Here is a 57188-nt window from a genome sequence, read left to right as displayed (position 1 = left end):
TGTCTCCCTAGAGTCGGGAGGGTGATCACTGAGCGCATCGACCCTACGGATTCGGCTGCTTTCGACGAGTGGCATGGCGCCCTGGTGGAGGCCTCGGCGGCGGGCCGGGAGTTCGCCATCTGGTGGCCGCTGGAGGAGATGCGGGTCGCGCTGACCCGCCGTACGCCGTACTTCGAGCGGGAGCTGTGGGCCGTGCGGGACGAGGCGGGGGCGATCGCGGGGGTGCTTTATCTGGATCTGCCGCAGAAGGACAACACGTCGCTGGTGTCGGTGGAGCTGGCGGTTGTGCCGGGGCGGCGGAGGCAGGGGTACGGGACGGCGCTCGCCGAGTTGCTCGATGAGCGGGCCGCGGTGCGTGGGCGGACGATCGTGCACACGATGGTGCATTGTCCGCTCGGTGGGGAGGCGCCGGGGCAGGCGTTCGCGCGGGCGCGGGGGATGACGATGGGGATCTCCGACATGCATCGGGTTCTTCAGTTGCCGCTCGATCAGGGATTCCTGGAGGAGCTGGCGGCTGAGGTCGCCGGGCATCATCGTGACTACCGGCTCGTGAGTTGGCGGGATCGTTGCCCCGACGACCTGGTGGACGCGTACGCGGCGCTCGAGGGCACGTTCAACGACGAGGCGCCGATGGGGGAGCTCGAGATGGAGGCCGAGGTGTACGACGCGGCCCGGATCCGGTCCCGGGAGGACCAGGCCCGGGCACAGGGCCGTCGGTCCTGGGTCACGGTGGCGATCGCGCCGGACGGAACGCTGGCCGGGCAGACCGAGCTGCATGTCTCCGGCAACGAGAAGGTCAACGCCTTCCAGTCGGGCACGTTGGTGGCGCGGGCGCATCGCGGCCACCGGCTCGGGCTGGCGCTGAAGGTCCGCAACCACCTCGAGCTGCAGCGCACCAACACCGAGCAGCTGGTGATGCACACCTGGAACGCCGAGGAGAACACCGCGATGAACGCGGTCAACGCCGCGCTCGGGTACCGGGCGGTCGAGCGGACCGAGGAGTGGCAGCGGAAAATCTGAAAAATTTCTGCCGCCGAAGTTGTGGATCAGTGCGGAATTCAAAGGATTGAATTCCGCGGGGGGAACCCTTCGCGGTCCGGATGTTGATCGTAAAAGCTAACCGGTCGGAGTCTTGATACCGGTTTTTGAGTTAGTCGGCTGTTTGACTTTTGCGGCGCGCAAAACGGAGCAGCATGGCTGATCGGGGACCGAAAGAAAAGCGATCTCGGCCACATAGCGAAGGGTAGCCTTCCCATCACTTTCGGTCCGTAGACCGACTGCGTGATCGTGTCGTATCGTCACGTCATCGCCAAGCCTTGGTGGGGGCTCTGGTGCTCTGAATCCTTTGTGTTCAAGGCAACCTCGGAGCTCGGATGACCATGGACGGTACTGTCGTGGTGCCCGGAACCACTATGGGCGCCCAGTGGGTCGATGAAGTGCTGCTGGCCGGTGCGGCCAGTGACATCTGTTTTCGGCTACCCACTCCAATTGATCGCGGAATGCTGCGCCGGCTGGTGCTGGAACGGCAGACCGAATTGGCGGAATCGGGTTTGCGCCCGGGTGGTGCCGCGGCATTGCGGTTACCTCCGTCAATGGCATTTGTGACGCATTTGCTGGCGGTCTGGCGGCTCGGTGGGCAGGCGATCCTGCTGGACCACCGGCTGACCGACTACGAGGTGCGCCGGGCGGTCGAACGGCTGGTTCCGCAGGTGGTGGTGTCGCCGGACGGGCCGGTCGCGGCCGGGTTGCGCACGTTCGTGGACGTCGAGACGGCCGTCGCCAGCTACTCGGGGCACCCGGCCAACACCTCGCATGCCGTCGTCCAGCTCAGTTCTGGGTCGACCGGGCCGTCGAAGGTGATCGGGCGGACCGCCGAGGACCTGATCGAAGAGGTTCACCGGTACACCAAGATCGACGGCGTACCGGTGCGGGGCGAGCGGGTGATCCTGCTGCCGTCGATGGTGCATGTGCTCGGTCTCGTGGGTGGGCTGATGTACGGCCTGCACGCCGGCGTCGAGCTGGTCCCGCCGGCGCGGTTGACCGGGGATGCGATCGTCGCGGCGATCGCCAGTGGCAAGAGCCCGGCGACGGTGCTCGGGGTGCCGTTCCACATCGGGTTGCTGGCGTCCGTCAACGAGCCGCCGCGGTTGCCGCAGTTCAAGCGGATGACGACCGGTGGCGAGCTGGTGCCGTCGGCGGTCTCGGGCGCTTTCGAGGACAAGTACGGCGTACCGCTCGGCAACATGTACGGGATGACCGAGGTCGGGGTCATCGGCACCGATCTGTTCGGCGCGCATCGGCCGGCGATCCAGCCGGCGCCCGGCATCGACGTACGGGTCGTCGATGGGGAGCTGCACATCCGCCGGCCGGAGTCGCCGTATCTGGGGTTGTCGGATCCGACCCGGTGGGCCGACGGGTGGTTGCGCACCAAGGACGCGGGTGTGATCGACCCGGACACCGGGCTGGTGTCGATCAAGGGGCGGCTGGACTCGCAGGTGTCGGTCGGTGGGTTGAAGGTCGACCTGACCGAGGTCGAGTACACGATGAACACGCTGCGCGGCGTCGAGGCCGCGGTGGTGGTCCACGACGGGTCGATCACGGCGTACGTGCAGCTCAACGAGCAACGCGACGTGGCGCGGATCGAGGCCGATCTGGCGCAGCTGCTGGCGTCGTACAAGCGGCCACGTAGTGTGCGCGTGCTCGCTCAGTTGCCCCGGACAACCACCGGGAAACTCGTCCGCGACACCGCGGTACTCCGCAAAGCGGCGCCGTGATGCTCACACACCTCGATGGCCGGAGTACCGACCGGCACGACAACAGCCACGACCGCATCAGCCGCAACCGGCAGATGAACCAGCACAAGGTGCGGCGCGGAGGCGATCAGCCCGCCGACGAGCGGCTCACCCCGCCGAGCCCCAGCGGGCGCGGGGGCGGTGAGCAACGGCATCGGGCGGCGCAGGCCTCCGCTTCGGAGGCCGGTGCCGAGGGCCTTGCCTACCGCTTCCTTTGCCGTCCAGAGGTGCAGGAATGCCTCGAGTTCTTCGGGCTGGACGCGCATCCAGGCGAGCTCGGCCGGGGTGAACCAGCGCCGGGCCAGGGCGGTGACGGGTCGGCGGTAGCGGTCTTCGAGGTCTATGCCGACTGGGCCCGCCAGGCCGGCGACGACCGCGACCAGCCGCTCGCTGTGGCTGAGGCTCACGGCGAGCGGGTCGACGTGCGGACCGCCGGCGGCGTCATGCCGAAGGACCGGCGCGCCGTCGGTGAGCAGGGTGGCGGCGAGGTCGAGGAGGAGGGCGTGGGCGGCGGATCGCTGGTCGCGCGCGACGGGTTTCAGCCAGACGTGCACGGGGGCCAGATCGGTGCCCGGACGCTGAGTCACAGGAAGAAGGTATCCCGATGAGGGAAGAGGTTCGCGAGTTCGTCCTCGCGCAGCTGCAGGACATGAACTACGACGTCGAGGGCATCGACGACGAGACGACGCTCGGCCCGGCCGGCGTCGACCTGGAGTCGCTCGCGCTGGCCGACCTGTCGGTCCGGGTCGAGGACAAGTTCGGCGTCCGGTTCTCCGACGACGAGTCCGAGGAGCTGGCCCTGATGACCGTCGGCGAGTTCACCACCGCGGTGGCCGGCCGGGTAGCGCAGCAGGTCTGATGAGCAGCATCCCCCAGCCCTCGGCCCAACCGTCCGCACTGCCCCCGCCCGGCAGGGCCGAGATCGTCGACTGGCTGGCCGCGCTGGGTGATCGCCAACCCGGCGAGGTCCGGGAACGGATCGACTCGATGGAGCTCGCTTGGCTCGTGCATCAGGTCGAGCAGCGGTACGGGCTGGAGCTGGACGACGACCAGCTGGACCGGATCAAGACCATCGACGACGCCGTGACCGTGCTCGCGGAAGCGCTGAAGAGCCATGTCTGATCAGGTCTCCGTCACGGGCTTCTCCGTCCTGAGCGCGCTCGGCCGTGGTGCCGAGGCGCAACTGGCGGCGGCCCTCCCCGGCGCGGCCGCTTTCGGCGAGGTACGCCGGTTCGACACCTCGAACCGGCGAGTGACCCGGGCGGCGACGGCTGTCGACGTCCGGTCGCTGGAGGAAGAACTGCTCGACGCGGTCATCGACGCGTGCGCCGACGCGGGCCTGACCGCGGCCCAGCGGGCGACGACACCGTTGTTCCTCGCGGTCCACGGTCGTGCCGGCGTCCGTGGGCTGGCGACCAGGGCCGCGAAGATCTACACCAGCGCGTGCGTCTCAGCCAGTACTGCGGTCGCTGACGCTGCCGCGCTGATCCGCTACGGCTATGCGGAGCGGATCGTCGTGGCGGCCGGCTACCTGGTCGAGCCGGACCAGTTCGCTCTGTTCGACGCGGGCCGGGCCTTGTCGGACGACAGCACGGTACGACCGTTCAGCCTCGACCGCAGAGGACTCCTGCTCGGCGATGCCGTCGTCGCCGTCGTCCTGCAAAGGGGAGAAGGCAAGGCGGAGATCGCGGGTTGGGGACGAGCCGGCGACGCGCATCACCCGTGTCAGCCTGCGCCGGATGGTCAGGGGCTGGCGGCGGCGATCGAGGCTGCGTTGCGGAAGGCGGACCTGCCGTCGGACGTCGTCGGTTACATCAACGCGAACGCCACCGGGACGATCTTCAGCGACGCGTCGGAGGCGGCCGCGATCCGGATGGTGTTCCCGACGGGCGTTCCGGTCAGTTCGACGAAGTCGGTGCATGGGCATGCCCTGGAGGCGTCCGGATTGCTCGAGCTGGTGATGACAGTGCTGGCGCTGCGGGCCGGAAAGCTTCCGGTCAATGCAGGGTTCACGGCCGCCGATCCGATGTGCCTCCTCGACCTGATCGTCGATGCGCCGCGGCCTGCGACAGCGCAGTACGGGCTGACCTTGAATGCTGCCTTCGGCGGCGCCAACACGGCTTTGCTGGTGCGTGCGGGATGAGCCACGCGGTCGAAATCCCCGAACTCCGCGTGATCACGGACAGTCACTGGCCGCAGCCGGGCGACGACGCGCCGGCAGGCCCGCCGGTGCTGCCTGGCTTCATCGGGTCGACGTTCAGCCCGTTGGTCGCCGTCGTCGCCGATCGGTGCCTGCAGTCCCTGTACGGCGAAGTCCCCGCGAAACAAGGGGAAAAGGTCGGCATCGTGCTGGTCAGCAGGACGGGGGACCGGGCCTCGGCCGAGCAGGTCCGGCAACTCGTTGCTGATGGCAAGCGAGTCGGGCCGCTGTACTTCTTCCAATCCGTCCCGAACAGCGTGGCGGGGTACGTCGCCGCGCGCTGGGGACTGCATGGGCCGGTCGTCTGTCTGAGTCCGGCTGGTGATGCCCGGCAGGCCGGATTCGACCAGGCCGCGCTGCTGATCGCCGACGGTGATGCGGACCAGGTGCTGGTCGTGCTCGTGGAACAAGCAAGTCAGGGCGACACCGCCGTCGCCCTGCTGGTGAGTGGGGGAGAACCTTCATGAAGAGTCTGAGAGCTGCACTCGCCGCGGATCCGGCCATCGGAGCCGGCAACGTGCTGGCGACGGTGATCGCGCATGGTGCCGATCTGAACGGTCCGGGGCTGACGTTCGACACGCCTGTCGACGACTTCCCGGCCGAGCATCCGTTGACGCTCGGTGAGCTCGACGAGCGGGTGCAGGCGCGTACTGCGTGGTTGCACGGGCGCGGGATCGGTCGGCGGGACGTCGTCGCGATCTGGGCGACCGAGGCGGCCGACATCGTGCTGAGTTTCCTCGCATTGACCCGGATCGGGGCGATTCCCGCGTTGCTGAACGGGAAGATGGCGCCTGCGATCGCTGAGGAGTACATCCGGCGGCTGCGGGTTACCGGGGTGCTGGTCGGCGAGGCGCACAGTGGGTTGTTGCAGGAGGCGCCGATCCTCGGGGCGCCGCGCGACTTGGGTACTGGAGATCCGGCGCTGGCGCCGGCGGCGTACCGGCATCATCAGGACGATCCGGTGGTGATCACGCACACGTCCGGGACGACCGGGGTACCGAAGGCTGTGCTGCACAGCCACAAGACTTTGTACGCCGCGTTGAAGCACCTGCTGACGATGCCGCAGTCGCAGGGGACCGACCGGATTCTGAACGCGCTGCCGATCCCGCACACGGCGACGATCCTGATGGTCAATCAGGTGCTGGGGAACCGGGCCGAGATGTTGCTGCTGTCGACTCAGGACGCGTCGACGGTGCTGGCACAGATCGAGCGGTGGAAGCCGCACGGTGTGTATGGGTTTGCGGTCACCTGGGCGGGGCTGGCCCGGGAGGATTTGAGTAAGCACGATCTGGACTCGGTGCGGATGTGGTTCAACACGGGTGACTGTGCGCATGAGCCGCACATCCGCAAACTCGTTGCCGTCGGCACCCGGGAGACGGTGACGCGGGAAGGGCGGGTGACGGTCCGCGGCTCGCACTTCGTCGATGGGCTGGGGTCCAGCGAGATGGGGCACAACGGGTTCCACATCACGCACACGATCGACAGCGATCACTACGGGCGATGCATCGGCAAGCCGTATCAGTTCGCGTCGGCGACCGTCCTCGACTCCAGCGGGGAAGAGCTTCCGCCGGGCAAGGTCGGGTTGCTCGGCTTCCGGTCGCCGACTGTCTCGCCCGGCTACTGGAACGACTCGGTCAACACCTACAAGTTCCGGCTCAACGGCTGGTTCCTGACGGGTGACTTGGTCTACCGCGACGAGACCGGGCACTACTTCCACCTCGACCGGGTGCCCGACGCGGTCGCCGGCTTCGACGGTCCACAGCTCTACACATCGATGTCGGAGGAACGCATCCTCGCCGCGTTGCCGGAGATCCAGGACTGCACGGTGATCATCGTCCAGGAGAACGGCCAGTTCCTCACCGACGTACTGCTCGAGGTCCCCGCCGACGCCGACCCGATCAAGGAACGCGACGAACGCATCCTCGCCGCGGTAGGCGAAGAGGTGGCGAGCACGATCCGCCGCATCCACGTGGTCGGCGAGGACGAGGTCCCGGTCACCGTCACCGGCAAGGTCCGCAAGGTCGCCCTCCGCACTGAGCGCCTGACCAGCGCGCGTGTCGAGCAGCCGGCGGCCCCGGCGGCTGTCCTGGCGGACGGAGCGCGGCGATGAGCCCCGTGACCATCACCGGGATGGGACTGATGACGCCTGTGGGGCGGGGTGTCGACGACGTGTTCGGCGCCTTGCTGCATGGGCGGTCGGGGATCAGCCGGCCGCCGGCGGGGCATCCGGTGGCTGACTCCGTTGAGTTGGCGGGGTTCTTGCCGGAGTTCGATGCGGGAGCCATTGCCGGCGGGCCGGACGGGAAGGTGATGGATCGGACCGTCATCTTGGCGCAGCTGACTGCTGAGGAGGCGTTGGCTGATGCAGGGCTGGTGGTTGGAGAGAACATCGAGCCGGAGCGGATCGGCATCATCATCGGCGGGGTCGGTGGGATGGCGACGCTGGAGAAGCAGGTGCTGGCGAGGGCCGAGCGCGGACGGGCTGCGGTCAGTCCATATCTGCTGACGGGGATTCTGCCGAACATGCCGGCCGCCCGGGCAGCGATCCGGTTCGGCATCCGCGGCTACACCTCTTCAGTCGGTACGGCGTGTGCCTCCGGCGCTCAGGCGATCGCCGACGGAGTGCGCCTGATCCGCAGCGGTGAGCTGGACGTGGTGATCTGCGGGGCCAGCGAGGCGCCGTTGTTCCCGACGTTCGCGGAGACCTTTGCCAATGCCCGGGCGCTGGCACGCGGGTGGGACGACCCGACCGAAGCCAGCCGGCCGTTCGACCTGCTCAGGAACGGGTTCGTGCTGTCGGAAGGGGCAGCGCTGCTGGTACTGGAGAGCGCCGAGCACGCCGACAAGCGCGGTGCGCGTGGATACGCCGACGTCGCGGGGTACGGCGTGAACGCCGACGCCCACCACCCGACGGCGCCGCGTCCGGACGGTACCGGCGCAGCCGCTTGTATGCGTCTGGCGTTTGCCAGCGGCCACATCACCCCGGATCGAGTCGGCTACGTCAACGCCCACGGCACCAGCACCAAGCTCGGTGACGTCGCCGAGTCGACGGCGATCGGCCTTGCCTTCAAGGGATCCAGCCCGGCCGTGAGCTCCACCAAGGCGCTTACCGGCCACATGCTCGGTACTTCGGGAGTCGTCGAAGCGGTCGCCAGCGCGCTGGCGGTCAGCACCGGACTGTTGCCCCCGACGTACAACCTCGATGACCCCGATCCGGCCTGCCCGCTGGATCACGTGCGCAAGGAGCCGCGCGAGGCGCGTCCGGAGTACGCGCTGTCGAACTCGTTCGGGTTCGGCGGCCAGAACGTCAGCCTGCTGTTCGGACCTCCGAGCACAGAGATCAAGAGTGAGGGGAAGGCCTGGTGATGGAGATCTACGGGATCGACCACGTGGAGATGTACGTGGGCGACGCCAAGCAGGCGGCGTTCTACCTGGCGCACGCCTTCGGCCTGCAGGTGCACGGTCAGGGCGGACCGGAGACGGGTCTGGCCGGCCAGCGCTCGCTGCTGCTGCGGGAGAGCGCCGTACAGATCGTGTTGACCTCGGGGCTGGCCGCCACCCACCCCGCGGCCGAATACGTCCAGCGGCACGGTGACGGCGTCGCCGTGGTGGGCATCGAGGTCGACAACGCCTCGGTCGCCTACACCGAGCTGCTGAACCGCGGCGCCGTCTCGGTGAGCGAGCCGTCGACGTTCACCGACGAGCACGAGACCACGGTCGTGATCGCGGAGGTGGCCGGGTTCGGCGACGTGATCCACCGGTTGGTCGAGCGGCACGGGCCGCGGCGGGAGTTCCTGCCCGGCGCGTTCACGATCACCGAGCCGTCGAAGGGCCCGGACGAGAAGCTGTTCAGCGAGATCGACCACCTGGCGATCTGCGTGCCGTCGGGCGAGCTGAAGTCGACCGTCGAGTTCTACGAGAACGTCTTCGGCTTCGTGCCGATCTTCGACGAGTACATCGAGGTGGCCGGCCAGGGGATGGAGTCGACCGTCGTCCAGAGCCCGTCGAAGCACGTGACGTTCACGCTGATCGAGCCCGACCCGAACCGCCGGCCGGGGCAGATCAACGACTTCCTCACCTGGCACGCGGGCGCCGGCGTCCAGCACATCGCCTTGCGGACCAGCGACATCGTCGAGGCGGTCGGCACGCTGAAGGAGCGCGGGGTCAACTTCCTCGCCTCGCCGTCGGCGTACTACAAGGCGCTGCCGGACCGGGTCGGCGAGGTCGAGACGCCGATCGCGGACCTGGAGGAGCTCGGCATCCTGGTCGACAAGGACCACTGGGGCCAGCTGCTGCAGATCTTCACCGAGTCGATGCACATCCGCCGGACCCTGTTCCTGGAGATCATCGAGCGGCGCGGCGCGATGACGTTCGGCAGCGGCAACATCAAGGCCTTGTACGAAGCCAAGGAGCGCGAGCTGCAAGGGGTCGAGGTATGACCATGCTCGAGTTCACCTTGTCAGCAGAAGAGATCGACCTGCTCCCGTCGGACGACGATGTCGCGTTCTACCAAGAACATGGCTGGTACCTGTCCAAGAAGCTGCTCACCGACGCCGAGACCGACGAGCTGGTCGACGCCAGTGAGCGGTACTACGCCGGCGAACGCGACCGCAATCTCCCCGTCGCGCCGCCCAAGCTCGCCTACTGGGACCCGTCCAAGGGCGACGTCCAGCGGCACAACGACTACGTGCACTACGAACACGACGGCCTCGCCAAGATCCTCGGCAAGCCGTTGATCGGAGCGGTCGCGGCCCGGCTGGCACAGGTCGACGAGATCCGGATCTTCCAGTCCACGCTGATCTACAAGCCGCCGATCGAGGGCGAGCCGTCGAACATCGTGCCCTGGCACTTCGACAAGCACTACTGGTCGTCCTCGTCGTCGGACCGGATGCTGACCGCGTTCATCCCGTTCCACGACTGCCCGCCCGAGATGGGCACGATCACGATGGTCGACGGCTCGCACCGGTGGAAGGAGATCGGCAGCGACGACACCGTCGTGCGGCACTTCGCCGACCGGGACAAGTCGCAGCTCGACCAGATGCTGATCGAGAACGCGCAGTACAACGGCGTCGAGGTGGTCAAGCTGCCGATCACCATCCCGCGCGGCCACATGAACTTCCACCACTGCCGGACGTACCACGGCAGCGGTGCGAACGTCAGCGACCGCCCCCGCCGGGCGATCTCGCTGCACCTGCAGGACGGCGGCAACTCCTACCGGGAGTTCCCGCTCTCCGACGGCACCCTCGCGGCGTACAACCACGACGCGCTGGTCCGCCGGACCCCGGACGGCAGGCCCGACTACGCCGACCCGGACTTCTGCCCGACGCTCTGGGCCGACCGCTAACCAAGGAGAAGGACATGTCACGTTACGACTGGGGTCAGACCCACCCCGGCATCGAGCAGCTGGAGAAGGCCGTCTCCGAGGCCCGCGACAAGGTCGTCCAGCACCCGCTCTACGCCAACCTGGACACGCACGAGTCGCTGGTCACGTTCATGGAGCACCACGTCTTCGCCGTCTGGGACTTCATGTCGCTGCTCAAGTCGCTGCAGCGCGAGCTCACCTGCGTGACGGTGCCGTGGATCCCGACCGAGCACCGCAGCAGCCGCCGGCTGATCAACGACATCGTGATGGTCGAGGAGAGCGACGAGCTGGGTGGCGACGACGGCAAGCCGGCGTTCATCAGCCACTTCGAGCTGTACGTCGACGGGATGCACGAGGCCGGCGCCGACACGAGTGCGATCGACAAGCTGATCGGCCTGCTCCGCGACGGCAACCCGGTGGTCGAGTCGCTGGCCGCGGCCGGCGTACCGCAGGCTTCGATCGACTTCGCCGGTACCACCTGGACGATCATCGAGAGCGCGCCGGTGCACTGCCAGGCGGCCGCCTTCGCGTTCGGCCGGGAGGACCTGATCCCGGACATGTTCACCCAGGTCGTCGCGGTGAACGAGCGGTCGAAGAAGCTGAACACCTTCGTCGACTACCTGGAGCGGCACATCGAGGTGGACGGCGAGTTCCACACCCCGATGGCGATGCAGATGGTCGCCGACCTGTGCGGCGACGACCAGGACAAGTGGGACGCCTGCGCGGACACCATCAACACCGCGCTCGCCGCCCGCGCCCGCCTGTGGGACGCCATCCTCGCCGCGATCAAGGGCTGAATCACGGTGACCACCATCGATCTCTACCGGACCGTGCGGCTGATCCGCCGCTTCGAGGAGCGTGCGATCGAGTTCGTCCGGTCCGGCGAGATCGTCGGCGGTATCCACCCGTACGTCGGTCAGGAGGCGATCGCCGCCGGGGTGTGCGCCGCGTTGCGGGCCGACGATCTGATCACCAGCACGCATCGCGGGCACGGCCACGTCCTGGCCAAGGGGGTGAACCCGGCCCGGATGTTCGCCGAGCTGATGGGCCGGGAGTCGGGGCTGAACAAGGGGCGCGGCGGTTCGATGCATGCGGCCGACTTCAACCTCGGCATCCTCGGGGCCAACGCCATCGTCGGCGCGGCCGGGTCGATCGCGACCGGGGCGGCCTGGGCCCAACGCAGGCTGGGCAAGTCGACCGTCGCGGTCACCTTCTTCGGCGACGGCGCGGTCAACGAGGGAATGTTGCTGGAGGCATTCAATCTGGCGGCGCTGTGGAGTGTGCCGGTGTTGTTCGTGTGCGAGAACAACGGCTATGCGACGACGATGCCGGTGGACTCGGCGGTAGCGGGAAGCATCACGGGCCGGGCGAAGGCTTTCGGTATGCCTGCCTTCACGATCGACGGTCAGGATCCCGAGAAGGTGCTGGCGGCGGCGACGGCTGCCGTCGAGCGGGCCCGGGCCGGCAAAGGGCCGACCTTCCTCGAGTGCACGACGTACCGGTTCGACGCGCACCATACGTTCGAGCACCGGGCGCGGCTGAACTACCGCTCTGATGAGGAAGTCGCTGCCGGATGGTCGCGGGATCCGGTGGAGATCCAGGGGGCTCGGCTGTCCGTGGACGACCGGGCGGCCGTCGACACCGAGATCGAGGCGCTGCTCGACGCGGCGGCCGGGATCGCGCTGGGCAGTGCTCATCCCGATCCGGACGCGGCTCTGCAGTATCTCTACGCGTCGCCGGAGGTGTTCAGCTGATGCCCAAACTGTCCTACCTGAAGGCTCTCAACCGCGCGCTGGGCGACGAACTCGAGGCTGACGAACGCGTCTTCGTGCTCGGTGAGGACGTGCGGGTCGCAGCCTCCAACCTGACTGCCGGGTTGTTCGGCCGGTTCGGTGCGGAGCGGGTGATCGACACTCCGTTGTCCGAGCAGGCCTTCACCAACTTCGCGACCGGCGCTGCGCTGGCCGGGCTGCGGCCGGTGATCGAGTTCCAGATCCCGTCCCTGCTCTTCCTGGTCTTCGAGCAGATCGCGAACCAGGCGCACAAGCTGTCGCTGATGTCCGGTGGGCAGTGCAAGGTGCCGGTAACGTACGTCGTACCGGGCTCAGGCTCGCGTACTGGGTGGGCCGGTCAGCATTCCGACCATCCCTACAGCCTGTTCGCGCATGTCGGGGTGAAGACCGTGGTGCCGGCGACTCCGTCGGATGCTTATGGGCTGCTGTTGTCGGCGATCCGTGATGACGATCCGGTCGTGGTGTTCGCGCCGTCGGGAGCACTCGGGTTCCGCGACGATGTCGACTTCTCGACCTTGGCGCCGGTGCCGCTCGGGGTCGGGCGGATCGCGCGGCCGGGATCGGACGTGACGGTGGTTGCCCTCGGCCACCTGGTGCAGGACGCGTTGGCGGTGGCCGACGAGTTGGCCGGAGAGGCGTCGATCGAGGTGTTCGATCCGCGGACGGTCTACCCGCTGGACGTTTCGGGGCTGGTCGCGTCGGTCGCGCGGACCGGGCGACTGGTGGTCGTCGACGACTCCAATCGGACCAGCGGGTTCGGGGCGGAAGTACTGGCTGTGGCCGCTGAGCGTTGCTCGCTCGTGGCGCCGCCCAGACGGGTGACGCGGCCGGATGGGGCTGTGCTGCCGTTCGCGCCGGCCCTCGATCGGGCGGTACAGCCGGGACGGGACGACTTGGTCGCGGCGATCCGCGGCGTACTGGAGGGGGACGAGAAGTGACGACGACGAGGGCGTCCGCAGCTGAGCTCTGGCCGGTGCTGCCGGATGAGGTCCGCGAGAAGTTGCTTGCCTACGGCCACAAGTACTGGCAGCAGGTCTACGACGACGTCGCGCTGCAGAACCAGAACTGGATCCCGCTCCGCTCGCCGGTCGCGACCCACGCCGGGTTCGCCGAGATGAACCGGATCACCGCGCGCGTCTCGCAGTTGGTGCTGGACGCCTGCCGGCGGCGGGCCCGGACGGCCGGTGAGCTGCGTCGGGTGTTGGGCGTGCCGGACGACCGGATCCAGTTGCTGGACGACAGCGAGCCGCTGACCGGGCGGCTGATCAACGCGATCCGCTCGGACCTGCTGCTCGAACGCGGGGTGCCGCGGATGGTCGAGTGCAACGTCGAGAGCGCGCTGGGTGGGGTGCTGGATGCCGATGGCGTGATCAAGCGGTGGATGGAGGTCTATCGCGACGAGCCGATGTTCACCGCGATGGGCGCCGCCGCGCCGCCGTCGGCGATCGACGGGCGGTTCGACGCCATCCGCGCGGATGTCGGGCCGGGCAAGACGACCGGGATGATCTACGCCGCCGGCGGTGGCTATCCGCGCGCGGACGACGCGGAGTACATGATCAACCGGCTGCGGCCGTTCGCCGATCGGGGCCGCGAGCTGGGTGTCGATCTGATCGTCTACCCGCTCGAGTGGATCGTGCAGGACGCGGACGGCCGGCTGCTGGCGGGGGATCGGCCGCTCGACGCGGTCTGGCGGATGTTCGTGCCGACGTACGACGAAGGGTCCGCCGGGATGGCCGCGCTCAGAGCGGCGAACACGGCGGGCAGCTTCCGGATGTTCCTGCCGTCCGCGGTCTGGTTGCTGAGCAACAAGACGATCTTCGCCTGGCTGTGGGACGACCTCGGCGAGCTGCCGGCCGAAGACGCCGAGATCGTTCGCGCGCACATCCCGCGGACCTGGCTGTACGGACCCGAGTTGCGGCAGCGCACGCTCGACGAGCGCGAGCGGCTGGTGTTCAAGCCGACCGACGACTACGGCGGTCACGGGGTGTTCATCGGGCCGCTGACCTCGCCGGAGGACTGGCAGGCCGCGGTCGACGGGGCCGAGGGGCCGCATCTCATCCAGGAGCTGATCGAGGCGGATCCGCTGACCATGCAGTTCCTCAAGCCGGAGTCGGGCGAAGTGGTCGAGGCGGACGTCTCGTACTGCGTCTCGACGTACCAGTTCGACCGGGTGCCGTCCGGCGGCTTCACCCGCTTCTCGCCGCCCGGTGCCGGCGGCGTCGTCAACCTGACCCAGGGCGCACTCACCGGCGGCCTGCTACTCGTGAATCCGGAGGAGCACTGATGGACTTCGACTGGCGTGGCACATCCTTCGACTACTGGGAAGAGTTGCCACAGGCAACGAAAGACCAGGTGCTGGCGGCTGGTGCCGAGGACTGGAAGACGGTCTTCAGTGGGGTGCTGACCTTCAACAAGTCGTGGCGTCCGTTGCGGCCGGTGCTGATTCATCACAAGACGTACGAAGCGCTCGGCGAGGTGATGGATCGGCTGCTTCAGTTGTTGCTGGAGACGGGGCAGCGGCGGGCGCGGACTGCTGGTGAACTGCGCAAGCTGCTCGGTACGCCGGATGGGTTGGTCGGCTATCTGGACTACGAGGAGGAGTTGGGTGAGCACCTGATCCAGTCCGGGCGGCCGGACATCCTGATCAGCGGTGGGGTGCCGAAGTTCGTCGAGTTCAATGTCGGGAGCGAGGCCGGATGCGTCTGGGACACCGAGCGGGTGTCGACGCGGTTCCTGACGTCGTTCTCTTCGCATGGGCTGACGACGCTCGATGGTGCTTCGGGTCCTGTCGAGGTGCTGGCGCCGCCTTCGCCGGTGGACGGGCGGTACCAGGCGATCATCGACCTCCTCGGGCTCAAGCCGGGCGATCGGTTGACGACCGTACTGCGCACTGAGGGGGAGTACCCGGGCAGTGACAACCTGCCCGCGATCGTGCGATCGCTCGACCCGTACGTCGAACGCGGTAAGGCTCTCGGCATCGATGGGGACGTCGCGCCGCTGATCTGGCTGGAGACCGACTCGGAGGGGTTGCTGGTCAACCAGGGGCGGCGGGTGGATGCGGTGTTCCGCTTGTTCGTCTGCACGGATATGCCCGACGTGCCGGGTGAGGCGGCGCTTCGGGCCGCGGTCGAGTCGGGTCAGACGAAGCTGTTCACGTCGACGGCTGGGTGGTTGCTGGCCAACAAGATCATGCTGACCTATCTCTGGGATGACATCTCGTTGCTGTCGCCTGAGGACCAGGAGCTGGTGCGGCTGCATGTGCCGTGGAGTCGGCTGCTTACCGCTTCGATGCTTGAGGATGCTGTTGCCCAGCGCGCTTCGCTGGTGTTGAAGCCGGCTGACGAGTACGGCGGTGCCGGCGTACTGGTTGGGCACGAGACCGACCCTGCCGAGTGGCGGGAGGGGCTCGTCGCGGCGGTGCGCGACGGTGGGTTCTTGTTGCAGGACTACGTACGGCCGGATCGGTTGACGATGGATCTCGCTCATGTCGAGACCGGCGAGCAGGTGCAGGTCTCGGTGCCGTATTCAGTGGGGCCGTACACGTTCGGGCGCAAGCCTTATGGGTGCTTCTTGCGGGTGGGGTCGCATGAGCATGGTGAGGTGCTCAACCTGAAGCGGGCGATCCATGTGACCGGGCCGCTGCTGGTGACGACGTGAGCGGTTACGACTGGGCCGGGCGTCCCGGGTTCGATGCTTGGGGCAACTTGTCGGCTGAGGTGCGGGCGGCGGTACTGGCGGCTGGTGCTGCGGGGTGGCAGACGGTCTTCGACGAGGTCGCGACGTACAACGAGACCTGGAAGCCGTTGCGGCCGGTGCTGATGAGCAAGCCTTGGCTGGATGAGCTCTATGCGTTGAGCGATCGGATGCTGCAGCTGTTGCTGGAGTGTTGCCGGCGGCGGGCCGGCACTGCGGGTGAGCTGCGCAAGTTGTTGGGGATTCCGGACGGGCGGGTCGAGTTTCTGGACGACTCGGAGCCGCTGGGGGATCACCTGGCGATGTCTGGGCGGCCGGACATCCTGCTGACGGACGGGGTGCCGAAGTTCGTCGAGTTCAACGTGGGTAGCGATGTGGGGAGCGTGTGGGACTCCGAGAAGGTGTCCTCGCGTTTCCTGGAGCTCTTCCGTACATCCGGTGTGGCCTCGGTGCTGCCGGTCGAGGCGCCGCCGTCGGCTGTCGACGGGCGGTTCGCGGCGATTCGGTCGACGCTCGGGTTGGAGCCGGGGGCCCGGCTGACGATGGTGTTCCGGACTGACGGGGAGTATCCGGAGTCGCATGATCCGGAGAAGCTGGTCGCGTTGCTGCAGCCGTTTGTGGAGCGTGGCATCGAGAACGGCTTCGACATGGATGTGCAGCCGGTGGACTGGCTGACGCTGGATGCCTCTGGCTCGCTTGTCGGGCGTGGGCGGCGGGTGGAGGCGATTCTGCGGCTGTTCGTGTGTTCGGAGATGCCGCCGACGGTCGGGTTGCAGGCGATCAAGGATGCGCTTCGGGGTGGTACGGCGTCGCTGTTCACGTCGGCTGCTTCGTGGTTGATCAGCAACAAGCTCGTCTTCGCTTGGTTGTGGGAGGACGCTGCTTCGTTGCCTGCGGCTGATGCTGCGCTGGTACGGGCGCACTTGCCGCGGACGCGGATGCTGACGCCTTCGCTGGTGCCGTCGGTGGTTGCCGAGCGGGAGCAGTTGGTGCTGAAGCCGGCTGACGAGTTCGGTGGGTCGGGGGTTGTGGTTGGGCGGGAGGCGTCTGCTGGGGAGTGGCAGGGGCTGGTCGAGCGTGGGGCGGCTGAGGGGCTGCACCTGGTTCAGGACTACTCGCGGCCTGACCGGATGGTGATGGACTTCGTGCATCTGACGAGTGGGGAGCACGAGACGGCGGAGGTGCCGTTCTCGATCGGGCCGTATACGTTCGGGCGTCGCGGGTCCGGGTGCTATGTGCGGATCGGCAGTCAGGGCGAGGGGGAGGTCCTCAACCTCAAGCGCAATGTGCACGTCACCGGGTCGTTGCTGCTTGGCGGCGCCTGATGTCAGACGACGTACTCGAGCACTCGTGGGCCGGCCGTGGGGTGGTAGATCGCCTTACGGCTGAGGCCTGCGGCTGCGGCGACGTCGTCGTACTGCGCGAGGGTGCGCTCGCGGCCGTGCCCGAGCACGAGCATCAGCAGATCCATGCTGGCGAAGACGGCAGGCGTCGCGTCGGACGCCTCCAGGACGAGCACGCACCCATTGGGCTCGAGCGCCTTGCGGCACTTGGCGAGCGCCTCGACGGCCTGGTCGTCCTCGAAGGAGTGCAGCAGGTACCGCAGTACGAAGGCGTCGGCCCGCGGCAACTCCAACTCGAACAGGTTCCCACCGAGCACCCCGCAGCTCACTCCCGCTTCGGCGAACTGTTGTTGTGCCGTGACGATGCTCGCAGGCAACTCCACGAGCGTGCCCCGGAGGCCGGGGAAGGCGGTCAGCAAAGCGATGAGCTGAGCCCCCGTACCACCGCCGACATCAACCACATGCTTGAACCGGCTCCAGTCGAGCACCTCGGCGAGCGCCGGCCCTTCCGCGCGAGCCCGCTCAGCCATCAGCTCGTCATAGGACCCGGCGGCTTCCGGGCTGAGACTCACCTTGTTGCCCGCAGCAACCGGCCCGCCGGCGCGAACCGTGCCAAGCAACTCGAAGAAGGCACGATCCATGTGCCCACCGAACCCCTCCAAATCCAACCACTTCCGAGCCGACCCCGGCGCCCCATCCAGCAACCACCTACCACCCTCACCCAGAGCAAACCGACCCCGACCGCCAGCCTCCACACCAGCGCGTCCGCCCCGACCTACGCCAGCGCCCGGCTCCACGCCAGCGCCTTCGCCTTGACCCACGCCGGGCTGACCAGATGCGCCTTCCTCCCGCTCTTCCTCGTCGCTCGTGGACTCGAAGAGTCCGCGGGCGACGAGATATCTCATCAGGCGGCCGAGGGCTTCGGGATCTGCATGGGCTTTGGCGGCGAGAGCATCGGCGGTGAGGGGACCGTCGGCGAGGTGGTCGGCGAGTCGGAGGGTGGCGGCGACTCGGATGGCCATCGGCATGATCAGGTCGCTCATCGCGGCCAGGTCGGCCGGGCCGGGAGTGGGGCGGTCGGTCATCCTGCTTCTCCTGCGGGTTGGGCGGGTTCTGTTGCCGGGGGTTCTGAGGAGGCTCGGCGGTATCTGAACAGGGGGATGAGGGTCAGGGTCAGGAGGACGGCTCCTCCGATCAGGATCGTGGGTTTGAGGCCGGCGCCGGCGGCTGCGATGCCGGCCAGGGCGCTGCCGATGGGGATGCCGGAGACGGCGACCGCGGCGACGACGCCGAAGACCCGGGTCTGGAGCTCGACCGGGATGCGCTCGTACAGGATCGCGCCGACCACCGGATTCACGCTGGCTATTCCGAACCCGGCGAGGAATGTCACCACCAGGACGACCGCCAGGTTGTCGGTCAACCCCAGCACCAGGATTCTCGGCGCACCTCCGATCGCCGCGCCGATGAAAAAGGAAAGCATCTGCGGAAGCTTCGTCGAGAAGATCGTGAATACCACGTTCCCGGCCAGCGACCCGGCCGCGAAAACGCCGAGGATGATTCCGATCCTGGTCGGCGATCCGAAGACTTCCTGCACCCACAGCGGCAGCAATACCGTACTCGCCGCCTGCTGGAAGAAATTGATCAGGAACAACGTCGCGATCATCCCCAGCAGCAGCTTGTCCGTGCGCAGGAAACTGAATCCACCGCGCAATGCCTTCAGGTACGGTTCCTTGGCCGGCGCGACCTCCTCCGGCTCCGGCGCCGGCCGCACCAGTGCCCACACGAGCACCGCCGCCGCCAGGAACGTCCCCGCGTCCAGCCAGATCGTGTGCCGCGCCCCGAGCGTTGCCACCAGGATGCCCGCGAGCGGCGCCCCGATCAGCCCCGCAGTGCGGTTCATCGCCTCATATGCGCTGGTCACACGGATCATCGGGATCCCGGACTCCGCCGTCACCGGTCGCAGCAACACGTGCTTGACCCTGTCCCCGACACCCCGCATCCCGCCGCTCACGGCGATCAGCAGCACCAGCTGCCAGAAGCCGAAGTCAGGTGCCGCGGCGACGATGCTCATCGCCACGGCCGAGCTCAGATCGCACGTGATCGATGTCCGCCGCATCCCGAACCGGTCCGCGATCGGCGCCGCCAGCACGCTCGTCAGCAAATACGGAATCATTTCCGCCGCCGCCACCAGGCCCATCTTCGCGGGACTGCCCGTGGTGATCAGTACCAGCCACGGAATGGCGACCACCGAGAATCGGCTGCCAAAGGCGGAGAACACGTCGGCGGTGAGCAATGCGTAAAGCCCGGCTCGCCGTTTCTGAATCACAGTCTCCCCCATGCTCGTCGCGTCCTCCCCCGAGAATCAGCGTACGGCACGGATTCAATGGGGGTAAGTGTTCCGCAGCAATCGTCAATGCCGCGGAAAGAAGGCAGGCAAGGCGATTTCGGCATGCCGGAATGTTGGGGGAGAAAATGACTTCGGACACAATCTTGCGGGCGCTGGCGTCGGGTGGGACCGACGATCCGTACCCGCTGTACGCCGAACTGCACCGGCTCGGTGAGGCGGTGCCGGTGACGGCGCCCGAGCTGCCGTACGCCGCGGCCGTCTTCGGCTACCGGGCCGTCGACCGGATCCTGCGCGACCCCGCCTTCGAGGTCCACGACGCGTACCGGCTGGAGCCGATGACGCCGGGCTGGCGCGACCACGCGGTGCTCGTGACGCTGATGAACTCGATGATGTTCAGCAACGGCGACCGGCACGGCCGGATGCGCGGGCTGTTCCGCAAGGTGTTCACCCCGCGCCGGGTCCAGGCGATGGAGCCGGACATCATCCGGATCACCGGCGAGCTGCTCGACCGGGTCGCCGAGTTGGGTGCCGATGGCAACGAGGTTGACTACATGGCCGAGTTCGCCTATCTGCTGCCCGCGCGGGTCGTCGGCCGGTTGCTCGGGCTGCCGGACGAGGACATCGCCTGGTTCCGCTCGCAGGTCGACCTGATCAACGACTGGCTCGACTTCCGGCGCAAGGGGTTCGATGTACTGGAGGCGGCGGATGAGGCCGCGATCCGGATCACCGACTACTACCTCGACCTGATCGCGCAGCGGCGGGCTTCGCCCCAGCAGGACTTGATCAGCGACCTGGTCCAGGCGGGCGGGCATGAGGTCACGGATCTGGAGCTGGTGGGCAACCTGCTGGTCCTGTTCAACGCGAGTTTCAGTACGACGATCCATCTGTTCGGCAACGCGCTGCCGCTGCTACTCCAGCGCCCGGCGGTCCGGCGTACGCCGGAGTCGATGCCGGCGTACGTCGAGGAGGTGCTGCGGTTCGACACTCCCGCGCACGTGTTCATCCGGGTGGCCAGTGCTGACACGGAGCTGCTCGGAGTACCGCTGCGGGAGGGGGAGCTGGTCGCAGTACTGACTGGGGCCGCCAACCGGGATCCGCGGCGGTTTGCCGCGCCGGACCGGTTCGATCCGGCGCGGGTGGACAACCAGCCGATCAGCTTCGGGGCGGGCGCCCACTACTGCCTGGGAGCTGCGCTGGCGCGGGCCGAGGCGCAGATCGCGCTGCCGATGGTGTTGGAGCGGTTCCCGCACCTGGCGCTCGGGAGCGCCGCGGTGCGGACCGACCAGCTGATCCTGCGCGGCTACAAGTCGCTGCCGATCACGGTGACCGACCGGGTGCTGGTCACGGCCGGGGGTACTGCTGATGCATCAGAGTGATGTCCTTCAGCTCCGCGTCGTGCGGCGTCTCCAGCACGTTGCGGATGGTCCGGGCCATCGTCTCGGGCTGTACCCACGCGTCCGGCACGTACTCCTTGCCCTCCTGGGCGTGCACCTTGGCCTGCAGCGGCGTCGCCACCCGGCTGGCGAAGATGCTGCTCACCCGGACGCCGGTCTCGAACTCCTCCAGCCGCAGCGTCTCGGCGAAGGCGCGCAGACCGTACTTGCTCATCGCGTAGCCGATCCAGCCGGGCCACGGGTACAGGCCGACGAGCGAGTTGACCAGTACCACGGTGCCGCGCGCTGCTCGGAGCGCGGGCAGGGCGAGGCGGGTCAGCTCGGCCGGGCCGACCAGGTTGACCTCGAGGTGCTCGCGGATCTGGGCGGGGTCGCTGTCGCTGAGCGTGCGGCCCTCGCAGATGCCGGCCGCGTGGACGACTCCTTTGAGCTTCCGCGGGAGCTCGAGGTTGCCCGCGAGGGTGTCGGCTCGGCCGATGTCGCCGACGAGTACCTCAGCGTCGGGGAGTTCGGCGGCGAGCTTGGCGAGGCGCTCTTCGTTGCGTCCGAACAGGACGAGGGCGCGGCCATCGGCGTACAGGGACCTGGCCAGCGTGCTGCCGATGCAGCCGGTGGCGCCGGAGATCAGGATCGGGTCGTTGTCGGCCATGGCCGGACTGTAGACGAAGTCACGACATTTCGGCAGTGTTCGGAAATCACCATCCGGGGAAGTCCGTGAGTGAGGAGCAGCCTGTGCCGAGTGCGCCAGACCCTGATGTCGTCTATCCATTTAATGATCGACGGCGCACTGTTTTTCTGAAACCCCTGATTACGGTCCCCTATGTCCAAATCGGGGAATTCACTTATTACGACGATCCGGACGATGCTGCCGGTTTCGAGCGGAACAATGTGCTGTATCCGTTCGGGCCGGAGAAGCTGATCATCGGCAAGTACTGCCCGATCGCGGCCAAGGCGACGTTCCTGCTGTCGTCGGCCAACCACCCGCTGGTCGGCGTCTCGGCGTACCCGTTCTTCATCTTCGGCGGCGCGTGGGCGGAGCAGACGCTGTCGCCTGCGCTGTCGGCTCCTCGCAAGGGCGACACGGTGGTCGGGAACGACGTCTGGATCGGCTACGGCGCGACGATCATGCCCGGCGTCACCATCGGCGACGGCGCGATCATCGCCACCGGGGCCGTCGTCACCACCGACGTCCCTCCGTACGCCGTGGTCGGCGGCAACCCGGCCCGAGTCCTCAAACACCGCTACTCGCCCGAAGACACCGCCCGTCTCCTCCGAGCCGCCTGGTGGCACTGGCCGGTCGACCTGGTCACCCAACACACCCACACCATCTTCACCGGCACCCCCACCCAGGTCGAACAGATAGCCCTGGATCACGGCCTAACCACCGACCAGTAGCCCCCGGGCGGGCAGGAGGTGGTGGGGGTGAGCCGCCTACCGGGGGTTGGTGGGGCGGGCTCGTGGCCTTCGGCCACCTCGCCGCCTGCGGCGCGGATGCGGTGCGGAGGTCTGCCGGTGGCGCGCGCCGGTCCGCCGGTGGTTGGCTCCGGCGGGCGCGCAGGAGGTGGTGGGGGGTGAGCCGCCTACCGGGGGTTTGGGGCGGGCTCGTGGCCTTCGGCCACCTCGCCGCCTGCGGCGCGGATCCGGTGCGGAGGTCTGCCGGTAGCGCGCGCCGGTCTGCTGCTGGCTGGGGTCGGCGGGCGCGCAGGAGGTGGTGGGGGTTAGCCGCGTGGTGGGGTGCGGGTGGGGCGGGCTCGTGGCCTTCGGCCACCTCGCCGCCTGTGCGCCAGCGTCCCCAACCACCAGCCGACGGGCGCGCTACCAGCCAAAGCTGCCCACACCAGCGCCGCAGGCGGGGAGGTGGTCGCAGGCCGGGAGCCGGGCCCCGCTCGCAGCTGGTGAGCGGGTGGGCTAGCGGGTGGCTAGGTGGGCTGCCAGGCGGCGGATTGTTTCGGCGGTGGCTACTGCGTCGCTTCGGGCTGTGCCGTGGCGGCCGTCGGGGGAGTAGAGGGTGGGGTCTGTGGAGAGGGGGTGGGTGGTTAGGTGGACGTGGATCGTGCCTAGGCGAGCGGCTAGGGCTTGGGTGCGCTCGGAGAGGAGTGTCATGCGGGTGCGGAGGCCGGGGCGGAGCCAAGCAGGGATGGCGGGGGAGTAGGAGACGTTGAACATGCCTAGGGTGATTACGTCGGCGCCGGCTGCCTGCAGCGCCTGCACCATCTCGGTTAGTTCGGTGTCTACTCGGTCGGGGTTGTAGCGGGCGGAGAAGGCGTCGTTGCCGCCGCCTACCACCAGGGCCAGGTCGGGGCGGAAGGCCAGGGCGGGGGCTAGCTGGGTGGAGCGGATCTCGTGGGCTCGGAGGCCGGAGACGCCTAGGTTCAGGTAGTGGGGGACGGCTAGTTCGGCGGCTAGGCGGTCGGCCCATTGGAGGTCGGAGTAGCCGGGCACGGGGGAGCAGAGGCCTTCGGCGACGCTGTCGCCTAGGACTGCGAAGCGGCGCCAGGGGTGGCCGGCCAGGAGCTTGGCGGACTCGCCCTCGGACAGGCAGTACTCGTCGGTGGCTTCGGTGATCATGCTGCCTCCTTGGAGCGGTAGTTGGGGAGCTCTACCGGGTGGCGCCACCAGCGGTAGACGGGGATGAGGGTGACCAGGAGGAGGATCACGCCGGAGCCGATGACCGCGGGGCGCAGGCCGAACGTGGCGGCAGACCAGCCGGCCAGTACGCCGCCGATGGGGATGCCGATGAAGGCGATCGCGCCGGTCACGCCGAAGACCCGCGTCTGGAGTTCGGCCGGTACCCGTTCGTACAGGGTCACGCCCATGACCGGGTTGACCGCGGCGTTCGCGATGCCGCAGGCGAAGCTGACTGAGATGACCACCCAGACGTGGTGTGACAGGCCCAGGGTGAACAGGCGTGGGGCGCCGCCGATCGCGGCGCCGATGACGAAGGACGAGTACTGCGGGAGGCGCGGGCCGAGCAGTGTGAAGATGACGTTCCCGAGCAGGGCGCCGGCCGCGAAGCCGCCGAAGAGCAGGCCGAGGGCTGCGGGCGACTTGAGGACCTGCTCGACCCAGAGCGGCACGAAGACCGCGGTGCCGGCCTGGTTGAAGACGTTCAGGAAGAAGATCATCACGATCATCCCGAGCAGCAGCTGGTCCTTGCGGAGGTAGGCGAACCCACCCCGCAGCGCTCGGAAGTACGGCTCCCGCGGCGGCGCGGGGGTGTCATCGACGACGGCCGGCAGGCGTACCAGGAAGCCGATCAGCGCGGCGCAGACGACGAACGAGATCGCGTCGACGGTGATCGCCTTGTTCGGGCCGATCCAGCTGATCAGGAGCCCGCCGAGGGGTGCGCCGACCAGCGTCGCGGTACGGGTGAAGCCCTCGTACGACGAGGTCACGCGGATCATCTTGACCCCGGCCGCGTCCGCCATCGGCTTGAGCATGACGTGCTTGACCCGGTCGCCGCAGCCGCGCAGCGCGCCCGCGATGGCGACCAGCAGGCACAGCAGGGCGAAGGACGAGCCCGGCGTCAGCACGATCGCAGCCATCGCCAGGGCGCTCCCGAGGTCCGTCACGATCGACGTCCGGCGCAGCCCGAAGCGGTCGGCCAGGGGCGCGGCGAGCACGCCCGATACGACGTACGGGAGCATCTCGGCCCCCGCGACCAGGCCCATCTTCGCGGGGCTGCCGGTGGTGGTCAGGACGAGCCAGGGGATCGCCACCATCGACACCCGGTCGCCCAGCACCGACAACACATCCGCGCTGAACAGCGCGATCAGCCCAGCCCGACGCCGCCCGGACGCCTGCGCCGACGGCTCGCTCATGCCGGCTTTGCTTCGTGTCGGGAGCGCAGGGCCACCTTGTCGATCTTGTGAGCGGAGGTCAGCGGGAGATCGTCCAGGAACTCGATCTCGCGCGGTGTCCACATCTCGTTGAACTCGTTCCGGACCAGCGTCTGCAGCTCGCCGGCCGTCACCACAGCGCCGTCGTACCGGACCACGTACGCGTGCGGCACCTCCCCGAACGCCTCGTCCGGTACGCCGATCACCGCCGCCGCCCGTACCCCCGGATGCGACTGCAGTAGGTCCTCGATCGGCCGGCAGTACACGTTCCAGTTGCTCGACCCCGTGACGATCGTGTCCTGCACCCGATCGACGACGTACAGGTACCCGTCAGAGTCCAGATACCCAAGATCACCCGTCCGCACCCAGTCGTCGACGATGGCCTGCTCGGTCAGGTCCGGCCGCCCCCAGTACCCCGCGAAGCGGAGCCTGCTGGTCGCGTAGATCTCCCCGGTCTGCCCCGCCGCGACCGGTGCCCCATCAGGTGACCGGATCTCCACGCGGACGTCCCCGTACGGCGTACCGCTCGACCGCAGTCGCTCGGGATGCTCCGGGTCCTCGGTCAGCCCAGGCTGGGCCGTCACCACGATGACCTCGCTCAGCCCGTACACGATCCGCAGTACCGGCCCGAAGCGCTCGATGGCCTGCCGTAGCCGGGACGGAGCGGCGGGGCCGGCCCCCACGTTGAGCATGAACAGGCTGCTGACGTCAGTGGTCGGCAGGTCCGGGTGGTCGAGCAGCTGGTAGAGCAGGGGCGGCGACACGTACGTCGAGTTGATCCGCTCGCGCTCGATCGTCGCCAGCGCGCGGCCCGGGTCCCAGTCGTCCTCGAGGAACAGCACGCCGCCTATGAACAGGTTGAAGAAGCTGGTGATCTGCCCGCTCGCGAACGCCATCGGCGAGTGCGACAGGTGCCGCAGCACGGGCAGCCCGGCGGCCAGGTAGTCGGCGGCCAGCGTGAGGATCTGCTCGTAGAACGCCTGCCGGTGGTGCACCAGCTTGGGCTCCCCGGTGGTACCGCTCGTCTGTAGGCAGGTGGCCGGGGTCAGCTCCCCGTACTCCGGTTCGAACGCCGTGGCCGGTGGGGCCAGCAGATCCGGCCCCAACCCGCCTGCACCGAGGCAGTGCACCGGTACTGCGAGGCTCACCGCCAGCCGCTCTCCGACGACGGCCTTGGTGCGGGCGTCGTAGACGAAGACGTCCGCCTCGGACAGCCGCGCGAACGCCTCGATCTCCCGGCGGCCCGCGATCGGCGCGATCCACATCGTCCGGGCGCCGACCAGGTGCAGCGCGAGCTGGAGGGCCGGCAGCTCGATCGTGTTGCCGGCCAGCACGAGCACGCCGGTACCCGGGCCGACGCCGCGATCCTGCAGCGTCGCGGCCAGGTCGAGCACCTGCGCGCGCAGCTCGGCGTACGTCAGCCGCCGGCCGCCGGCGACGATCGCCTCGGCCTCGCCGTACCGCGCGAAAAGCCGGAGCGCAGCGACCACATAAGAACCGGACCGCTCCAGGTTCCGGTCCAGCACGAAATCGACCGACATGGCGCCCCACCCTTTCGGTATCCGGGGCGACTGTACTTCCGATATTTCCCGGCGGCCAGCGGTCGGGTGAATTCAAGCGAACAATTCAAAGCGCCCGTTGACGTGTCAGGAATCCGGAACTAGGTTTCCGTCACCGCCACTCGCGCAGGGTATTTCTCACCCGTCGCGCGCCAACCCATTGGGGGGTTGTTCCATGCGCATTCCCAGTACCGTCAGATCGGCCGCACTAGCGGCCGCCGTTTCACTGGCCGGCTCGGCCCTGGTCTTCACCGGATCGTCGGCTCAGACGTCCGGCGGCCACGGCGACCGGTCCGAGTGGGTGGGCAGCTGGTCCGCCGGCATCGTCAAGCCCGAGACGGCCGGGTTCACCGCCACCGGTCTCAACAACCAGAGCGCCCGCTACGTGGTCCGGCCGTCCGTGGGGGGCGACAAGGTCCGGATCCGGTTCACCAACATCTACGGCGACCGACCGGTCCAGATCGGCGCGGCGACCGTGGCGTTCGGGGACACCTCGACGCCGGTGCAGTCCGACATCGTGGTGGCGTCCAAGCGGGCGCTGACCTTCAACGGCGGCTCGCCGACCGCGGTGATGAACAAGGGCGCCGAGCTGCTCAGCGACCCGGTCAAGCTGACCGTGCCGGACCTGAGCACGCTGGTGATCAGCGTCTTCTACCCGACCGCGACCGGCCCGACCAGCTGGCACGCGTCCTCGGACCAGGAGAACTTCTTCGGTCCGGGCGACCTGACCAACGCGCCCGACGGGACCGGGTACGACCGGACCCGGGCCTGCTGCTGGACGTTCCTGTCCGGCGTCGACGTCCTGACCGAGAGGTCGGCGGGCTCGATCGTCGTGCTCGGTGACTCGATCGCGGACGGCCTGCTCAGCACGCTCAACGGCAACAACCGCTGGCCCGACCAGCTCGCCGAGCGCCTGGTCGCCGACCGTCACCACAACGCTCCCGGTGTGCTGAACGTCGGCGAGGCCGGCAACCGGCTGCTGCAGGACAGCGACGGTCTGATCCTCGGTGGCCCGAGCGGCACCGAGCAGCTCGGCCCGAACGCGCTGGCCCGGCTGAACGAGGACGTCTACGCCCAGACCAACGAGCGAACCGTCATCACCCACCTCGGCGTGAACGACATCTGGATGAACGGCGCCGGCTCGGACCAGATCATCGGCGCGCTCAAGCAGATCAACAGCCAGCTGCACGAGAACGGCATCACCAGCATCGGCGCCACCATCACGCCGTACGGCGGCTTCACCACGCCCGGCGGCTGGACCCCGGAGAAGGAGGCGACCCGGGTCGCGGTCAACAAGTGGCTGCGCAACCAGCACGAGTTCGACGGCGTCATCGACTTCGACAAGGCCGTTCGGGACCCAAGCGCGCCCGAGAAGCTGCTGGCTGCCTACGACGGCGGCGACCACATCCACCTGAACGACGCCGGCTACCAGGCGATGGCCGACTCGATCCCGCTGCAGCTGGTCCGGTGAGCCGCTGATGACCACCGCCGCCGATCAAGTGCTCAAGGGACTCTTCAGCGAAGCCGGTCTGGACGATCCATACCGGTACTACGCCGAACTCCACAAGCTAGGTCCAGTCTCCCTGTTGGGAGGCGATGGCGGATATGCGGCGGTGGTCACCGGCTACCAGGCAGCCGACGAGCTGCTGCGCGACCCGCGGTTCCATGTCGCCGACGACGTGTTCAGCGACGATCACGGTGGTCCCGGGTGGCGCGAGCATCCGCTGCTGGCGGTGCTCAACAACTCGATGATGTACAGCAACGGTCCCCGGCACCTGACGGCCAGACGCCTGTTCCACCAGGTGTTCACGCCCCGCCGGGTGACCGAGCTGGAGCCGGCTGTCGGTCAGTTGGTCGACGGCCTGATGGACCAGCTGGCCGAGCGGTTCGACCGGGACGGGGAGGCGGACTTCATGACCGAGTTCGCCTACCCGTTGCCGAGCAGCGTGGTCGCTGCGCTGCTCGGCATCCCGCAGGACGACCTGGCCTGGTTCCGGCCCAGAGTCGAACGAATCAACGACTTTCTCGATGTGGTCGGCAAGACCGACGAGGTGCTGGCGGCCGCCGACCAGGCGACTCGCGAGCTGTCCGACTACTACCAAGACCTGATCGTCGCGCGCCGGAAGACGCCGAGCGACGACCTGATCAGTCAGCTGGTCGCGGCCATCGACGCCGGGCTGCACGAGGTGTCGGACTACGACCTGATCTGCAACCTGCTGGTGCTCTTCAACGCCAGCTTCGTGACGACGATCCACCTGATCGGCAACGGGATGTGGCAACTGCTCGACCAGCCCGGGTTTAGCGCGGCCGCCGGCTCGCCCGCCTTCGTCGAAGAGGTTCTGCGGTACGAGGCGCCGGTACAGTTCGTCGCCCGCTGGTCCGAAGAGGATGCCGAGATCGCCGGAACAGTCCTTCCAGCCAAGGAGATCGTGTTGGTGATGCTCGGTGCTGCCAATCGGGATTCGCTGCGGTACCCGTCGCCGGATCTCTTCGATGCGGGGCGGACGGACGTGAAGCCGTTGAGCTTCGGCGCCGGTCCGCACTACTGCCTGGGTGCGGCGCTGGCCCGGGCGGAGGCCCGGATCGCCTTTCCGCGGTTGCTGGAGCGGTTCCCGTCGTTGCGGGCCGCGCGGCCGCCGGTGCGGAATCCACAGCAGTTCCTGCGCGGGTACAAGTCGATGCCGGTGGCAACATGACGGCCGACGAGATCCTTGCGCTGCTGCAGACCGACGAGGGGCGGCGAGCGCCGTACCCCTTGTACGAAAGACTTCATGAGCTGGGACCGGTCAGTTTGACACCGGCCAGTACTGCGTACGCGGCCGTGGCCAACGGGTATGCGGCGGTCGATCAGATCCTGCGTGATCCACGCTTCGTCAAGGGTGGTCCGCCGCCCGGGCCCGACGCCGATCCGGTGTCGACGGCGCTCGGGAACTCGATGATGTTCCGGACCGAGCCTGATCATGGGCGGATGCGGCGGGCGTTCCATCAGGCCTTCACGCCGCGGCGGGTCGCCGAGCTGGAGCCGGAGATCGTCGCGTTGACGGACTCGCTGCTGGATCGGCTTGGCGTGTTGGGTGCTGATGGGCCGGTCGACTTCATCGCGGAGTTCGGGTATCTGCTGCCTGCCGGTGTGATGAGTGCGTTGCTGGGGATCCCGGCGCCGGATCTGGAGTGGTTCAGGACCCGGGTGCAGCGGGTGGAGGACTATCTGGACTTCGGTGGGCGGACGGTCGAGAAGGTTGCCGCGGCCAATGAAGCTGCCGTGGAGATGTCGGCGTACTACCAACAGTTGATCGCGGACCGTCGTGTTGCCCCTGGCAACGACCTGATCAGCGGGCTGGTGCAGGTGATCGACTCCGGTGACAGCGTGCTGACCGATGAGGAGTTGGTCGGCAACCTGCTGGTGCTCTTCAACGCCAGCTTCGTCACGACGATCAACCTGCTCGGCAACGCGCTGCCGCCATTGCTCGAGCGGCCGTCGCTGGTGAAGGCGCTGGCTGCCGATCCGGTGGTGGCCGAGGCTTGCGTCGAGGAGGTGCTCCGGTGGGACGGGACGGCGCAGGTCGTAGTACGGACTGCTTCTGAGGATCTGTCGGTGGGTGGGGTGACGATCCCTGAGGGTGGGCTGGTGCTGGTGATTCTGGGGGCGGCCAACCGGGATCCGGCGCGGTTTCCTTCGCCAGAGGTGTTTGATGCGGAGCGGGCGGACAAGCGGCACATCACGTTTGGGGCCGGCGCGTACTTCTGTATCGGGGCGGTGCTTGCGCGGGCTGAGGGGCGGCTGGCGTTGCCTCGGTTGTTCCAGCGGTTCCCGGAGCTGGCGCTGGCCGGGGCGCCGGTGCAGAGTGCCGGGTTTGCTCTTCGTGGGTTCGCGACCATGCCGGTCACGCTGACTTGAGAGGTGCTTGAGATGCCATTGGATCCTCAGGTCGAGGAGATGCGGGCGAAGCGGGCGGCGGACAACGTGCCGCAGCTCTACACGCAGACGCTGGCCGAGGCGCGGGCGGCTGATCTCGCGTCCATCCAAGCGGGTGGTGGCGAGGTTGAGCCGGTGCACTCCGTGCGGGATGTCGTGATGGAGGAGTCCGGGCTGACGCTGCGGATCTACCGTCCGGTGGGGGATGGGCCGTTGCCGACGCTCGTGTACTTCTTCGGTGGCGGATGGACGCTCGGCAGCATCGAGACCGCTGACGGGGTGTGCCGTCGGCTGGCCAACCTCGTCCCGTGCCAGGTCATCACCGTCGGCTATCGCCTGGCGCCGGAGAACCCCTTCCCGGCGGCGGTCAACGACTGTCACCGAGCAACCCAATGGATCGCGGCTCATGCCGTCGAACTGGGTGTGGACGTAGCCCGTCTAGCTGTCGGAGGCGACAGTGCCGGCGGCAACCTCGCGGCCGCAACCACCTTGCTGGGAAGAGATTCCGGCCCGTCCCTGGCTGCTCAACTCCTGGTCTACCCCAACACTTTGTATGGCTCCGACACCGCCTCCATGCGCGCCGGCGACGACCCCTTCCTCTTCAATCGCACCTCAGTCAACTGGTACTGGAAGCACTACCTGCGCGACGAGTCCGACGGCACCAACCCGCTCGCCTCCCCACTCCTGGCCCCCTCCCACGCCGGCCTCCCGCCGGCGCTGGTCATCACCGCCGAGTACGACCCCCTAAGAGACGAAGGCGAGTACTACGCCGAAAAGCTCTACGCCGCCGGCGTCCCCACCCATCTAACCCGCTACGAAGGCATGCCCCACGGCTTCTACACCATGTCCGGCATCCTCGACACCGCCCGCAAGGCACTGACCGACTCCGCCGACTGGCTAAGAAAGACCTTCACCGATGCCTGACCTCCAGGCACCTCCCGCACCCGCGTTGTGTCTCGACGACTTCGAGGGGTTGGCGGCTGGGGTTCTGCCTGTTGAGGTGAGGGAGTTTGTTGCTGGGGGGAGTGGGACTGAGACGACTCTCCGGTTGAATCGGTCGGCGTTGGATGGGGTGACTGTGGTGCCTCGGGTGCTGGCGGGGGTGGCTGAGGCTGAGGTGGGGTGTCGGCTGGTTGGTGGACAGGTGGGGATGCCGGTGGTGGTGGCGCCGATGGCTTATCAGCGGCTGGTGCATCCGGGTGGGGAGTTGTTGCTGGCTCGGGCGGCTGCGGCGGCGGGGGTGCCGTATGTGATCAGTACGTTGAGCAGCTTCCCGCTGGAGGAGATCGCGGAGGTGGCGCCTTCGTGGTTTCAGTTGTATTGGCTGCGGGATCGGGCAGTGGTGGAGTCGCTGATCGATCGGGCGGAGGCTGCTGGGTGTGGCGCGTTGATGGTCACCGTGGATGTTCCGGTGATGGGTCGGCGACTGCGGGATGTGCGGAATGGCTTCGCGTTGCCCGAGGATGTGGTTGCGGCCAACCTGGTCGGGGCGCGGAGCGAGGCGCACGTCGGAGTACCGGGGTTGTCTGCTGTCGCGGCTCATACGGCATCGGCCTTCGAGCCTGCGGTGTCGTGGCAGGACCTCGAGTGGTTGCGATCGAAGACCAAGCTTCCGCTGTTTTTGAAGGGGATTCTCGATCCGCGCGACGCTGTGCGGGCGGTGCAAGTGGGTGCTGATGGCATCGTGGTGTCGAACCATGGCGGTCGGCAGCTGGACGGGGCGGTTGCCTCGGTCAACGCCTTGCCGAGGATTGTGGATGCCGTGGGCAAGGAGTGTGAGGTGTTGCTCGACAGCGGGATTCGGAGCGGTACCGATGTACTGCGTGCGCTCGCGCTCGGTGCTTCCGGAGTACTGATCGGCCGTCCGTTGCTCTGGGCACTTGCCGTCGACGCGTGCGGAGAAGCTTTGGAGCTGCTGCGCAAAGAGCTGGGCGACGCGATGCTGCTGGCAGGCTGTGCGAACGTCCAAGATGCAGCGCGCCTCACCACCGGGAGGGCCTGATGGCCGATCTGAACGTCACCGACCTGCACGGTTCACTCACCGACCGCGCGCTGAACTCGATGAACTTCCTCAACGAGGTCGCCAACCACTACCCCGACGCGATCTCGCTCGCGGCCGGGCGACCGTACGAGGAGTACTACGCGCTCGAGGACCTGCACTCCTACCTCGACACCTTCGCGGAGTATCTGCGCGACGAACTCGGCTACGACGAGGCCGGCGTGCGACGGCAGATCTTCCAGTACGGCCGCACGAAGGGCATCATCCACCCGCTGGTCGCCCGCAACCTCGCCGCCGACGAGGGCATCGCGGTCGACCCGGACGCGATCGTGGTGACGGTCGGCTGCCAGGAAGCGATGGTCCTCGTACTCCGCGCGCTCCGCGCGACCCCCGCCGACGTCTTGCTCGCCATCTCCCCGGCCTACGTCGGCATCACCGGCGCCGCCCGACTCGTCGACCTCCCCGTCCTCCCGGTTGCCGGGGGCAACGATGGCGTCGACCTCGACGACCTGGTCGCCGTCGTCAAGCGAGCACGAGCCGACGGTCTCCGCCCACGCGCCTGCTACGTCATGCCCGACTTCGCCAACCCATCCGGCCTCAGCCTCGACCTGGAGACCAGACGGCGACTGCTGGAGATCGCCGCCCAGGAAGACCTCCTCCTGCTCGAAGACAACCCGTACGGCCTGTTCCCCGCCGCCGGCGTCGACCGGGTGCCGACCCTGAAGGCCCTGGACACCGAGCGACGCGTGATCTATCTCGGTTCTTTTGCCAAGACCGCGCTGCCCGGCGCCCGGGTCGGCTACGTCGTCGCGGACCAGACCGTCGCCACCCCCGACGGCACCGTCGGTTTGCTGGCTGACGAACTCTCCAAGCTCAAGAGCATGCTCACCGTCAACACCTCAGCCGTCGCGCAGGCGGTGATCGGCGGCAAGCTCCTCCAGAACGACTGCAGCCTGGTCACCGCCACCCTGCGCGAACGCGACATCTACGCCACCAACCTCCGCGCCATCACCGACGGCCTGGCCGCCCGCTTCCCCGATGGGGACGTTACCTGGACGGTCCCGTCCGGCGGCTTCTTCATCGTCGTCACCGTCCCCTTCCCGGTCACCGACGCACTGCTGGAGAAGTCCGCCCACGAGTACGGCGTCCTCTTCACCCCGATGAGCCACTTCTACGACGGCGACGCCCCGCTCAACGCCCTCCGTCTCTCCTGCAGTTCAGTCACCCCGGCGCAGATCGACGCCGCATTGAACCGCTTGGCCGCCCTGATCCACGACCAGCTCTGAAACTGGTCCTCCCTACGCCCCAAGAACTGGACCTGTAGACCAGACCGCTCTGCTCCTACGGTGAATCCATGACTACCTGCGAGCTCCCGGCCACCGCCGACCTACAGCCACCAGCGCCCGAGGCGAAATCGCCGGAGCGGTCGCCGGCAGCCGGATCGGCGCTGGTGACGCCGGCCTTTGCGCGGTTGCTGGTGATGGTGTTCGGGTCCGGGCTGAGCATGTACCTGCTGACCTCGGTCGTACCGCTCTACCTCGCAGCGAACGGAGCCGGCGGCATCGGCGCCGGCCTGTCGACCGGGGCGATGATGCTGGCGGCAGTGGGTGTCGAGCTGCTGGTACCCCGGATGCTCAGGCGGTTTGGGTATCGGGGGACGCTCGCGCTGGGGCTCGTGTTGCTGGGTGCGCCGTCACTTGCTCTGGTAGTGACCTCATCGCTCCCACTCGTGCTGGCCGTCTGCGTCGTTCGCGGCGCCGGGCTGGCGATCATGGTCGTCGGCGCGGTCGTGCTGGTCGCGGATGTCGCCCCGGCCCACCGACGGGGCGAGGCGCTGGGGATCTACGGCGTCGTCGTCGGACTGCCCGCGGTGATCGGGTTGCCGTTGGGGATCTACCTCACCGGCGTCATCGGGTACGACGCGCTGTTCGTCCTCGCCGCCGTCGCGTCGCTGGCCGGCCTTGCGATGGTGCCGGGCGTGGCGGCGCGTAGTACCGGCAGTGAAGAGCAGCACGTGAAGGTGCTGGGCGGCTTGCGGGGCAGCGGACTGCTGATGCCGACGCTCGTCTTCGCGGCCGTGACCGTTGCCGCAGGCATCAGTGTGACCTTTCTGCCGCTGGGATCCAGCAACCACTTCGTGGTCGTCCTCGCCTTGCTGATCCAGGCGATCGCCGCGCCGGCCGCCCGCTGGCTGGCCGGGCGGGTCGGTGACCGCGTCGGACCGGCCAAATTGTTGCCTCTGGCCATCATCCTGGCCGCGCTGGGCGCCGGCGCGCTGGTCTTCATCGGCAACCCCGCCGCCGTCATCACCGGCGCCGCGCTCTTCGGGATCGGCTTCGGCGCCGCCCAGAACCTCACCCTGGCGATCATGTACGACCGTTCACCGAAGTCCCGGTACGGCCAGGTCAGCGCGTTGTGGAACCTCGCGTACGACGGCGGCTGGGGCGCCGGCGCCATCATCTTCGGCTTCGTGGTCGCCGGGACCGGCTATCCACTGGCCTTCGCGCTGACCGCCGCCCTGGTCGCCGCAGCCACTCTTCCCACCCTGCGAGCTCACTCCAGGTAACGAACTGACTGCGGTCGATGCACGAACCGGCAGCAATCCATTGCACGAAGATGCAAATCTCACGCGCGTCGCCCGGTGGCGAAGTTACCGTCAGTTCGGTCCCGGGGTGCCCTGGACCGAACTGCTTTGCCGAGAGGATGACCTCAATGAAGCTGCAGCGCCTCGCAGTCGCCGTCGCCGCCGTCGGAATGCTCGCCGCCACGGCCGCGTCCGGACCGGCCCTCGCCACCACCCAGAACGACCCGGCGCCGTCCTGGGCGCAGCGGGCCGCCAACACCAAGGAAGCGGCGGCGAAGTCGGACAAGTCCGTCGCCGCCGAGGCCGAGTGCGTCCAGTCGCTGGTCTATCCCGAGGCCACGAACGTGACCGGAACGGTCGACGTCACCCCGGCCAAGCCGCCGCGGGTCGACCAGTACGCGCCGTTCAACTTCGGTGCTGCCCGCTACACGGCGACCTGGTACGCGGCGGCCAACGCCTCCGCCACTCAGTACTTCGCCTATGGGGTGTTCCTGACCGGCGACAACCTCTACCGGCACACGACCACCCTCCCCGCGACGGGCGAGCCGAAGACCACCAGGGTCAAGATCGGTTCCGGCTGGGCCACCTTCCGGGCGATCGCGACCTCGAACTACCAGGTCGCCGCGCCCACCCACTCGTACCTCTACGGCCTGAACACCAACGGATTGCTGTACCGATACGCCAAGAACGGCACCACCTCCACCTACAAGGCGCTCGGCACCTTCGGCGGCTACGCATCCTTCAAGTCACTGGCCGTGATCAGCGAGACGGCGACCTACGACACGCTGCTGCTGAACACCAGGGCCGGCGGGCTCTACACGATCCGGATCCCGATCACCGCGTCGGCGAAGCCGGTCCTCAAGACCATCCGGTCCTCCGGCTGGTCGGCGTACGAGTCGCTCGCGACCCAGGCCTGCGGCAACCGCGGTGGCACCCTCGTCATCGGCGTCGACCACGACACCCAGACCGGCTACCAGTACGCCTTCGGCCACGCGAACGGCACAGCGACCGTGATCACGTCGTACGGCAAAATCCCGGCCGTCCTCGACGGCAACAACCACGCCCCCTTCACCTGGTACAAAGACAACCTGAACGGCGAGTAACACCTCGACCCGACCGGGGACAACCGTTGCGACGGTGTCCCCGGTCGGTCCTTTTACCGCCCTGGAGGGGGACTCCTGAGATGAAGCTGCAGCGCTTCGCACTCGTGCTTGCCGGTGCCGGTCTGCTGGCCGCCACCGCCGCGTCCGGACCGGCGTTCGGCGCCACCCAGTCCGGCCCGGCTCCGGCCAGCGGGCCGCCGTGCGGCAACCAACTCGTCTGGCCGACGGCCAAGGGCACGGTGGAGTCCGCGGAGGTCATCCCGGCCAAGCCGCCGCGGGCGCTGCGGTACGAGCCGTTCAAGTTCTTCGCCACCCGGTCCATGGCGACCTGGTACGTGGCTCAGAACAGCGCGGGCACCCGAGTCTACGCCTACGGCTTGTTCCTTCAGGGCAGCAACCTGTACCGGCACACGACCGTCATTCCGAATGATGGCAGCGCGCCGCGGCCGACCGCGGCCAAGGTCGGCTCCGGCTGGGGAACGTTCAAGGCCATCGCGACCTCCAACCACAGCGTCGGGGCTCCGAATCACGCGTACCTGTACGGGCTGAACGCCAACGGCCGCCTCTATCGCTACGCGAAGAGCGGCGCCGGCTACAAGGCTCTCGGGTCGTTCGGCGGCTACGCATCGTTCAAGGCGATGACCGTGATCAGCGAGACCCAGACGTACGACACGTTGCTGATGACCACGAAGGCCGGCGCGCTCTACACCGTCCACCTCCCGATCACGGCGAAGACGACGCCGGTCGTCAAGCTGATCCGCAAGACCGGCTGGGCGGCCTACGAGTCGCTCGTCGTCGAGGGCTGCAACTTCGGCGGCTCCCTGGTCGTCGGCATCGACCACGACACCGACTCCGGCTACCAGTACGCCTTCGGCCACGCGAAGGGGACGGCCACCGCGATCACGGCGTACGGCAAGATCCCGGTCGTCTTCAATGGCATCAGCCACGCCGCGCAAACCTCCCACTACGTCCCACTAGAAGGCGAGTAACTGCCAATGAAACTGCAGCGCTTCGCGCTTGCGCTGGCTGGTGCCGGGCTGTTCGCGGCCACCGCCGTCTCCGGTACGGCCGTCGCGGCCGATCCGAACCCGTCGGTGAAGAGCAGGATCGCCGCCCTGAAGCAGCAGGCCGCCGCGAAGGCCGTGGCCGAGCCCTGCTCGAGCCTCCTCGGCGGGGTGACCGCCAACGGCGCCGTGAACTCGCTCGAGATCCTGCCCGGCAAGCCGCCGAAGGTCGAGCCGTGGTTCGATTTCAAGTTCTACGCCGCCAAGGCGACCGGCACCTGGTATCTCGCGCAGAACGCGTCGGGTTCGCAGCTGTACTACTACGGCGTGTTCATCCAGGCCGGCAACCTGTACCGGCACACGACCTACATCAACCAGGACACCGGTGCGGTGACGCCGAAGATCGCGAAGGTCGGCGGGGGCTGGGCAAGCTTCAAGACCATCGCGACCTCGAACTACAGCATCACGGCGCCGCGGCACGCCTACATCTACGGCCTGAACGCGAACGGCAAGCTCTACCGCTACTCGCAGGTCGGCACCGCGGTGAAGTCGCTCGGCAACTTCGCCGGCTTCAAGCCGTTCAAGGCGCTGACCGTGGTCAGCGAGAACCCGAAGTACGACACACTCCTGATGACGACGACCGCAGGCGCGCTCTACACCGTGCGCATTCCGGTCACGGCCACCGCCAAGCCCGTCCTCAAGCTGGTCCGTAAGAGCGGTTTCGCGGCCTACGAGGCGCTGACCGCCCACAACTGCGGCGTCCGCGGCGGCTCGCTGATCGTCGGCGTCGACCACGACACCGACTCGGCGTACCAGTACGCCTTCAGCAAGTTCAACGGAACGGCTACCGCCATCACGGCGTACGGCAAGGCCCCGGCCGTGCTCAGCGGCGTCACCACAGCGCCGTTCACCACGCACTACGACCAACTGGTCGGCGAGTAACACCAGACGAACACCCAACCGGGCCAGGGCTTCCACAGCCCTGGCCCGGTTGTGCCTGCCAGGACCTTTGCGGGTGAACGCAATAGTCGCCGATCCGGACCGATCGCGTGGTTACCGTCGGCCTGACCTCGGTGCGACCGAGCCAGATTTGTTTCCTGGGAGGGGAATTCAATGAAGCTGCAGCGTCTCGCGCTCGCCATGGCAGGGGTCGGCATGCTCGCCGCCACTGCCGCGTCCGGACCGGCGATCGCCGCCACCCAAGGGGAACCGTCGCCGTCCTGGACGGCCAAGGCGGCCGTCAAGCAGTCGGCGAAGGCCGTCGCCGCCGGACCTTGTATCAGCTCGGTCGCCTTTCCGACCGCCGCCAACACCGCCGAGGCGGTCGACGTCACCGCCGCCAAGCCGCCGCGCGCGGTGGCGTACGAGCCGTTCGACTTCTTCCCGGTCCGGACCGCCGCGACCTGGTACACCGCAGTGAACGCCTCGGGGACGCAGTACTACATCTACGGCCTGTACCTGCTGGGCGGTGACCTCTACCGGCACACGGACGTCCTCCCCGACTTCGACCCGCCGAAGCCGACGACCGCCAAGATCGGGTCCGGCTGGGGAGCGATGAAGACGATCGCCACCTCCAACTACAGCATCGTGGCGCCGCGGCACGCGAACCTGTACGGGCTGAACACCAACGGCAGCGTGTATCGCTATGTGCGCAACGGTGCCGGGTACAAGTCGTTCGGCTCGTTCCCCGGCTTCAAGTCGTTCAAGGCGATGACGGTGATCAGTGAGACGGCGACCTACGACACGCTGCTGATGACCACCAACGCCGGCGCGCTCTACACGATCCGGATCCCGCTCGCGGCCGGGTCGAAGCCGGTCGTGAAGCTGATCCGGAACTCGGGCTGGGCGGCGTACGAATCCCTGGTCGTGCAGGGATGTGGCACCCGCGGCGGCTCGCTGGTGGTCGGTGTCGACCATGACACCGACTCGGGGTACCAGTACGCCTTCAGCAAGGCGAATGGGACGGCGACGGCGATCACGTCGTACGGCAAGATCCCGGCCGTCTTCAACGGTGTCAGCCACGTCTCGTTCGTCACGCACTACGACCAGCTGGTCGGCGAGTGACTCGGGGCCGTTGCAAGTAGCTGCAATTGATGAGGGTTCAGGCCGGTCGGGCCGCTACGGTCTGCTTGACCTCGGTGCGACCGAGCCAGAATCCTGTTTTTCCTGGAGGGGAATCTCATGAAGTTGCAGCGCCTCGCGCTCGCCGTGGCGGGTGCCGGCATGCTCGCCGCCACCGCCGCATCCGGACCGGCTCTCGCCGCGACGCAGGGGGAGCCGACGCCGTCCTGGGCCAAGTCCGCTGCCCAGCAGCCCTCGGCGAAGGCCGTCGCCGAAGCCTGCGTCAACACGGTCATCTGGCCGACCGTCGCGGGCACCGTGGGGGTGGCCGAGGTCACCGCTGCCAAGCCGCCCCGGGCCGACCAGTACGTGCCCTTCAATTTCGCTGCGGACGTCCGGTCCATGACCACCTGGTACCTGGCGTCGAACTCCTCGGGCACCCAGGACTTCGCCTACGGATTGTTCCTGCAGAACGGGAACCTGATGCGGCACACCACCGTCTTCCCCGACGAGGGTGACCCGCGGGTGACGACGACCAAGGTCGGGGCCGGCTGGACGGCCTTCAAGGCCGTCGCGACCTCCAACTACAACGTCGCGGCGCCCGTGCACTCGTACCTGTACGGCCTGAACACCGACGGCAAGCTGTACCGGTACGCCAAGAACGGCACCGGCTACAAGAACCTCGGCAACTTCGGTGGATTCGCGGCTTTCAAGACGCTGACCGTGATCAGCGAGACGCCGACCTACGACACGCTGCTGATGACCACGAAGGCCGGCGCGCTCTACACCATCCACATCCCGATCACGGCGGCCGCGAAGCCGGTCGTCAAGGTGATCCAGGCCTCCGGCTGGTCCGCCTTCGAGTCGCTGGTCACCCAGCGCTGCGGCGTCCGCGGCGGCACGCTCGTGGTCGGCATCGACCACGACACCAACACGGGCTACCAGTACGCCTTCGGCAAGGCGAACGGCAAGGCGACCGTGATCACCTCCTACGGCAAGGTCCCGGCCACCTTCGACGGCGTCAGCCACGTCGCCGCCACCTGGTACAAGGACCAACTGATCGGCGAGTAACTCAGCAGGTAGACGGCGGGCCATCGCACAAGCTGCAATGGCCCGCCGTTCTGTTGGTCAGCTCGACGTCTTGGCCGACCGTGGTGGGGTTGTCCCACGCGGCCTGCGCCTGCCCGCTCCTGCATCGCGTGCGGCTTCGGTCGCTCCCGCCCGCCCGTGTTTGGACGCTCCTGCGTCGCGCGGTTGCGACCACTGGAGTGGCTGGCGTGGCTGCTTGGCGGCCCGTTGCCCGTTGCTCCGCTCGAATTGGCTGGGGTGTAGCGAAGGACGGGCAGTGGTCGCTCATCCGCCGTCGTCGGCAGCCCGGCTGAGCGTGCTCCTGCCAGGGAGCATGAGGGCGTCCTGTCCGCCAGGACGCGCAGAGCGGCAATGGCGCCTGGTGGGGCAAGTCCACCACAGCAAGCTGAGCGGATTGGCCGACCACTCCAGTGGTCGCGCTACGAAGGAGCGCCAAGCACCGGGTGGGCGGGAGCGGGCGGAGCGGCACGCGACGTAGGAGCGGGCGGCGGAGGCCGCGTGGGGAATTACCTGCGTGGGGGATTCTGTAGTTCAGAGTTTGCGGAGGCGGACCCAGCGGACTGCGTGGTCGGCGCCTTTGCGGAGTACCAGGGTTGCTCGGGAGCGCGTCGGGAGGATGTTTTCGCGGAGGTTGGGGCCGTTGATGCCGTCCCACAGGGACTCGGCCTTCGCGATCGCCTCGGCTCGGCTCAGTTCGCCGTAGCGGACGAAGTAGGACTCGGGGTTGCGGAAGGCTGTTTCCCAGAGTTTCAGGAAGCGGTGGACGTACCAGGAGCGGATGTCGTCCGCAGCGGCGTCGACATACACGGAGAAGTCGAAGAAGTCGCTGACCGCGAGCCCGCTCTTGCCGTCCGCGTGCCGGGGTGCGGGCTGGAGCACGTTGAGGCCTTCGAGCAGCAGGATGTCGGGTTGCTCGACGGTGGTGCGGACGCCTGGCATCCGGTCGTAGTGCAGGTGGGAGTAGACCGGCGCCTCGACGTTGTCCATGCCGGACTTCACCTCGACGACGAAGCGCAGCAGGGACTTGCGGTCGTACGACTCCGGGAAGCCCTTGCGCAGCATCAGGCCGCGCCGCTCGAGCTCCGAGTTCGGCCACAGGAAGCCGTCGGTGGTGACGAGCGCGACGCGGGGGTGCTCGGGCCAGCGGGCGAGCAGTTCGCGCAGCAGCCGGGCGGTGGTGGACTTGCCGACGGCAACGGATCCGCCGATGCCGATCACGAACGGGGTCCGGGTGGCGGCCGGCTTGCCGAGGAACGCCTCGGTGTCGGAATGCAGCGCCCGGGCGTGCCGTACGTAGAGTGACAGGATCCGCGACAGCGGCAGGTAGACCTCGCGGACCTCGTCGATGTCGATCTCGTCACCGAGACCGCGCAGCCGCTCGACCTCCTCGGCGGTCAGCGGTGACTCGGTCGTCTCGGCCAGCTGGGACCAGGCGGCGCGGTCCAGCTCGGTGTACGGGGTCACCTCCCGCGACGGCTGCAGCATGGGGCCCATTCTTCCCACACCTGGCGGGGATACGCTGACCGGCATGTGCGGCAACGAGACTGTGGGTGTGGCAGTTGTCACACCAGGGACCCCATGATCGTCGGCGTGGGCATCGATGTGGTCGACGTGGAGCGGTTCATGAAAACGCTCGAACGGACCCCGATGCTGCGTGATCGCGTCTTCACCGAGGCGGAGGCGAAGAAGCCGCCCGCGTCGCTGGCGGCCCGATTCGCGGCCAAGGAGGCGCTCGCCAAGGCGCTCGGCGCGCCGGCCGGGATGCAGTGGCACGACGCCGAGGTCTGGACCGACGAGACCGGCCGGCCGTGGCTGGAGATCACCGGCACGGTCGCCGAGCAGGCCGCGCGGCTCGGCGTACAGAGTCTGCATCTGTCGCTGAGCCATGACGCCGGCATCGCGTCGGCGGTCGTCGTACTGGAGGGCTGAGATGCGCCGCGCTCACACCGTAGACCAGGTCCGCGCCGCCGAGGCCGCGCTGATGGCGAAACTCCCCGAGGGCACGCTGATGCAGCGCGCCGCGACCGGGCTCGCCGTTGCCATCAGCAACTTCATCGGGTTCACCTACGGTGCCCGGGTGGTGCTGCTGATCGGCAGCGGCGACAACGGCGGAGACGCCCTGTACGCCGGTACGCACCTAGCTCGTCGAGGCGCCGAAGTCACCGCGGTGCTGCTGTCCGACAAGTACCACCGCGAGGGGCTGGCCGCCCTGCTCAAGGCCGGTGGTCGCGTGGCCGACGGGGGAGGGGCAAGCGCCGATGGGCAGCCGGCTGCGGCTCGGGCGATCGCCGTGGCTGATGTTGTTGTCGACGGCATCGTCGGGATCGGCGGCCGGCCAGGCCTCAAACCCGAAGCGCTGGCGGCGGTGAAGCTCGCCGAGGAGCACCAGGTGCCGATCATCGCCGTCGACATCCCGTCCGGCGTCGACGTGGACACCGGTGAGACCCCCGCCGAGCACGTCAAGGCCGCACTCACCGTCACCTTCGGCACGCACAAGATCTGTCACCTGATCGACCCCGCCGCGGCCGCCTGTGGTCCGGTTCACCTCGTCGAGATCGGCCTCGACCTACCTCCGGCACCGGTCGAATCACTCCAGGATCCCGACATCCGCGCCCTGTACCCGACCCCCACCGGCGAATCCGACAAGTACTCACGTGGCGTCCTCGGCCTGATGGCCGGCTCCACCCAGTACCCCGGTGCCGCCGTCATCGCCACCTCCGGAGCGCTCGCCGGCCCGATCGGCATGCTCCGGTACGTCGGCCCCGACCCCGTCGCCGAAGCAGTTCGCGCTCAGCACCCCGAGGTGGTGGCCGGTGAAGGCCGCGTCCAGGCCTGGGCGATCGGCTCCGGCCTCGGCGACGAACTCGACGTCGACAAGATCCGCGAGCTCCTCGACGCCGAAGAGCCCGTACTCCTCGACGCCGACGGACTGAAGGCGCTCGACGACTCAGGCGACCGGGCCAACGTCCTGATCACCCCCCACGCGGGCGAGCTGGCCCGGTTACTCGGCGTCGAGCGCCATGAGGTCGAGGCAGAACGCCTGAAGCACGCCCGCCAGGCGGCAGAGCGCTTCGACGTGACGGTCCTGCTGAAGGGCTCGACCACCGTCATCGCCGCCCCGGACGGCCAGATCCGCGTCAACACCAACGCCGGCGCCTGGCTCGCCACCGCGGGCGCGGGTGACGTACTGGCCGGCCTGACCGGAGCCTTCCTGGCCGGTGGGCTGACCCCGATCGACGCGGCTGCTGTCGGCGCCTACCTGCACGCCGCCGCCGCCAACCTGGCGTCGAGGGGTGGGCCGATCACGGCGATGCAGGTTTCTGCCCACGTTGCAGAAGCGACCCGGCAGGTCTTGCTTGAAGAGTGAATAGCCGGGTAGGACGAGAAGTGCCAGTGCCTCCACCGCCCGAGGAGATCGCACATGAAGCGCACGCTCGCCCTGCTCGCCGCCGTCCTGCTCCTCACCACGGGAGTTCAAGTCCAGGCGCAGGCCGCACCAACAACAGAAGCCGGTACGTACGTCGCCGACAAAGCGACGAAGATCGACGTGATGGGCGAGTGGGCCCACCCCGATGACGACACCAGCATCATCGGGCCGTGCGGCGTCTGGCATCAGCGCTACGGCACCAAGTGCGGGATCATCATGGTCACCCGCGGCGAGGGCGGCGGGAACTCCGCGGGCAACGAGCTCGGTCCCGACCTCGGCCTGCGCCGGGAGAACGAGGACCGCGTGGCGCACTACCGCTCCGGCACCGTCGACATCTTCAACCTCGACCGGGTCGACTTCTTCTACAACCAGAGCGCCCCGCTGACGCAGTACTTCTGGGACGAGCAGGAGACTCTGCGCCGCGTCACCCGGGTGATCCGGACGACGCAGCCGGAGATCTACATCGGCTTCACGCCCACCCTGCAAGCCGGCCACGGCAACCACCAGCAGGCCGGCCGCCTGATCTGGGAAGGAGTGCTCGCCGCAGCCGACCCGACCAAGTTCCCCGAGCAACTCAAGGGCCCGAAAGCGCTGAGCACCTGGCAGGTCAAGAAGGTGTTCTCGGGCGGCAGTACTGCGGGCACCGGCGGCACCACGACAGCTGCCAACTGCACCACCGGCTTCGTCCCCACCGGCCTCGACCCGGTCGCGGGCGTCTGGACCGGCTACGACTCGCCGTACAAATGGCCGGCCGGAAACCTGCAGGGCCAACCAGCCGGTACGCCGAAAAGCTGGCAGCAGGTGGCCGACGAGGGACGCGCGGCGTACCCGACCCAGAGTCGCGTGATGTACAAGGGCGTTTCGGCGCCCGCCTGTCCCCGCTTCGGGATGACGCAGTCGTTCGTACCGTTCCAGCCGAACACCAGCCCCGCGGCCGGTCAGGACGACGCGATCCTGTTCGGCGCGACCAAACAGGATCCGGGCGGCCTGCCGAAGGGCACGGTCGAGTACCTGACCTTCTCCCGCTTCCTCAACGTCGCGGGCGAACCCTTCCAAGCGACCCTGCATCTCAAAGGCTCGCTACCCAAGGGGCAGGTCGCGCTGACCGTGCCGGCCGGCTGGACAGTGAGTGCGCCGCAGAAGACCGGCAAGATCAACGGCAGTAAGGAGCTGACCTTCACGGTCACGCCCAGCAGCACTGCCGCGGTCAACCAGAACTTCAAGATCTCCGCCCTCTTCACCAGCGACGACGGTAAGTCCGGCTACACGGACAGCGTGATCAGGATCGTCTCGCCGGCCGAGGGCCGGTTCCAGCGCTGGGGGAACTGGCAGGAGTACGACCAATGGCTAGCCAACACAGCTCCGCAGGCGACGAGGCTGGGCAGGTCGGCGGCGATCCAGTCGATGGCGGTCGGAGGCACGATCGCGCTGCCGGTCGTCGTCCACAACTGGTCGAGCCAGCCCCAGAGCGGCACAGTCGGCCTGACCCTGCCTGCCAACTTCAGCGCCGACGCGACCAGCAAGCCATACCCAAGCATCCAGCCCGGCGCCGAGACGACGGTGACGTTCCAGCTCACCAGCACCGACACCAGCCTGCCGCCGACGCAGAACGTCTCCATCCCGATCACGACGACCTACAGCGCTCCGTCCGGCTCTGGCAGCGAGACCCTGACACTGTCGCTTGTCCCCGCGACAGCGATCGCCCATGCCGCTGCAGCGCCAGTTGTCGACGGTGTGGCGACGCCAGGGGAGTACAGCGGCGAGACGCTCGACATCGGGAGGGTCTGGCAGGGTGCTTGCTCGGATGCCAACGACTGCGGCGCCGGGAGTACCGCGAAGGTCACCTGGTCCGACGACGCGCTCTACTTCTTCGTCCACGTCCGGGACGAATACCAGTCCTATGCCGTCACCCCGCAGGAATGCGTCGGCCACTGGCAGGCCGACTCGGTGGAGATCCTGCTCGACCCCCGCGGCACCGCATCCCAAGTCCTCAAAGACACCGCGAACACCTTCAAACTCGGCATCTTCCCCTTCACCAACGACCCCGCCAACGCCAACGGCCCCTGCTGGGAGCGCGACGCCGACAATCACCAGGGCTACTCGTCCGGCCCGCTCAGCATCGGCAACGCCCCGGGCGTCCAGGTCGCGACGACGGCCAAGTGGGTCGGCAGCAACGAGACGACCACCCCGCACGCGTACGCCGGTGGCGGCTACGACCTAGAGGTCAAGATTCCCCTCTCCGCCCTCCCAGCCGCCGTCGACCCAGCCCGGCTCGGCCTCAACATCACGCCGTACGACAACGACGACACCTCAGCAGCCGGTACGACGACGTTGCGCCACATCGACATGAGCACCCGCACCGGCTGGTCAGCCCTCGGCTCGGTCCAGTCCGACCCGTACCGCTGGGGCCAGGCGACGCTGACCGGCTACACCCCACCCGCCGATCGCCCGACCACGCCGGCCCCGCCCAACGTGTCCAACCCCAACCTCGACGGAGCACTGTCGCCCCAGACGATCGCCCAGTCGGCGCGTACCGGCGTACCGATCTCTGGTCGCGTACCGACCAAGGACCTCAAGCTCCTGTACGCCGAACTCGGCCGCAACTCACTGGAGCTCTACACGTTCGCCAAGACCCCAGGGACGGCAAGGCTGTTCCTGTGGACGGGCGCGATCGGCGCGATCCCGGTCTACACGACGAGCTGCTCGCCCGCCGCCGACCCAGCACCCGACTACGGCCTCACGCCCTGCGCCGTCACGGATGGCGGTTATCCGCCGTGGTCGCCGGACATGAGCGGTCATGTGGTGAAGCAGGCCGAGCGGCAGCTCGCCAACGGCGTGAAGCACCTGTCCATCCCGTTGACCGCAGCGCAGCGAGCGAAGCTGGCGGCGGACGGCCGACTTCTGGTGTCCTTCGAGACAGCGCAGAACGAGGTACAGGCGTTCGACGTACGGCTCAGCGGGCGGTGAGGTCGAGGCCGTTGCCGTCTGCGGCGCGAAGCTGCAGGCGGTTGGCCTCGATGGTGTAGGTGACCTGACCCTTCAATGTGGTGACGAAGGCCTTCTCCAGCTTGCCGTCGTCACCGGCGCAGGCCTTCTGGGTGCTCACCAGGTCGCTGAAGGTCAGCTGGTTGCCGGTCGTCGCGACCACGCCCTGGAAGTCGTTGCAGCCGGTGAATCCGGTGATCCGCTCGCCGCTGATCGTCAGGTGAGCCTTCTCGGAGCCGACCAGGTGCCACTCGGTGTCGCCGCCTTCGACGACGGTCTCGAGCGACCATCGGGTGCCGTCCAGCACCTTGTCGGGTTGCACGACCTTGCGATCCTTCAGGACCACCGTCGTGGTGCCGCGGGTGAGAGTGAGCGTGTCGGCGTCGAGCTTCCAGGTGGGCCGGTCCTTCAGGAGTTGCTCGACCCAGTACTGCTGCTCCTGCCGAGGTGTGTCGCAGCCCATCTCGGTGCCGCCGAGGACGTCGATCGTCAGCTTGCCGCCGGCGGTGGAGACCTCGCCGCCGACCTGGTTGCAGCCGGTCTCCGCATGCACGTTCCCGTCCGCGAACCGCAGCCCGATCCGGGTCTTCGGTGCGAGCTCCTTCGGCTTCCCGTCCTCCGTCACCGACACGGACAGGAAGGACCGCCCGTCGAGCGACCCACCACCGCCAGGCGCACTGCTGGTGGGCCCGCTACTGGTGGACCCGCCGCCGCCTGGTCCGCCCGTGGACGGCTCACTCCCGCAAGCCGTCAACATCATCACTCCGGCCACCGCCGCCACTACTATCCGCATCCTCACAATCTAAGGACGCCGCGGGGCGTCCAGGCGTTGCAGGTGAACACCTCGGATGCCGGAAGCAAACAGTCGCCAACGCTGGTTTCGGCGCGGCGTTCGTAGCACCATGCTCCTCGGTGGGAATCAATCCGATCTAGGTGGGGGAACATTCAAGTGGCATATTCCAGAGCGCGCCGGCGCATTGTGGCGGCAGCGTTACCGCTGGCCGTCATCACGGCGATGGTGGGGCTGCCCGGTACCGCGAACGCCTTGTCGACCGACGTGGTCATCTCGGGCGTCTACGGCGGCGGGGGTAACAACCTGGCGGTCTTCAAGAACGACTACATCGAGCTCGCGAACCTGAGCGACAGCCCGGTCAGCGTCGCCGGCTGGAGCGTCCAGTACGCGTCCGCCGCAGGCGCCGTCTTCCAGATGACGAACCTGACCGGCAGCATCCCGGCCCACGGCAAGTACCTGGTCCAGCAGGCCGCGGGTGCGGGTGGCACGGTCGCCCTGCCGACTCCCGATGCGACCGGCTCGGTCCCGATGTCGGCGACCTCCGGCGTCGTCGCCCTGGTCACCGCACAGATCCCCTTGGTGGGCTGCGGGATCACCTGCTCGACCGCGCCGAACGTCAAGGACCTGGTGGGCTACGGCGCGACGGCGAACGTCGAGACGCTCGCGGCTCCCGGCCTCACGAACACCACGGCCGACGCCCGCAGCGGCGCGATGATCGACACCGACAACAACTCGGTCGACTTCACCTCCGGCGTACCGAAGGCGACCAACAGCGCCGGTACGACGGTCAGCGCCGGAGACCCGGGCGACCCCGGTGACCCGACCCCCGGTACCGTCCGCATCCACGACATCCAGGGCACCGGCCGGATCTCGCCGATCGTCGGCACGTCCGTCACCAACGTCCCCGGCATCGTCACCGCGGTCCGTACCACCGGCTCCGCGCGCGGTTACTGGTTCCAGGACCCGACCGCCGACGCCGACCCGCTGAGCAGCGAAGGCATCTTCGTCTTCACCGGCACCACGACCCCGGCGGTCGTGGCCGGCGACTCCGTGCTGGCCACTGGCCGGGTCACCGAGTTCCGCCCGGCCACCGGCGCCCAGTCGCTGACCGAGATCGGCGGCCCGGTCAACACGATCAAGCTGACCAGCGGCAACCCGCTGCCGGCGCCGGTACCGGTCGTCTTCCCGGACGCCTACACCAAGACCGGCTCCCTCGAGGCGCAGCCGCTGGAGCCGAACAGCTACGTGTTGGACTGGCTCGAGACGCACGAGGGCATGCGGATCTCGATCGACCAGGCCACCCGGCTGGTCAGCCCGGTCAACACCCAGTTCGGTGAGCTCTGGGTGACGCTGAAGCCGGGCCAGAACCCGACCCCGCGCGGCGGCACGATCTACAAGTCGTACGACGACCAGAACAGCGGCCGGCTGATGATCGCCTCGCTGATCGGCGCTCCCGCGGCGAACGTCGGCTCGACGCTGGCCGCCGGCACCGCCGGACCGCTCGACTACCAGTCGTTCGGCGGCTACGCGCTGATGGCGACCCAGCTCGGCACGATCACCGAGGGCGGTCTGAAGAAGCAGATGGTGCTGCCGCCGAAGAAGGCCGGTGACCTGTCCGTCGCGACCTACAACGTGGAGAACCTGGCCGCCACCAACCCGGACTCCAAGTTCGCGAAGCTGGCCCAGGCGGTCGTCAGCAACCTCGGCAGCCCGGACATCCTCGCGCTGGAGGAGATCCAGGACAACAACGGCGCCACCGACAACGGAGTGGTCGCGGCCGACCAGACCATCGCCAAGTTCATCGCCGCGATCCAGGCGGCCGGCGGACCGACGTACGACTGGCGCTCGATCAACCCGAACAACGACACCGACGGCGGCGAGCCGGGCGGCAACATCCGCCAGGTGTTCCTGTTCAACCCGGCCCGTACGACGTTCGTCGACCGTCCCGGCGGTGACGCGAACACGGCCGTCCAGGTGGTCCGCGCGCGGCCGACCAGCAACCAGGTCTCGCTGTCGGTCTCGCCCGGCCGGATCGACCCGACCAGCGACGCGTGGCCGTCCAGCCGCAAGCCGCTCGTCGGCGAGTTCCTCTACGACGGCAACAAGCAGCTGTTCGTCGTGGCCAACCACTTCAACTCCAAGGGTGGCGACTACCCGCTGTCGGCCGCGGTCCAGCCGCCGGTCCGCAGTAGCGAGGTACAGCGGCAGAAGCAGGCCGCCGAGGTGAACGAGTTCATCTCCGACCTCAACACCAAGTCGGCCGGGCGGGCCCGGGCGATCGTGCTGGGCGACCTGAACGACTACCAGTTCAGCCCGGCCGTCCAGACCCTGACCGGCAACGGGACGGTGCTGAAGACGCTGATCGACACGCTGCCGGCCGACCAGCGCTACAGCTACATCTTCGACGGCAACTCGCAGGTGCTCGACCACATCGCGGTCAGCCCGGCGATCAAGGGCTACTCGTACGGTGTCGTGCACATCAACGCGGAGTTCTCCGACCAGGCCAGCGACCACGATCCGCAGATCGTCCGCATCCTGACCGGCTGTGACGTAGACCCCCTCCCGACCCGCTGCCTCCCCGGCAGCCCGGTGGTCGACGTCCCGTAGCACCTGGCCTCACCACCATCTCGGGGGTTAACCCCCGAGATGGTGGGTTGCCACCCGCGGTTCTCGGGAGGCAACCCACCAGGTGAGGGGTTAACCCCCGAGATGCCGCGGTGGGGGCGGCCGGGGGTTGGCGGGGTGCGTAGGGTCTCGGTGTGAGCGGACCCGGATTGGTGATCTTCGACAACGACGGCGTGCTGGTGGACTCGGAGCGGCTGGCCAACGGCATCCTGGCCGAGTTGCTGACCGAGGCGGGGCTGCCGTACACGTTCGAGGAGGCCGTGCGGGACTTCATGGGCGGCAGCATGGCGTCGATGCGAACGATGGCCGAGGCCAAGCTCGGGTCGCCGTTGCCGGCTGATCTCGAGGACCGGTACCACGAACGGCTCTTCGCCGGATTCGCCCGGCTGGAGCCGATTCCCGGCGTACGGGAAGTGCTGGATCAGCTCGACGCGGAGGGCATCAGGTACTGCCTGGCGTCGTCGGGAACGCATCGGCGGATCCACACGGCGTTGACCGCGGTCGGCTTCTGGGACCGTTTCGAGGGCCGGATCTTCAGCTCGGAGGACGTCGCGCACGGTAAGCCGGCGCCTGATCTCTTCCTGCACGCCGCGGCCACGATGGGCGTCGCACCGGCCGGCTGCGTGGTCGTCGAGGACAGCCCGCTCGGCGTCGCCGCCGCCAACGCGGCCGGCATGAGAGTCTTCGGTTTCGCCGCGATGACCGACCCGGCGAAACTGGCCACCGCAACCCAGGTTTTCCACAAGATGACCGACCTCCCGGAGCTTATCCACCAGGCCTGATGGACACTGGTAGGGCTATGTCAGAGCTTGAAGCCCCCTCGAAGGTTCGCGCTGTCGCGGTCGTGGACCTCGGCGCGATCCGCCACAACGTGGCCACGCTGCGTGCGCGCGTGGGCTCGGCGCAGGTCATGACGGTGGTGAAGGCGGACGCGTACGGGCACGGGATGATCCCGGTCGCCAGGGCCGCGCGGGAGGCCGGCGCGGACTGGATCGGTGCGGCCGTACTCGATGAAGCGCTCGAATTGCGGGCGGCCGGGGACACCGGGCCGATCTTCTGCTGGCTGACCACGCCGGGAGAGCCGCTCGCGCGGGCCATTGCCGCGGGCATCGACCTGTCGGCGTCCGCGCCGTGGGAGATCGACGAGCTGGCCGCGGGTGTGGACGACCGGCCGGCCCGCGTGCACCTGAAGATCGACACGGGCATGAGCCGCGGGGGCGCCGTACCGGAGGAGTGGCCGGCCCTGATCCGCGCCGCGCTGGCCGAAGTGGCGACCGGGCGGATCGAGATCGCGGGCATCTGGTCGCATCTGGCGTCGTCGGACGAGCCGAAGAGTCCGGTCAACGAGGCGCAGTTGGCGACGTTCCGGCACGCAGTAGAGGTGGCGGAGTCGTTCGGGGTGGATCCGGGGCTGCGGCACATCGCGAACTCGGGTGGCACGCTGGCGCTGCCGGAGACCCATCTCGACCTGGTGCGGCCTGGCATCGCCACGTACGGGCTGTCTCCGTTCGGGCACGACGTGCCGTCCGGGGAGCTGGGACTTCGGCCGGCGATGACGTTGAAGGCGCGGTTCGCGATGGTGAAGCGGGTGCCGGCCGGCGTGGGCGTTTCGTACGGGCTGACCTGGACCGCGCCGCGGCCGTCGACGCTCGGACTGATCCCGCTCGGGTACGGCGACGGCCTGCCGCGGCACGCGTCGAACGGTGCGCCCGTCCAGGTGGGCGGCGAGCGTCGTACCATCGTCGGCCGGATCTGTATGGATCAGTGCGTGGTGAATCTCCAGGACGACCAGGTGGTCGCGGGCGACGAGGTCGTGCTGTTCGGCCCGGGCGCCGATGGGGAGCCGACCGCGGACGACTGGGCGGATGCGGCAGGGACCATCAACTACGAGATCGTGACCCGGCTGGGAGCGCGCATCCCCCGCCGGTACGTCGACAGCGGGAGGTGACCGGGATGGCGAAGGTAGGACGCACTGCCGGTCTGATCGGCGCCGCGGTCGGTGTGCTCGCGGCAGGTGCTGCCGCCGGCGTGGCCGTCGAGCGGCAGGTGATCGGGCGCCGGTCGGGACAGCGCGCGCAGCTGGAAGCCGAGCCGTTCGGCTCGCTGCGCGGTACGCCGCACGTGTTCACGGCCGATGACGGGGTCGAGTTGTACGTCGAGGTCGACGCCTTGAAGCGATCGCGCCGGCCCGAACCGCCGCCACGGCGACGGCTGGGTCGCAAGGTGCCGCCGCCGATGGAGGATCTGACGCTGATCTTCCTGCACGGCTACGGGCTCAACATGGACTGCTGGCACTTCGAGCGCCGCGACCTGGCCGGGATCGGCACGATGGTCTTCTACGACCAGCGCTCGCACGGGCGGTCCGGGCGGTCGCCCAAGGAGAACGTCAGCATCGACCAGCTCGGGCGGGATCTGTACGGGATCCTGGAGGAGTTCGCCCCGACGGGTCCGGTGATCCTGATCGGGCACTCGATGGGCGGCATGTCGATCATGGCGCTGGCCGGCGAGCATCCGGAGCTGTTCGGGGATCGGGTGATCGGGGTCGGGCTGTGCTCGACCAGCGCCGGCGGGCTGGACGACGTGCCGATCGTTTTTCCCGGTCGGGTCGGCATGCTCGCGCGGGCTTTGGCGACGCCGACGGTTGCGGCGCTGGCGCGGATTCCCGATGTGGTCGAGCGGAGTCGCAAGGCTGGTACGGACATCAGCTATCTGCTGACCCGGAAGTACTCGTTCGGGTCGGAGGTACCGCCGGCGTACACCGAGTTCGTCAACGAGATGATCGCGGCGACGCCGATCTCGGTGATCGCGGAGTTCTACCCGATCTTCGCGCTGCACGACAGGTACGAGGACCTGGAGCCGTTGCAGAAGGTGGAGTGCGTGGTGATCGGTGGGGACTCCGATCATCTGACTCCCTTCGAGCACTCCGAGGAGATCGTCCGGCACGTGCCGGGGGCAGAACTGGTCGAGGTACCGAACTGCGGTCACCTCGGCCTGATCGAGCATCATCGTGAGTTCACCGCGGCCCTGCTCGGCATGATCGAGCGCGCCGAACTAGCCCTGGGACAGAGATGACCCGGCCCAGCTCTCGGACAGACACGACCGCACTAGCCCTGGGACAGAGATGACCGACCTGCACGTGGTGGACGCGACTGCGGAGCACGTGGACGAGATCGTTGCGGTGATCCATCACGCGTTCGCCGCCCGCCGCACCCTCGACCCGCCCTCCACCGCGCTGGAGGAGAACGCGACGACGGTCGGCGAGGCAGTCTCGACGTACGGCGGCCTGCTGGTCCGCATCGACGGCGAACCGGCCGGCGCGATGCTCTTCGAGATCTCCGGCGACGTCCTCGGCCTGCGCCGGGTCTCGGTCGACCCACGCTTCCAGGGCCGTGGCGTGGCGTCCGCGCTGGTCGGTTGCGCCGAAGATGCCGCGCGCGCACGCGGACTGCGCCGAGTGCGCTTGATCGCCCGGGTCGAACTCCCCGACACCGTCGAATTCTGGCGCCGCCGCGGCTACTCCGTCGTTGCGCAGGAGGGCCAGAACCTCATCTACGCCAAGGCGATGCCCGTCTTCCTCACCGTCCCCACCGCCGATGACATGCGCTCGATCGCCGAGGAACTAGCCGGCCAGCTACGCGCCGGCGACGTATTGGTCCTCTCCGGCGACCTGGGCGCCGGCAAAACCACCTTCACCCAGGGCCTGGGCGCGGGCCTGAAGGTCCGAGGCGACATCACCTCCCCAACCTTCGTAATCTCCCGAGTCCACCCTTCTCTGTCCGGCGGCCCCGCCCTGGTCCACGTAGACGCCTACCGCCTAGGCGGCTTCGCCGAACTGGACGACCTGGACCTGGACGCCTCCCTGGAAGAAGCGGTAACAGTCGTCGAATGGGGCCAAGGCCTAGCCGAAGCCCTAGCCCCCGACCGCCTGGACATAGTCGTCACCCGAGGCGACAACGACACAGACGAAACCCGCGAACTCCGCATCACCCCCGCAGGCCCCCGCTGGGCGGAGAGCGGCATCCACCTGACTGCGCCTGCCCAGCCGGCAGCAGATCTGCCGGCGAGCGACAGCACGGCGCAGCCGGCTGCCGATCAGAGCGTGGACTCGCCCTCCGCGAGCGCCGCCGGAGGTGGCGCGGTGCGGAGTGCCGACGCTGGGCTTGAGGAGAACTGACGATGCTGCTTGCTTTTGACACCTCCAGTGCTGCCGTGACTGTGGCGCTTGCCGACCCGGTGACCGGGGCGACCGTTGCTTCTTCTTCGACAGTGGATGCTTTGCGGCATGGGGAGTTGTTGGCTCCTGCTATCGAGCAGGCGTTGGCTGCGGCGGGGGCGACTCCGCGGGATCTGACGAAGATTGCGGTGGGGGTTGGGCCGGGGCCGTTCACCGGGTTGCGGGTGGGGTTGGTTACTGCCCGGACGATGGGGGAGGTGCTGGGGGTCGAGGTTGTCGGGGTTTGCAGTCTTGATGTGTTGGCTCGGCAGTCTTCTTTGCAGTTGCCGGTAGCGGTCGCGACGGATGCTCGGCGGAAAGAGATTTACTGGGCGTTGTATGACGGGCCTGCGGCGGACGGGAGCCGGCGGCGGCTCGAGGGGCCGGCGGTGGACAAGCCGGCGGACGTTGCGCACGTGCTCGCCGGGTTGCCGGTGATCGGGCGTGGGGCTGTTTTGTACGGCGAGGCGTTGGGGCTCGAGACGAGCGACGTGATCGAGTACCCGTCGGCTGAGGTACTCGCTCTGGGAGTTACGACGGGCACGCTGCCGGTCGTCGCGCCCGACCCGCTCTACCTCCGCCGCCCGGACGTCACCATGTCGGGCGGGCCCAAGAGCGTGCTGCCGAAGTGAGACCAGGGATCCGACCAGCGAAATCAGCCGACCTCGATGCGCTGGTTGCGCTCGACAAGGTTTGTTTCGGCGACTCCGCGTGGAGTGCCGAGTCGTGGGCAGCGGAGTTCGCCCGGCTCGGTACCGACCGGGTCATGCTCGTGGCGGACGAGGGAATGCAGGTCGGGTACGTCGTATTGCTGATGCCGCCCGCACCGGAGGACCCGGTTGACCTGCTCCGGATCGCGGTGAGCCCGGCTGACCGGCGTACCGGGATCGGTGGGCAGTTGATGACCGCCGCGTTGCAACGATGCACCGGCCGGACGGTCCTGCTGGAAGTTGCTGCAGGCAACGAAGGGGCCGGGGCTTTGTACCGCGGCTACGGTTTCGAGGAGATCAGCCGGCGGCGCGGGTACTACGCCGGCGGCGAGGACGCAGTGATCATGCAGTGGCAGGAGAAGGCTTGATGAGTGACAACGAACCGCTGATCCTCGGGATCGAGACGTCGTGCGACGAGACCGGGGTCGGCATCGTCCGCGGTCAGACGCTGCTAGCCGACGCGATCGCCTCCAGTGTCGAGGAGCACGCGCGGTTCGGCGGCGTCGTACCGGAGGTCGCCAGCCGTGCGCACCTCGAGGCGATGGTGCCGACGATCCGCCGCGCCTGCGAGACGGCCGGGATCAAACCCACCGACGTCGACGCGATCGCCGTCACCAGCGGTCCCGGCCTGGCCGGCGCGCTGCTCGTCGGCGTCGCCGCCGCCAAGGGCCTCGCGCTCTCCCTCGAGAAACCCTTGTACGGCGTCAACCACCTCGCCGCGCACGTCGCCGTCGACACCCTCGAACACGGTGACATCCCCAAGGGCGCGATCGCGATGCTCGTCTCCGGTGGGCACTCGTCGCTGCTCGCGGTCGAGGACATCACCGTCGGCGTCGAGCCGATGGGGTCGACCATCGACGACGCGGCCGGCGAGGCGTTCGACAAGGTCGCGCGGGTGCTCGGGCTGCCGTTCCCCGGAGGTCCATATGTCGACAAGGCGGCACGGGATGGCGGAGACGCTCTGTACGTCCGCTTCCCGCGCGGGCTGACCAGCCAGAAGGACCTGGAGCGGCATCGCTTCGACTTCTCTTTCTCCGGGCTGAAGACGGCCGTCGCGCGCTGGGTCGAGGCGAAGCGGCGCGACGGTGAGGACGTTCCGATCAACCACGTCGCGGCGGCCTTCCAGGAGGCGGTCTGCGATGTGCTGACCCGCAAGGCGATCGACGCGTGCAAGGACCGCGGCTACGAGCACCTGCTGATCGGCGGCGGCGTCGCGGCCAACTCGCGACTGCGGGCTATGGCCGAGGAGCGCTGCACCGCGGCAGGCATCGCAGTCCGGGTTCCGCGGCCGGGGTTGTGCACGGACAACGGGGCGATGGTGGCCGCGCTGGGGTCGGAGCTGGTCCGGGCCGGCAAGGAGCCGTCGCCGTTGGGATTGCCGGCCGACTCGTCGATGCCGATCACGACGGTGCTGAACTCATGAGGTGGCAGCACGACGGCGGGTTCGTCGCCGATGACGACGCGGCCCGGATCGATGTCGATGTGGTGCACGGGTTCCTGCGTACGGCGTACTGGTCGCCGGGTGTGCCGCGGGATGTGGTCGAGCGGGCGATCGCCGGGTCGTTGAATCTCGGTGTGTATGACGAAGCGGGCGCGCAGGTGGCGTACGCGCGGGCGGTGACGGATCGGGCGACGTTCGCGTGGATCGCCGACGTGTTCGTGCTGGAATCGCAGCGGGGGCACGGACTCGGCAGGTTCGTCGTGTCCACGCTGCTGGAGCACCCGGAGCTGCGTGGGTTGCGGCGCCTGATGCTGGCGACAGCCGACGCACACGACCTGTACCGGTCCTACGGCTTCCACGACCTGCCCGACCCAAGCCGGATGTTGGTGGTCCAGCAAGACCCAGCCACGCTGTACGGCAGCCACGCGTGAGTTTTCCGAGGATTGATCTGCTGGTGGCGCCGTCGGAGGCGACCGAGCTGATCCTCCTGGCACATGGTGGTGAAGAGGACTCGCGGGAGCCGGCGGGTGCCTGGCGGGCGGCGATCCTGCGGATGTGGCCGTTTGCCCCGGCTGCTCGGGCTGGTGCGCCGGGCGCTGCCGTCGGGCTGATGCGCTATCGCTACCGCGGCTGGAACGGCGCTGACGCCGATCCCGTGGCTGACCTCCGGGCGGTGCTGGATCGATTGCCTGCACGGATCACCCGCGTCGTGCTGATCGGGCACTCGATGGGCGGGCGCGCCATCGTTGCTGCGGGCAACCACCCGCTGGTCGACGGGGTGCTGGCGCTCGCGCCTTGGCTGCCGGACGGTGAGCCACTGGTGCAGTCGCGCGGACCGGTCGTGTTCGCCCATGGCACGGACGACCGGATCACCGCCCCGGCGCAGACGGCCGCCTACGCCAAGCGGTTGCGGGCT

The 57188-nt window shown here is 68.3% G+C and carries 52 protein-coding genes (1 of these 52 cut by a window edge); 43 read left to right on the top strand and 9 right to left on the bottom strand.

All coding sequences use genetic code 11. The features are described 5' to 3' along the window. Positions 1-21 precede the first annotated feature (21 nt). Both ABD768_RS11045 and ABD768_RS11040 read left to right on the top strand, forming a co-directional pair. On the top strand, positions 22-1020 hold the full coding sequence (locus ABD768_RS11045) for a GNAT family N-acetyltransferase (protein WP_343976556.1): 999 nt from the start codon (positions 22-24) through the stop codon (positions 1018-1020). A gap of 353 nt (positions 1021-1373) precedes the next feature. After that, positions 1374-2774, top strand: coding sequence for a class I adenylate-forming enzyme family protein (locus ABD768_RS11040; protein ID WP_344840022.1), 1401 nt, complete (start codon positions 1374-1376; stop codon positions 2772-2774). Here the strand turns inward: ABD768_RS11040 and ABD768_RS11035 are convergent. After that, a complete protein-coding gene (locus ABD768_RS11035; protein WP_344840020.1) occupies positions 2705-3379 on the bottom strand; it encodes a 4'-phosphopantetheinyl transferase family protein in 675 nt (224 codons plus the stop codon). The two genes, ABD768_RS11040 and ABD768_RS11035, sit on opposite strands and share 70 nt — an antisense overlap. 17 nt (positions 3380-3396) lie before the next feature. Here ABD768_RS11035 and ABD768_RS11030 point away from each other — a divergent pair, with 17 nt between their 5' ends. Genes ABD768_RS11030 through ABD768_RS10965 form a run of 14 tightly spaced genes read left to right on the top strand, consistent with a single transcriptional unit; the run spans position 3397 to position 17165 of the window. Further along, positions 3397-3651: an acyl carrier protein gene (locus ABD768_RS11030; RefSeq protein WP_343976562.1), complete on the top strand. Its 255-nt coding sequence runs from the start codon at positions 3397-3399 to the stop codon at positions 3649-3651. After that, positions 3651-3914: an acyl carrier protein gene (locus tag ABD768_RS11025; protein ID WP_343976565.1), complete on the top strand. Its 264-nt coding sequence runs from the start codon at positions 3651-3653 to the stop codon at positions 3912-3914. The genes ABD768_RS11030 and ABD768_RS11025 overlap by 1 nt, the downstream gene beginning before the upstream one ends. After that, positions 3907-4935 carry a beta-ketoacyl synthase N-terminal-like domain-containing protein gene (locus tag ABD768_RS11020; protein ID WP_344840017.1) on the top strand — a complete coding sequence of 343 codons (1029 nt, stop codon included), beginning with the start codon at positions 3907-3909 and terminating at the stop codon, positions 4933-4935. The genes ABD768_RS11025 and ABD768_RS11020 overlap by 8 nt, the downstream gene beginning before the upstream one ends. After that, complete coding sequence (locus ABD768_RS11015) at positions 4932-5459, top strand: beta-ketoacyl synthase chain length factor (protein WP_344840015.1); 528 nt, start codon at positions 4932-4934, stop codon at positions 5457-5459. Before ABD768_RS11020 ends, ABD768_RS11015 begins: the two co-directional genes overlap by 4 nt. Continuing rightward, positions 5456-7102 (top strand): class I adenylate-forming enzyme family protein, encoded by a 1647-nt coding sequence (locus ABD768_RS11010; RefSeq protein ID WP_344840012.1) that lies wholly within the window; start codon positions 5456-5458, stop codon positions 7100-7102. The genes ABD768_RS11015 and ABD768_RS11010 overlap by 4 nt, the downstream gene beginning before the upstream one ends. After that, on the top strand, positions 7099-8358 hold the full coding sequence (locus ABD768_RS11005; RefSeq protein WP_344840010.1) for a beta-ketoacyl-[acyl-carrier-protein] synthase family protein: 1260 nt from the start codon (positions 7099-7101) through the stop codon (positions 8356-8358). Before ABD768_RS11010 ends, ABD768_RS11005 begins: the two co-directional genes overlap by 4 nt. Next, positions 8358-9431 carry a 4-hydroxyphenylpyruvate dioxygenase gene (gene hppD / locus ABD768_RS11000; protein ID WP_344840008.1) on the top strand — a complete coding sequence of 358 codons (1074 nt, stop codon included), beginning with the start codon at positions 8358-8360 and terminating at the stop codon, positions 9429-9431. Before ABD768_RS11005 ends, hppD begins: the two co-directional genes overlap by 1 nt. Then, positions 9428-10336, top strand: a complete 909-nt coding sequence (locus ABD768_RS10995) for a phytanoyl-CoA dioxygenase family protein (RefSeq protein ID WP_344840005.1) — start codon at positions 9428-9430, stop codon at positions 10334-10336. The genes hppD and ABD768_RS10995 overlap by 4 nt, the downstream gene beginning before the upstream one ends. Before the next feature lie 14 nt (positions 10337-10350). Further along, the gene (locus ABD768_RS10990; RefSeq protein ID WP_343976586.1) at positions 10351-11151 is read left to right on the top strand and encodes a DUF3050 domain-containing protein; all 801 of its coding nucleotides are present in this window, start codon (positions 10351-10353) and stop codon (positions 11149-11151) included. Between the two features lie 6 nt (positions 11152-11157). After that, complete coding sequence (locus ABD768_RS10985) at positions 11158-12108, top strand: thiamine pyrophosphate-dependent dehydrogenase E1 component subunit alpha (RefSeq protein WP_344840003.1); 951 nt, start codon at positions 11158-11160, stop codon at positions 12106-12108. Next, positions 12108-13085 (top strand): alpha-ketoacid dehydrogenase subunit beta, encoded by a 978-nt coding sequence (locus ABD768_RS10980; protein WP_344840001.1) that lies wholly within the window; start codon positions 12108-12110, stop codon positions 13083-13085. Before ABD768_RS10985 ends, ABD768_RS10980 begins: the two co-directional genes overlap by 1 nt. Further along, positions 13082-14431, top strand: a complete 1350-nt coding sequence (locus tag ABD768_RS10975; RefSeq protein ID WP_344839999.1) for an ATP-grasp domain-containing protein — start codon at positions 13082-13084, stop codon at positions 14429-14431. The genes ABD768_RS10980 and ABD768_RS10975 overlap by 4 nt, the downstream gene beginning before the upstream one ends. Further along, positions 14431-15804 (top strand): hypothetical protein, encoded by a 1374-nt coding sequence (locus ABD768_RS10970; protein ID WP_344839997.1) that lies wholly within the window; start codon positions 14431-14433, stop codon positions 15802-15804. The genes ABD768_RS10975 and ABD768_RS10970 overlap by 1 nt, the downstream gene beginning before the upstream one ends. After that, positions 15801-17165, top strand: coding sequence for a hypothetical protein (locus ABD768_RS10965; protein ID WP_344839995.1), 1365 nt, complete (start codon positions 15801-15803; stop codon positions 17163-17165). The genes ABD768_RS10970 and ABD768_RS10965 overlap by 4 nt, the downstream gene beginning before the upstream one ends. A 2-nt stretch (positions 17166-17167) precedes the next feature. Here the strand turns inward: ABD768_RS10965 and ABD768_RS10960 are convergent, their stop codons facing one another. Then, entirely contained in the window at positions 17168-18268 is a 1101-nt protein-coding gene (locus tag ABD768_RS10960) for a methyltransferase (protein ID WP_344839992.1), read from the bottom strand. Beyond that, the gene (locus ABD768_RS10955) at positions 18265-19521 is read right to left on the bottom strand and encodes an MFS transporter (RefSeq protein WP_344839989.1); all 1257 of its coding nucleotides are present in this window, start codon (positions 19519-19521) and stop codon (positions 18265-18267) included. Before ABD768_RS10955 ends, ABD768_RS10960 begins: the two co-directional genes overlap by 4 nt. Positions 19522-19655: 134 nt before the next feature. On the opposite strand from ABD768_RS10955, the gene ABD768_RS10950 reads away from it, so the two are divergent. Continuing rightward, positions 19656-20906 carry a cytochrome P450 gene (locus tag ABD768_RS10950; RefSeq protein ID WP_344839987.1) on the top strand — a complete coding sequence of 417 codons (1251 nt, stop codon included), beginning with the start codon at positions 19656-19658 and terminating at the stop codon, positions 20904-20906. Here the strand turns inward: ABD768_RS10950 and ABD768_RS10945 are convergent. Then, positions 20872-21573: an SDR family oxidoreductase gene (locus tag ABD768_RS10945; RefSeq protein WP_343976612.1), complete on the bottom strand. Its 702-nt coding sequence runs from the start codon at positions 21571-21573 to the stop codon at positions 20872-20874. The two genes, ABD768_RS10950 and ABD768_RS10945, sit on opposite strands and share 35 nt — an antisense overlap. Positions 21574-21812: 239 nt before the next feature. On the opposite strand from ABD768_RS10945, the gene ABD768_RS10940 reads away from it, so the two are divergent. Continuing rightward, positions 21813-22319, top strand: a complete 507-nt coding sequence (locus ABD768_RS10940) for a CatB-related O-acetyltransferase (protein WP_344839985.1) — start codon at positions 21813-21815, stop codon at positions 22317-22319. 513 nt (positions 22320-22832) lie between these two features. Here the strand turns inward: ABD768_RS10940 and ABD768_RS10935 are convergent. The 3 genes from ABD768_RS10935 to ABD768_RS10925 are packed head-to-tail and all read right to left on the bottom strand — an operon-like array spanning position 22833 to position 26304. Further along, the gene (locus ABD768_RS10935; RefSeq protein ID WP_344839983.1) at positions 22833-23492 is read right to left on the bottom strand and encodes an SGNH/GDSL hydrolase family protein; all 660 of its coding nucleotides are present in this window, start codon (positions 23490-23492) and stop codon (positions 22833-22835) included. Beyond that, positions 23489-24745: an MFS transporter gene (locus ABD768_RS10930; protein WP_344839981.1), complete on the bottom strand. Its 1257-nt coding sequence runs from the start codon at positions 24743-24745 to the stop codon at positions 23489-23491. The genes ABD768_RS10935 and ABD768_RS10930 overlap by 4 nt, the downstream gene beginning before the upstream one ends. Beyond that, on the bottom strand, positions 24742-26304 hold the full coding sequence (locus tag ABD768_RS10925; RefSeq protein ID WP_344839978.1) for a class I adenylate-forming enzyme family protein: 1563 nt from the start codon (positions 26302-26304) through the stop codon (positions 24742-24744). The genes ABD768_RS10930 and ABD768_RS10925 overlap by 4 nt, the downstream gene beginning before the upstream one ends. A gap of 193 nt (positions 26305-26497) precedes the next feature. On the opposite strand from ABD768_RS10925, the gene ABD768_RS10920 reads away from it, so the two are divergent. From ABD768_RS10920 to ABD768_RS10865, 12 genes are all read left to right on the top strand, one after another. Then, on the top strand, positions 26498-27793 hold the full coding sequence (locus ABD768_RS10920) for an SGNH/GDSL hydrolase family protein (protein ID WP_344839975.1): 1296 nt from the start codon (positions 26498-26500) through the stop codon (positions 27791-27793). Positions 27794-27800: 7 nt separating this feature from the next. Beyond that, positions 27801-29018, top strand: coding sequence for a cytochrome P450 (locus tag ABD768_RS10915; RefSeq protein ID WP_344839972.1), 1218 nt, complete (start codon positions 27801-27803; stop codon positions 29016-29018). After that, positions 29015-30220, top strand: a complete 1206-nt coding sequence (locus tag ABD768_RS10910; RefSeq protein WP_344839969.1) for a cytochrome P450 — start codon at positions 29015-29017, stop codon at positions 30218-30220. Before ABD768_RS10915 ends, ABD768_RS10910 begins: the two co-directional genes overlap by 4 nt. Before the next feature lie 12 nt (positions 30221-30232). Then, entirely contained in the window at positions 30233-31162 is a 930-nt protein-coding gene (locus ABD768_RS10905; protein ID WP_344839966.1) for an alpha/beta hydrolase, read from the top strand. Beyond that, entirely contained in the window at positions 31155-32240 is a 1086-nt protein-coding gene (locus ABD768_RS10900) for an alpha-hydroxy acid oxidase (RefSeq protein ID WP_344839963.1), read from the top strand. The genes ABD768_RS10905 and ABD768_RS10900 overlap by 8 nt, the downstream gene beginning before the upstream one ends. Next, on the top strand, positions 32240-33523 hold the full coding sequence (locus ABD768_RS10895) for an aminotransferase-like domain-containing protein (protein ID WP_344839961.1): 1284 nt from the start codon (positions 32240-32242) through the stop codon (positions 33521-33523). Before ABD768_RS10900 ends, ABD768_RS10895 begins: the two co-directional genes overlap by 1 nt. Positions 33524-33591: 68 nt before the next feature. Next, the gene (locus tag ABD768_RS10890) at positions 33592-34803 is read left to right on the top strand and encodes an MFS transporter (protein ID WP_344839959.1); all 1212 of its coding nucleotides are present in this window, start codon (positions 33592-33594) and stop codon (positions 34801-34803) included. Between the two features lie 146 nt (positions 34804-34949). After that, positions 34950-35924: a hypothetical protein gene (locus ABD768_RS10885; protein WP_343976647.1), complete on the top strand. Its 975-nt coding sequence runs from the start codon at positions 34950-34952 to the stop codon at positions 35922-35924. An 80-nt stretch (positions 35925-36004) separates the two neighbouring features. Beyond that, a complete protein-coding gene (locus tag ABD768_RS10880) occupies positions 36005-36913 on the top strand; it encodes a hypothetical protein (protein WP_344839955.1) in 909 nt (302 codons plus the stop codon). A 6-nt stretch (positions 36914-36919) separates the two neighbouring features. Beyond that, positions 36920-37870 carry a hypothetical protein gene (locus ABD768_RS10875; protein ID WP_344839952.1) on the top strand — a complete coding sequence of 317 codons (951 nt, stop codon included), beginning with the start codon at positions 36920-36922 and terminating at the stop codon, positions 37868-37870. 171 nt (positions 37871-38041) lie between these two features. Next, the gene (locus ABD768_RS10870; RefSeq protein WP_344839950.1) at positions 38042-38992 is read left to right on the top strand and encodes a hypothetical protein; all 951 of its coding nucleotides are present in this window, start codon (positions 38042-38044) and stop codon (positions 38990-38992) included. A gap of 117 nt (positions 38993-39109) precedes the next feature. Then, positions 39110-40060: a hypothetical protein gene (locus tag ABD768_RS10865; protein WP_344839947.1), complete on the top strand. Its 951-nt coding sequence runs from the start codon at positions 39110-39112 to the stop codon at positions 40058-40060. Positions 40061-40609: 549 nt separating this feature from the next. Here ABD768_RS10865 and coaA read toward each other — a convergent pair. Next, entirely contained in the window at positions 40610-41563 is a 954-nt protein-coding gene (gene coaA / locus ABD768_RS10860; protein ID WP_343976662.1) for a type I pantothenate kinase, read from the bottom strand. A 93-nt stretch (positions 41564-41656) separates the two neighbouring features. Here coaA and ABD768_RS10855 point away from each other — a divergent pair, with 93 nt between their 5' ends. The 3 genes from ABD768_RS10855 to ABD768_RS10845 are packed head-to-tail and all read left to right on the top strand — an operon-like array spanning position 41657 to position 46472. Further along, positions 41657-42007, top strand: coding sequence for a holo-ACP synthase (locus ABD768_RS10855; protein ID WP_328329245.1), 351 nt, complete (start codon positions 41657-41659; stop codon positions 42005-42007). Between the two features lies 1 nt (position 42008). After that, positions 42009-43445, top strand: a complete 1437-nt coding sequence (locus ABD768_RS10850; protein WP_344839944.1) for an NAD(P)H-hydrate dehydratase — start codon at positions 42009-42011, stop codon at positions 43443-43445. 54 nt (positions 43446-43499) lie between these two features. Continuing rightward, positions 43500-46472 (top strand): sugar-binding protein, encoded by a 2973-nt coding sequence (locus tag ABD768_RS10845; protein ID WP_344839941.1) that lies wholly within the window; start codon positions 43500-43502, stop codon positions 46470-46472. On the opposite strand, the gene ABD768_RS10840 is transcribed toward ABD768_RS10845, so the two are convergent. Continuing rightward, on the bottom strand, positions 46459-47283 hold the full coding sequence (locus tag ABD768_RS10840) for an META domain-containing protein (protein WP_344839937.1): 825 nt from the start codon (positions 47281-47283) through the stop codon (positions 46459-46461). The two genes, ABD768_RS10845 and ABD768_RS10840, sit on opposite strands and share 14 nt — an antisense overlap. 156 nt (positions 47284-47439) lie before the next feature. On the opposite strand from ABD768_RS10840, the gene ABD768_RS10835 reads away from it, so the two are divergent. The 10 genes from ABD768_RS10835 to ABD768_RS10790 form a co-directional block, all read left to right on the top strand. After that, on the top strand, positions 47440-49890 hold the full coding sequence (locus ABD768_RS10835; protein ID WP_344839935.1) for a lamin tail domain-containing protein: 2451 nt from the start codon (positions 47440-47442) through the stop codon (positions 49888-49890). Positions 49891-50042: 152 nt separating this feature from the next. Continuing rightward, the gene (locus ABD768_RS10830; protein ID WP_344839933.1) at positions 50043-50690 is read left to right on the top strand and encodes an HAD family hydrolase; all 648 of its coding nucleotides are present in this window, start codon (positions 50043-50045) and stop codon (positions 50688-50690) included. A 17-nt stretch (positions 50691-50707) separates the two neighbouring features. After that, positions 50708-51856 carry an alanine racemase gene (gene alr / locus ABD768_RS10825; RefSeq protein ID WP_344839931.1) on the top strand — a complete coding sequence of 383 codons (1149 nt, stop codon included), beginning with the start codon at positions 50708-50710 and terminating at the stop codon, positions 51854-51856. A gap of 5 nt (positions 51857-51861) precedes the next feature. After that, on the top strand, positions 51862-52980 hold the full coding sequence (locus tag ABD768_RS10820; protein WP_343976683.1) for an alpha/beta fold hydrolase: 1119 nt from the start codon (positions 51862-51864) through the stop codon (positions 52978-52980). 49 nt (positions 52981-53029) lie between these two features. Beyond that, positions 53030-54082 (top strand): tRNA (adenosine(37)-N6)-threonylcarbamoyltransferase complex ATPase subunit type 1 TsaE, encoded by a 1053-nt coding sequence (tsaE, locus tag ABD768_RS10815; protein WP_344839927.1) that lies wholly within the window; start codon positions 53030-53032, stop codon positions 54080-54082. Between the two features lie 2 nt (positions 54083-54084). Next, on the top strand, positions 54085-54753 hold the full coding sequence (gene tsaB, locus ABD768_RS10810) for a tRNA (adenosine(37)-N6)-threonylcarbamoyltransferase complex dimerization subunit type 1 TsaB (RefSeq protein WP_344839924.1): 669 nt from the start codon (positions 54085-54087) through the stop codon (positions 54751-54753). Further along, a complete protein-coding gene (locus ABD768_RS10805) occupies positions 54750-55199 on the top strand; it encodes a GNAT family N-acetyltransferase (protein ID WP_344839921.1) in 450 nt (149 codons plus the stop codon). The genes tsaB and ABD768_RS10805 overlap by 4 nt, the downstream gene beginning before the upstream one ends. Continuing rightward, positions 55199-56254, top strand: coding sequence for a tRNA (adenosine(37)-N6)-threonylcarbamoyltransferase complex transferase subunit TsaD (gene tsaD, locus ABD768_RS10800; protein WP_344839918.1), 1056 nt, complete (start codon positions 55199-55201; stop codon positions 56252-56254). The genes ABD768_RS10805 and tsaD overlap by 1 nt, the downstream gene beginning before the upstream one ends. After that, a complete protein-coding gene (locus tag ABD768_RS10795; RefSeq protein ID WP_343976698.1) occupies positions 56251-56703 on the top strand; it encodes a GNAT family N-acetyltransferase in 453 nt (150 codons plus the stop codon). Before tsaD ends, ABD768_RS10795 begins: the two co-directional genes overlap by 4 nt. Further along, positions 56700-57188, top strand: partial view of a dienelactone hydrolase family protein gene (locus ABD768_RS10790; protein ID WP_344839916.1) — the 5' portion only. It continues 237 nt past the right edge of the window; only the first 489 of its 726 coding nucleotides appear in the window; its start codon is at positions 56700-56702; its stop codon lies beyond the right edge, outside the window. The genes ABD768_RS10795 and ABD768_RS10790 overlap by 4 nt, the downstream gene beginning before the upstream one ends.

Origin of the sequence: Kribbella ginsengisoli (genome assembly GCF_039537185.1) — a bacterium.
Classification (GTDB): domain Bacteria; phylum Actinomycetota; class Actinomycetes; order Propionibacteriales; family Kribbellaceae; genus Kribbella; species Kribbella koreensis.
This window is presented reverse-complemented; position numbering and strand designations above follow the sequence as displayed.

Excerpts from the sequence above, each read along its gene's own strand:
- ABD768_RS11040 (WP_344840022.1), top strand. The coding sequence starts at position 1,374 with ATGACCATGGACGGTACTGTCGTGGTGCCCGGAACCACTATGGGCGCC.
- ABD768_RS11030 (WP_343976562.1), top strand. The coding sequence starts at position 3,397 with ATGAGGGAAGAGGTTCGCGAGTTCGTCCTCGCGCAGCTGCAGGACATG.
- ABD768_RS11025 (WP_343976565.1), top strand. The coding sequence starts at position 3,651 with ATGAGCAGCATCCCCCAGCCCTCGGCCCAACCGTCCGCACTGCCCCCG.
- ABD768_RS11020 (WP_344840017.1), top strand. The coding sequence starts at position 3,907 with ATGTCTGATCAGGTCTCCGTCACGGGCTTCTCCGTCCTGAGCGCGCTC.
- ABD768_RS11015 (WP_344840015.1), top strand. The coding sequence starts at position 4,932 with ATGAGCCACGCGGTCGAAATCCCCGAACTCCGCGTGATCACGGACAGT.
- ABD768_RS11010 (WP_344840012.1), top strand. The coding sequence starts at position 5,456 with ATGAAGAGTCTGAGAGCTGCACTCGCCGCGGATCCGGCCATCGGAGCC.
- ABD768_RS11005 (WP_344840010.1), top strand. The coding sequence starts at position 7,099 with ATGAGCCCCGTGACCATCACCGGGATGGGACTGATGACGCCTGTGGGG.
- hppD (WP_344840008.1), top strand. The coding sequence starts at position 8,358 with ATGGAGATCTACGGGATCGACCACGTGGAGATGTACGTGGGCGACGCC.
- ABD768_RS10995 (WP_344840005.1), top strand. The coding sequence starts at position 9,428 with ATGACCATGCTCGAGTTCACCTTGTCAGCAGAAGAGATCGACCTGCTC.
- ABD768_RS10990 (WP_343976586.1), top strand. The coding sequence starts at position 10,351 with ATGTCACGTTACGACTGGGGTCAGACCCACCCCGGCATCGAGCAGCTG.
- ABD768_RS10980 (WP_344840001.1), top strand. The coding sequence starts at position 12,108 with ATGCCCAAACTGTCCTACCTGAAGGCTCTCAACCGCGCGCTGGGCGAC.
- ABD768_RS10970 (WP_344839997.1), top strand. The coding sequence starts at position 14,431 with ATGGACTTCGACTGGCGTGGCACATCCTTCGACTACTGGGAAGAGTTG.
- ABD768_RS10960 (WP_344839992.1), bottom strand. The coding sequence starts at position 18,268 with ATGACCGACCGCCCCACTCCCGGCCCGGCCGACCTGGCCGCGATGAGC.
- ABD768_RS10955 (WP_344839989.1), bottom strand. The coding sequence starts at position 19,521 with ATGGGGGAGACTGTGATTCAGAAACGGCGAGCCGGGCTTTACGCATTG.
- ABD768_RS10950 (WP_344839987.1), top strand. The coding sequence starts at position 19,656 with ATGACTTCGGACACAATCTTGCGGGCGCTGGCGTCGGGTGGGACCGAC.
- ABD768_RS10945 (WP_343976612.1), bottom strand. The coding sequence starts at position 21,573 with ATGGCCGACAACGACCCGATCCTGATCTCCGGCGCCACCGGCTGCATC.
- ABD768_RS10935 (WP_344839983.1), bottom strand. The coding sequence starts at position 23,492 with ATGATCACCGAAGCCACCGACGAGTACTGCCTGTCCGAGGGCGAGTCC.
- ABD768_RS10930 (WP_344839981.1), bottom strand. The coding sequence starts at position 24,745 with ATGAGCGAGCCGTCGGCGCAGGCGTCCGGGCGGCGTCGGGCTGGGCTG.
- ABD768_RS10925 (WP_344839978.1), bottom strand. The coding sequence starts at position 26,304 with ATGTCGGTCGATTTCGTGCTGGACCGGAACCTGGAGCGGTCCGGTTCT.
- ABD768_RS10920 (WP_344839975.1), top strand. The coding sequence starts at position 26,498 with ATGCGCATTCCCAGTACCGTCAGATCGGCCGCACTAGCGGCCGCCGTT.
- ABD768_RS10915 (WP_344839972.1), top strand. The coding sequence starts at position 27,801 with ATGACCACCGCCGCCGATCAAGTGCTCAAGGGACTCTTCAGCGAAGCC.
- ABD768_RS10910 (WP_344839969.1), top strand. The coding sequence starts at position 29,015 with ATGACGGCCGACGAGATCCTTGCGCTGCTGCAGACCGACGAGGGGCGG.
- ABD768_RS10905 (WP_344839966.1), top strand. The coding sequence starts at position 30,233 with ATGCCATTGGATCCTCAGGTCGAGGAGATGCGGGCGAAGCGGGCGGCG.
- ABD768_RS10900 (WP_344839963.1), top strand. The coding sequence starts at position 31,155 with ATGCCTGACCTCCAGGCACCTCCCGCACCCGCGTTGTGTCTCGACGAC.
- ABD768_RS10895 (WP_344839961.1), top strand. The coding sequence starts at position 32,240 with ATGGCCGATCTGAACGTCACCGACCTGCACGGTTCACTCACCGACCGC.
- ABD768_RS10890 (WP_344839959.1), top strand. The coding sequence starts at position 33,592 with ATGACTACCTGCGAGCTCCCGGCCACCGCCGACCTACAGCCACCAGCG.
- ABD768_RS10885 (WP_343976647.1), top strand. The coding sequence starts at position 34,950 with ATGAAGCTGCAGCGCCTCGCAGTCGCCGTCGCCGCCGTCGGAATGCTC.
- ABD768_RS10880 (WP_344839955.1), top strand. The coding sequence starts at position 36,005 with ATGAAGCTGCAGCGCTTCGCACTCGTGCTTGCCGGTGCCGGTCTGCTG.
- ABD768_RS10875 (WP_344839952.1), top strand. The coding sequence starts at position 36,920 with ATGAAACTGCAGCGCTTCGCGCTTGCGCTGGCTGGTGCCGGGCTGTTC.
- ABD768_RS10870 (WP_344839950.1), top strand. The coding sequence starts at position 38,042 with ATGAAGCTGCAGCGTCTCGCGCTCGCCATGGCAGGGGTCGGCATGCTC.
- ABD768_RS10865 (WP_344839947.1), top strand. The coding sequence starts at position 39,110 with ATGAAGTTGCAGCGCCTCGCGCTCGCCGTGGCGGGTGCCGGCATGCTC.
- coaA (WP_343976662.1), bottom strand. The coding sequence starts at position 41,563 with ATGCTGCAGCCGTCGCGGGAGGTGACCCCGTACACCGAGCTGGACCGC.
- ABD768_RS10855 (WP_328329245.1), top strand. The coding sequence starts at position 41,657 with ATGATCGTCGGCGTGGGCATCGATGTGGTCGACGTGGAGCGGTTCATG.
- ABD768_RS10850 (WP_344839944.1), top strand. The coding sequence starts at position 42,009 with ATGCGCCGCGCTCACACCGTAGACCAGGTCCGCGCCGCCGAGGCCGCG.
- ABD768_RS10845 (WP_344839941.1), top strand. The coding sequence starts at position 43,500 with ATGAAGCGCACGCTCGCCCTGCTCGCCGCCGTCCTGCTCCTCACCACG.
- ABD768_RS10840 (WP_344839937.1), bottom strand. The coding sequence starts at position 47,283 with ATGCGGATAGTAGTGGCGGCGGTGGCCGGAGTGATGATGTTGACGGCT.
- alr (WP_344839931.1), top strand. The coding sequence starts at position 50,708 with ATGTCAGAGCTTGAAGCCCCCTCGAAGGTTCGCGCTGTCGCGGTCGTG.
- ABD768_RS10820 (WP_343976683.1), top strand. The coding sequence starts at position 51,862 with ATGGCGAAGGTAGGACGCACTGCCGGTCTGATCGGCGCCGCGGTCGGT.
- tsaE (WP_344839927.1), top strand. The coding sequence starts at position 53,030 with ATGACCGACCTGCACGTGGTGGACGCGACTGCGGAGCACGTGGACGAG.
- tsaB (WP_344839924.1), top strand. The coding sequence starts at position 54,085 with ATGCTGCTTGCTTTTGACACCTCCAGTGCTGCCGTGACTGTGGCGCTT.
- tsaD (WP_344839918.1), top strand. The coding sequence starts at position 55,199 with ATGAGTGACAACGAACCGCTGATCCTCGGGATCGAGACGTCGTGCGAC.
- ABD768_RS10795 (WP_343976698.1), top strand. The coding sequence starts at position 56,251 with ATGAGGTGGCAGCACGACGGCGGGTTCGTCGCCGATGACGACGCGGCC.